This window comes from Streptomyces sp. NPDC047017, from assembly GCF_040644175.1.
Classification (GTDB): Bacteria; Actinomycetota; Actinomycetes; order Streptomycetales; family Streptomycetaceae; genus Streptomyces.
The window spans coordinates 1-56,467 of the sequence record NZ_JBEYVW010000014.1; the positions used below are offsets into that span (position 1 = coordinate 1).

At 71.1% G+C, this 56,467-nt stretch carries 50 protein-coding genes and 6 pseudogenes (1 of these 56 cut by a window edge); 35 read left to right on the plus strand and 21 right to left on the minus strand.

Translation table 11 applies throughout. The annotated features are described in order from the left end of the window. Window positions 1-594: 594 nt before the first annotated feature. Entirely contained in the window at window positions 595-2,097 is a 1,503-nt protein-coding gene (locus tag ABZ858_RS22945) for an FAD-dependent monooxygenase (RefSeq protein WP_361381550.1), read from the minus strand. Between the two features lie 93 nt (window positions 2,098-2,190). On the opposite strand from ABZ858_RS22945, the gene ABZ858_RS22950 reads away from it, so the two are divergent. Together ABZ858_RS22950 and ABZ858_RS22955 are read left to right on the plus strand one after the other, a co-directional pair. Then, a complete protein-coding gene (locus tag ABZ858_RS22950) occupies window positions 2,191-2,856 on the plus strand; it encodes a TetR/AcrR family transcriptional regulator C-terminal domain-containing protein (protein ID WP_361381553.1) in 666 nt (221 codons plus the stop codon). Then, window positions 2,853-3,227 (plus strand): annotated as a pseudogene (locus ABZ858_RS22955) (hypothetical protein); the annotation flags it as partial. The gene ABZ858_RS22950 and the pseudogene ABZ858_RS22955, both read left to right, overlap by 4 nt. Window positions 3,228-3,320: 93 nt before the next feature. Here the strand turns inward: ABZ858_RS22955 and ABZ858_RS22960 are convergent. The 5 genes from ABZ858_RS22960 to ABZ858_RS22980 all read right to left on the minus strand — a co-directional run bounded on the left by ABZ858_RS22960 (window position 3,321) and on the right by ABZ858_RS22980 (window position 8,921). After that, window positions 3,321-3,998, minus strand: a complete 678-nt coding sequence (locus tag ABZ858_RS22960; RefSeq protein ID WP_361381556.1) for a response regulator transcription factor — start codon at window positions 3,996-3,998, stop codon at window positions 3,321-3,323. A gap of 85 nt (window positions 3,999-4,083) precedes the next feature. After that, window positions 4,084-5,895 carry a histidine kinase gene (locus ABZ858_RS22965; protein WP_361381559.1) on the minus strand — a complete coding sequence of 604 codons (1,812 nt, stop codon included), beginning with the start codon at window positions 5,893-5,895 and terminating at the stop codon, window positions 4,084-4,086. Window positions 5,896-6,243: 348 nt separating this feature from the next. After that, on the minus strand, window positions 6,244-6,573 hold the full coding sequence (locus ABZ858_RS22970) for a rhodanese-like domain-containing protein (RefSeq protein ID WP_361381562.1): 330 nt from the start codon (window positions 6,571-6,573) through the stop codon (window positions 6,244-6,246). 492 nt (window positions 6,574-7,065) lie between these two features. Further along, window positions 7,066-7,950, minus strand: a complete 885-nt coding sequence (locus ABZ858_RS22975; RefSeq protein ID WP_361381565.1) for an aldo/keto reductase — start codon at window positions 7,948-7,950, stop codon at window positions 7,066-7,068. A 14-nt stretch (window positions 7,951-7,964) separates the two neighbouring features. Then, complete coding sequence (locus ABZ858_RS22980) at window positions 7,965-8,921, minus strand: NAD-dependent epimerase/dehydratase family protein (protein WP_361381568.1); 957 nt, start codon at window positions 8,919-8,921, stop codon at window positions 7,965-7,967. 70 nt (window positions 8,922-8,991) lie between these two features. Between ABZ858_RS22980 and ABZ858_RS22985 the strand changes: the two genes are divergently transcribed. Next, the gene (locus tag ABZ858_RS22985; protein ID WP_361381571.1) at window positions 8,992-9,900 is read left to right on the plus strand and encodes a LysR family transcriptional regulator; all 909 of its coding nucleotides are present in this window, start codon (window positions 8,992-8,994) and stop codon (window positions 9,898-9,900) included. Continuing rightward, window positions 9,900-10,734, plus strand: a pseudogene (locus tag ABZ858_RS22990) (SDR family oxidoreductase). Before ABZ858_RS22985 ends, ABZ858_RS22990 begins: the two are co-directional and overlap by 1 nt. On the opposite strand, the gene ABZ858_RS22995 reads toward ABZ858_RS22990, so the two are convergent. Beyond that, window positions 10,723-11,067, minus strand: coding sequence for a hypothetical protein (locus ABZ858_RS22995; protein WP_361381575.1), 345 nt, complete (start codon window positions 11,065-11,067; stop codon window positions 10,723-10,725). The pseudogene ABZ858_RS22990 and the gene ABZ858_RS22995 overlap by 12 nt on opposite strands. Window positions 11,068-11,708: 641 nt before the next feature. Here ABZ858_RS22995 and ABZ858_RS23000 point away from each other — a divergent pair. Next, window positions 11,709-12,455 carry a hypothetical protein gene (locus ABZ858_RS23000; protein ID WP_361381577.1) on the plus strand — a complete coding sequence of 249 codons (747 nt, stop codon included), beginning with the start codon at window positions 11,709-11,711 and terminating at the stop codon, window positions 12,453-12,455. Between the two features lie 277 nt (window positions 12,456-12,732). Next, window positions 12,733-13,206, plus strand: a complete 474-nt coding sequence (locus tag ABZ858_RS23005) for a nuclear transport factor 2 family protein (RefSeq protein ID WP_361381580.1) — start codon at window positions 12,733-12,735, stop codon at window positions 13,204-13,206. On the opposite strand, the gene ABZ858_RS23010 is transcribed toward ABZ858_RS23005, so the two are convergent. The 3 genes from ABZ858_RS23010 to ABZ858_RS23020 form a co-directional block, all read right to left on the minus strand. Beyond that, the gene (locus ABZ858_RS23010; RefSeq protein ID WP_361381583.1) at window positions 13,124-13,612 is read right to left on the minus strand and encodes a transposase; all 489 of its coding nucleotides are present in this window, start codon (window positions 13,610-13,612) and stop codon (window positions 13,124-13,126) included. The two genes, ABZ858_RS23005 and ABZ858_RS23010, sit on opposite strands and share 83 nt — an antisense overlap. A gap of 584 nt (window positions 13,613-14,196) precedes the next feature. Next, window positions 14,197-14,802, minus strand: coding sequence for a response regulator transcription factor (locus ABZ858_RS23015; RefSeq protein ID WP_361381586.1), 606 nt, complete (start codon window positions 14,800-14,802; stop codon window positions 14,197-14,199). Window positions 14,803-14,828: 26 nt separating this feature from the next. Continuing rightward, complete coding sequence (locus ABZ858_RS23020; protein ID WP_361381590.1) at window positions 14,829-16,100, minus strand: histidine kinase; 1,272 nt, start codon at window positions 16,098-16,100, stop codon at window positions 14,829-14,831. 170 nt (window positions 16,101-16,270) lie between these two features. On the opposite strand from ABZ858_RS23020, the gene ABZ858_RS23025 reads away from it, so the two are divergent. From ABZ858_RS23025 to ABZ858_RS23035, 3 genes are all read left to right on the plus strand, one after another. Further along, complete coding sequence (locus ABZ858_RS23025) at window positions 16,271-16,750, plus strand: hypothetical protein (protein ID WP_361381593.1); 480 nt, start codon at window positions 16,271-16,273, stop codon at window positions 16,748-16,750. Window positions 16,751-17,031: 281 nt separating this feature from the next. Beyond that, on the plus strand, window positions 17,032-17,910 hold the full coding sequence (locus ABZ858_RS23030) for an aldo/keto reductase (protein WP_361381596.1): 879 nt from the start codon (window positions 17,032-17,034) through the stop codon (window positions 17,908-17,910). 375 nt (window positions 17,911-18,285) lie between these two features. Next, window positions 18,286-18,609, plus strand: a complete 324-nt coding sequence (locus ABZ858_RS23035) for a monooxygenase (RefSeq protein WP_361381599.1) — start codon at window positions 18,286-18,288, stop codon at window positions 18,607-18,609. A gap of 367 nt (window positions 18,610-18,976) precedes the next feature. Here ABZ858_RS23035 and ABZ858_RS23040 read toward each other — a convergent pair whose 3' ends face one another. Continuing rightward, window positions 18,977-19,324, minus strand: a complete 348-nt coding sequence (locus ABZ858_RS23040; protein ID WP_361381603.1) for a VOC family protein — start codon at window positions 19,322-19,324, stop codon at window positions 18,977-18,979. Window positions 19,325-19,549: 225 nt separating this feature from the next. Here ABZ858_RS23040 and ABZ858_RS23045 point away from each other — a divergent pair. The 5 genes and pseudogenes from ABZ858_RS23045 to ABZ858_RS23065 all read left to right on the plus strand — a co-directional run. Then, window positions 19,550-19,797 (plus strand): annotated as a pseudogene (locus ABZ858_RS23045) (lyase family protein); the annotation flags it as partial. A gap of 55 nt (window positions 19,798-19,852) precedes the next feature. Then, complete coding sequence (locus tag ABZ858_RS23050; RefSeq protein WP_361382148.1) at window positions 19,853-20,050, plus strand: hypothetical protein; 198 nt, start codon at window positions 19,853-19,855, stop codon at window positions 20,048-20,050. Window positions 20,051-20,392: 342 nt separating this feature from the next. Next, window positions 20,393-21,736 carry a VanZ family protein gene (locus ABZ858_RS23055; protein WP_361381606.1) on the plus strand — a complete coding sequence of 448 codons (1,344 nt, stop codon included), beginning with the start codon at window positions 20,393-20,395 and terminating at the stop codon, window positions 21,734-21,736. Window positions 21,737-21,937: 201 nt separating this feature from the next. Then, window positions 21,938-22,238, plus strand: a pseudogene (locus ABZ858_RS23060) (Tn3 family transposase); the annotation flags it as partial. A 49-nt stretch (window positions 22,239-22,287) separates the two neighbouring features. Further along, window positions 22,288-22,734, plus strand: a pseudogene (locus ABZ858_RS23065) (IS5 family transposase); the annotation flags it as partial. Between the two features lie 70 nt (window positions 22,735-22,804). Here the strand turns inward: ABZ858_RS23065 and ABZ858_RS23070 are convergent. After that, on the minus strand, window positions 22,805-23,677 hold the full coding sequence (locus tag ABZ858_RS23070) for an aldo/keto reductase family oxidoreductase (protein WP_361381609.1): 873 nt from the start codon (window positions 23,675-23,677) through the stop codon (window positions 22,805-22,807). 130 nt (window positions 23,678-23,807) lie between these two features. Between ABZ858_RS23070 and ABZ858_RS23075 the strand changes: the two genes are divergently transcribed. After that, entirely contained in the window at window positions 23,808-24,239 is a 432-nt protein-coding gene (locus ABZ858_RS23075; protein ID WP_361381612.1) for a helix-turn-helix domain-containing protein, read from the plus strand. Between the two features lie 178 nt (window positions 24,240-24,417). After that, window positions 24,418-24,963, plus strand: coding sequence for a hypothetical protein (locus ABZ858_RS23080; RefSeq protein WP_361381614.1), 546 nt, complete (start codon window positions 24,418-24,420; stop codon window positions 24,961-24,963). A gap of 207 nt (window positions 24,964-25,170) precedes the next feature. On the opposite strand, the gene ABZ858_RS23085 is transcribed toward ABZ858_RS23080, so the two are convergent. Continuing rightward, window positions 25,171-27,027 carry a M1 family aminopeptidase gene (locus ABZ858_RS23085; protein ID WP_361381617.1) on the minus strand — a complete coding sequence of 619 codons (1,857 nt, stop codon included), beginning with the start codon at window positions 27,025-27,027 and terminating at the stop codon, window positions 25,171-25,173. Between the two features lie 699 nt (window positions 27,028-27,726). On the opposite strand from ABZ858_RS23085, the gene ABZ858_RS23090 reads away from it, so the two are divergent. Beyond that, window positions 27,727-28,077 (plus strand): hypothetical protein, encoded by a 351-nt coding sequence (locus ABZ858_RS23090; protein ID WP_361381620.1) that lies wholly within the window; start codon window positions 27,727-27,729, stop codon window positions 28,075-28,077. On the opposite strand, the gene ABZ858_RS23095 is transcribed toward ABZ858_RS23090, so the two are convergent. Beyond that, a complete protein-coding gene (locus ABZ858_RS23095) occupies window positions 28,023-28,634 on the minus strand; it encodes an HD domain-containing protein (protein WP_361381623.1) in 612 nt (203 codons plus the stop codon). The two genes, ABZ858_RS23090 and ABZ858_RS23095, sit on opposite strands and share 55 nt — an antisense overlap. Window positions 28,635-29,101: 467 nt before the next feature. Here ABZ858_RS23095 and ABZ858_RS23100 point away from each other — a divergent pair, with 467 nt between their 5' ends. From ABZ858_RS23100 to ABZ858_RS23120, 5 genes and pseudogenes are all read left to right on the plus strand, one after another. Then, window positions 29,102-29,725 carry a hypothetical protein gene (locus ABZ858_RS23100; protein WP_361381626.1) on the plus strand — a complete coding sequence of 208 codons (624 nt, stop codon included), beginning with the start codon at window positions 29,102-29,104 and terminating at the stop codon, window positions 29,723-29,725. Next, window positions 29,722-31,050 carry a SufS family cysteine desulfurase gene (locus ABZ858_RS23105; RefSeq protein ID WP_361381629.1) on the plus strand — a complete coding sequence of 443 codons (1,329 nt, stop codon included), beginning with the start codon at window positions 29,722-29,724 and terminating at the stop codon, window positions 31,048-31,050. Before ABZ858_RS23100 ends, ABZ858_RS23105 begins: the two co-directional genes overlap by 4 nt. Continuing rightward, the gene (gene sufU, locus ABZ858_RS23110; protein ID WP_361381632.1) at window positions 31,041-31,496 is read left to right on the plus strand and encodes a Fe-S cluster assembly sulfur transfer protein SufU; all 456 of its coding nucleotides are present in this window, start codon (window positions 31,041-31,043) and stop codon (window positions 31,494-31,496) included. The genes ABZ858_RS23105 and sufU overlap by 10 nt, the downstream gene beginning before the upstream one ends. A gap of 53 nt (window positions 31,497-31,549) precedes the next feature. Further along, window positions 31,550-31,684, plus strand: a pseudogene (locus tag ABZ858_RS23115) (transposase); the annotation flags it as partial. Between the two features lie 436 nt (window positions 31,685-32,120). Beyond that, the gene (locus tag ABZ858_RS23120; protein ID WP_361381635.1) at window positions 32,121-32,975 is read left to right on the plus strand and encodes an NAD(P)H-binding protein; all 855 of its coding nucleotides are present in this window, start codon (window positions 32,121-32,123) and stop codon (window positions 32,973-32,975) included. A 27-nt stretch (window positions 32,976-33,002) separates the two neighbouring features. On the opposite strand, the gene ABZ858_RS23125 is transcribed toward ABZ858_RS23120, so the two are convergent. The 4 genes from ABZ858_RS23125 to ABZ858_RS23140 all read right to left on the minus strand — a co-directional run bounded on the left by ABZ858_RS23125 (window position 33,003) and on the right by ABZ858_RS23140 (window position 38,515). Then, entirely contained in the window at window positions 33,003-33,863 is an 861-nt protein-coding gene (locus ABZ858_RS23125) for a HemK/PrmC family methyltransferase (RefSeq protein ID WP_361381638.1), read from the minus strand. A 313-nt stretch (window positions 33,864-34,176) separates the two neighbouring features. Then, window positions 34,177-36,579: an excinuclease ABC subunit UvrA gene (locus tag ABZ858_RS23130; RefSeq protein ID WP_361381641.1), complete on the minus strand. Its 2,403-nt coding sequence runs from the start codon at window positions 36,577-36,579 to the stop codon at window positions 34,177-34,179. A 161-nt stretch (window positions 36,580-36,740) separates the two neighbouring features. Next, complete coding sequence (locus ABZ858_RS23135) at window positions 36,741-37,487, minus strand: ABC transporter permease (protein WP_361382151.1); 747 nt, start codon at window positions 37,485-37,487, stop codon at window positions 36,741-36,743. A gap of 89 nt (window positions 37,488-37,576) precedes the next feature. Continuing rightward, window positions 37,577-38,515, minus strand: coding sequence for an ATP-binding cassette domain-containing protein (locus ABZ858_RS23140; protein WP_361381643.1), 939 nt, complete (start codon window positions 38,513-38,515; stop codon window positions 37,577-37,579). Window positions 38,516-38,680: 165 nt separating this feature from the next. Here ABZ858_RS23140 and ABZ858_RS23145 point away from each other — a divergent pair, with 165 nt between their 5' ends. Both ABZ858_RS23145 and ABZ858_RS23150 read left to right on the plus strand, forming a co-directional pair. Next, window positions 38,681-39,319 (plus strand): PadR family transcriptional regulator, encoded by a 639-nt coding sequence (locus ABZ858_RS23145; RefSeq protein WP_361381645.1) that lies wholly within the window; start codon window positions 38,681-38,683, stop codon window positions 39,317-39,319. A gap of 339 nt (window positions 39,320-39,658) precedes the next feature. Continuing rightward, a complete protein-coding gene (locus ABZ858_RS23150) occupies window positions 39,659-41,125 on the plus strand; it encodes an FAD-dependent monooxygenase (protein WP_361382154.1) in 1,467 nt (488 codons plus the stop codon). A 23-nt stretch (window positions 41,126-41,148) separates the two neighbouring features. Here the strand turns inward: ABZ858_RS23150 and ABZ858_RS23155 are convergent, their stop codons facing one another. Further along, window positions 41,149-41,820 carry a ScbR family autoregulator-binding transcription factor gene (locus tag ABZ858_RS23155; protein ID WP_361381648.1) on the minus strand — a complete coding sequence of 224 codons (672 nt, stop codon included), beginning with the start codon at window positions 41,818-41,820 and terminating at the stop codon, window positions 41,149-41,151. Window positions 41,821-41,914: 94 nt separating this feature from the next. Beyond that, on the minus strand, window positions 41,915-42,904 hold the full coding sequence (locus tag ABZ858_RS23160) for a ScbA/BarX family gamma-butyrolactone biosynthesis protein (protein WP_361382157.1): 990 nt from the start codon (window positions 42,902-42,904) through the stop codon (window positions 41,915-41,917). A gap of 503 nt (window positions 42,905-43,407) precedes the next feature. Between ABZ858_RS23160 and ABZ858_RS23165 the strand changes: the two genes are divergently transcribed. From ABZ858_RS23165 to ABZ858_RS23205, 9 genes are all read left to right on the plus strand, one after another. Continuing rightward, window positions 43,408-44,028, plus strand: coding sequence for a ScbR family autoregulator-binding transcription factor (locus ABZ858_RS23165; protein WP_361381651.1), 621 nt, complete (start codon window positions 43,408-43,410; stop codon window positions 44,026-44,028). A 301-nt stretch (window positions 44,029-44,329) separates the two neighbouring features. Continuing rightward, window positions 44,330-45,163, plus strand: a complete 834-nt coding sequence (locus tag ABZ858_RS23170) for an AfsR/SARP family transcriptional regulator (RefSeq protein ID WP_361381654.1) — start codon at window positions 44,330-44,332, stop codon at window positions 45,161-45,163. Between the two features lie 687 nt (window positions 45,164-45,850). Next, complete coding sequence (locus tag ABZ858_RS23175; RefSeq protein WP_361381657.1) at window positions 45,851-46,672, plus strand: AfsR/SARP family transcriptional regulator; 822 nt, start codon at window positions 45,851-45,853, stop codon at window positions 46,670-46,672. A gap of 107 nt (window positions 46,673-46,779) precedes the next feature. After that, window positions 46,780-47,586, plus strand: a complete 807-nt coding sequence (locus ABZ858_RS23180) for an alpha/beta fold hydrolase (RefSeq protein ID WP_361381660.1) — start codon at window positions 46,780-46,782, stop codon at window positions 47,584-47,586. A 104-nt stretch (window positions 47,587-47,690) separates the two neighbouring features. Continuing rightward, a complete protein-coding gene (locus ABZ858_RS23185; RefSeq protein WP_361381663.1) occupies window positions 47,691-48,626 on the plus strand; it encodes a cyclase in 936 nt (311 codons plus the stop codon). Beyond that, window positions 48,623-50,377: an acyl-CoA dehydrogenase gene (locus ABZ858_RS23190; protein WP_361381666.1), complete on the plus strand. Its 1,755-nt coding sequence runs from the start codon at window positions 48,623-48,625 to the stop codon at window positions 50,375-50,377. Before ABZ858_RS23185 ends, ABZ858_RS23190 begins: the two co-directional genes overlap by 4 nt. 14 nt (window positions 50,378-50,391) lie before the next feature. Beyond that, entirely contained in the window at window positions 50,392-52,242 is a 1,851-nt protein-coding gene (locus tag ABZ858_RS23195) for an NAD(P)H-binding protein (RefSeq protein WP_361381669.1), read from the plus strand. Next, on the plus strand, window positions 52,239-53,306 hold the full coding sequence (locus ABZ858_RS23200) for a zinc-binding dehydrogenase (RefSeq protein ID WP_361381672.1): 1,068 nt from the start codon (window positions 52,239-52,241) through the stop codon (window positions 53,304-53,306). The genes ABZ858_RS23195 and ABZ858_RS23200 overlap by 4 nt, the downstream gene beginning before the upstream one ends. 37 nt (window positions 53,307-53,343) lie before the next feature. Then, window positions 53,344-53,799 (plus strand): ester cyclase, encoded by a 456-nt coding sequence (locus ABZ858_RS23205; RefSeq protein ID WP_361381675.1) that lies wholly within the window; start codon window positions 53,344-53,346, stop codon window positions 53,797-53,799. Between the two features lie 76 nt (window positions 53,800-53,875). On the opposite strand, the gene ABZ858_RS23210 is transcribed toward ABZ858_RS23205, so the two are convergent. Beyond that, window positions 53,876-54,331, minus strand: a complete 456-nt coding sequence (locus ABZ858_RS23210; RefSeq protein ID WP_361381678.1) for a nuclear transport factor 2 family protein — start codon at window positions 54,329-54,331, stop codon at window positions 53,876-53,878. A 190-nt stretch (window positions 54,332-54,521) separates the two neighbouring features. Here ABZ858_RS23210 and ABZ858_RS23215 point away from each other — a divergent pair, with 190 nt between their 5' ends. Further along, the gene (locus ABZ858_RS23215) at window positions 54,522-55,478 is read left to right on the plus strand and encodes an aromatase/cyclase (RefSeq protein WP_361381681.1); all 957 of its coding nucleotides are present in this window, start codon (window positions 54,522-54,524) and stop codon (window positions 55,476-55,478) included. Window positions 55,479-55,651: 173 nt separating this feature from the next. Beyond that, a protein-coding gene (locus tag ABZ858_RS23220; RefSeq protein ID WP_361381684.1) for a beta-ketoacyl-[acyl-carrier-protein] synthase family protein crosses the window boundary here: on the plus strand, window positions 55,652-56,467 show its 5' portion. The gene runs 450 nt beyond the window's last position; 816 of the gene's 1,266 nt are visible here — the first part of the coding sequence; it begins with the start codon at window positions 55,652-55,654; its stop codon lies off the right edge, out of view.

Sequence of the window (56,467 nt, forward strand, 5' to 3'; positions counted from 1 at the left end):
ATTGGGCCGCGCCCCCCGCCCCCCCCCCGCCCGCCCCGCCCACCGCGGCCTGGCCCCCTGATATTGCGTGGCCCGGGCCGCGCCCGCGGGCCCCGCCCCCGCCGCCCCCACCCTTCCGCCGAGTCAGCGGTTTCGTGATGCGGGTCAGCCGCGGCGCAGCATCATGACGACCACGACGATGAGCAGAATGACCACCACGGTGCCGAGACCTATGTACACGATGTCCGCCTTCTCTCGCTGAGAGGCACCATTGGTGCCCTGGTAGCACCCAGTTGCCCCCTGCCGGGCGGCGCAGCCCCCGTAAATCGTTCCTTTGCACGGTCGTGACCTCATCGCAACCATGAGGCCCGCACCTGCCCGCAGTGTGCCCGTCGGCCCGGCACTCGGCCGGTCTGACAGGGGCGGGGGTGTCAGCGTGGCCGTGGTTCCTGGAGTTCTGCCGCCACCCGCGAGCCCGCTACCCGGCCGAGGTCCGTATCGCGATCGTCCGTGACGACTCCCCCCACCAGCGGGGTGCGTGGTACGCACCCGGCCTGGCCGGCACACCGGTGGCGCTCGGCCTGTGGCCGTGCTCAGCATGCCCGCGAGGGCACGTCAGCTCACTGGACGTCCGCACCACTGGTCGAGCGCCTCGGGCAGCCCGGCCGCGTCTGCGTCCACGCCTACCCACGCCACGTATCCGTCCGGCCGGGCCAAGAGCGCGGCGGTGCCCGTACAAGGCGCCTGCACGGGTACGACGCGCACGCGGTCGTACCCGTCCGCCGCAGCGCGGATCCGCCGGCTGCCGACGAGGTCCAGCAGCAGGAACCGGCCGTCACTCAGGTGCTCCGCGGCCACGGGCTGGAGCCCGTCCGGCAGGAAGCGGCCGACCAGGGGCTGCGCCGAGTCCGGCGCGTAGTCCACGTCCGCGCCGCTGACCAGCGCGCCGAAGTACTCGTGTGCGGCCGGGATCGTCAGCACCTCGGCCAGCACCTCGCGCAGTGCGTCGACTTGCGGTCCGGGCCGCATCAGCACCGTCTGCGCACGGGTGTTGCGCAGGACGCGGGCGCCGATGGGGTGCCGTTCGGCGGTGTAGGTGTCCAGCAGCCGTTCAGGGGCGCGGCCGGTGGCCACGAGCGCGAGCTTCCAGCCGAGGTTGGCCGCGTCCTGAAGTCCGAGGTTGAGGCCCTGCCCCCCGATCGGTGAGTGCACGTGCGCGGCGTCGCCGGCGAGCAGCACCCGGCCGCGCCGGTAGGTGTCGGCCTGCCTGGTGTTGTCGCTGAAGCGGGAGCCGGCTTCCAGCCTGGCCACGGTCACCGAGAGTCCGCCGGCGCGCAGCATGCTGCCTTCCAGTTCGGCCGGGGTCATGGGCGCGTCGCGGTCGGTGGGCCCGGTCCCGTCGAACTCGACGGTGGTGATCTCGCCCGGCACCATCAAGCCGTTCACCAGCCCGCCCGGGCCGCGCAGCACCGCCGTGGGTGTGTCCGGTTCGGCGAGTTCGGCCACCGCGATCCGCCCGGTCATGGTGGCCGACGTGCCGGGGAAGGCGAATCCGGCACTCTTGCGTACGGTGCTGCGGCCGCCGTCGCAGCCGACCAGATAGCCGGCGCGCAGCGAACGCCCGTCGGCCAGGTCCGCGACCACGGAGGTGCCCTCGTCGCGAACGGCGACCACCTGGGAGTTCGGCTGGACACGCACGCCGAGCCCGGTCGCCCAGTCGCTGAGCAGCTGCTCCAGCATGTGTTGCTTCATCAGGTAGGTGCGGCCGCTGTCGGTGCCGTCGGCCTCCAGCGGCAGCCCGCCGAAATGGCCCCTGGCACGGCCCTCGCGCATCAGCTTGAGCACGAGCGCGAGCTGGTCCCCGTCCCTCGTCTCGTGCCCTGCCGCAGCGAGTTGACCGATCCAGGACGCCTGCGCCGCCTCCAGGGCGGGGACGAGCCCGCGCAGGGCGAGGGTCTGGGCGCTGCGCGGGCTGACGGCGCGCTGGCCGAAGCTTCGCGTCCGGCGTTCGGCGCCGTCAGAGGCCTCCAGGACCACCGTTCGGGCACCGCCCAGGCGCAGTTCTCCAGCCAGCAGCAGCCCGACCGGCCCACCGCCGACCACCAGCACGTCCACCATGACTTCTCCTTACATACGGCGTAAGCTTACGAAGTAAGTACGCCATGTGCGGTGTAAATTCGTCAAGTGCCGACCGCGAGTGAAGGACGACAGGTGAGTCGACGGGAGCCGTTGAACCGGGCGAAGGTGGCAGCCGTCGCGCTGGCCCTGGCGGACGCGGAGGGCATCGAGGCACTGACCATGCGCCGGCTCGCCAAGGAGCTGGGCGTGGAGGCGATGTCGCTGTACAACCACGTGAAGAACAAGACCGACTTGCTGGACACGCTGGCCGAGCAGGTGTTCGCCTCCGTCGAGCGCGCCGAGCCCGGGCTGCCGTGGGTGGACCGGCTGCGGATCACCGTGCGCAACCTGTACCGCGAGTTCAGCCGACACCCGGCGGTGTCCAAAGTCGTCGTCGGCGAGCAGGCCAACCCCACCTCTGCGGTGGCCCTGCGCCCGACGGAGGACATACTCGAAGCCCTGTTCGAGGCCGGCTTCGACGAGGGAGCCACCCGGCAGGCGTTCATCGCGGTCAACGGCCTGGTGTTCGGCACGCTGGCCCTGTCCACCTCCGGGTACACCACCCCACCCCGACCCGCCGCCAACGGGCTGGACGTCTTCCAGCGCGTGGTGGACCCCGCGTGGCTGCCGAACTTCGCCCGACTCCTGGCCACCATCCCGGACAGCGACCCGACCGAGGACTTCGACCACGCGCTGGACCTGCTGATCACCGGCCTGGTTGCCGCCGCTCCCAACGGCGGCGGCAACCGAGAGGGGTGAGTAGGGGCAAGCTGTACCCAGGCGACTCAGCGGACGGGCAGTGGTCGTTGATCGAGCCGATCAACGCAGCCTGGAAGGACCGGCACCGCACGGCGAGTGGCCATCGCGTGGCCGCCGGAGTTCCCGCCTCCACGACAGGTCGGAACCCCGGCGAAACGGGTACCGGGCCGCGATCGGGGCCTGGCCGTCGACGTGCCGGGCTTCGTCATCGCTGTCATCGCCGTCATCGTCCTGGCCGCGGACACGCACGATCACGCCGGCGGTACCGTGTCTGCAAGGCCCTGGTCGACCAGGGCTTCAAGAAGCGGGTCGCCGCGCACGGAGCGGGTCTGGACATCGACGTCGAGATCGAGATCGTCGAACGCAACCCGCGGGACAGAAGAGGGAGCGACGCGGACACAGCCCCGGAGCCCCTGAACCGCACATCCACCAACGCTCACGGTTGCAGTACTACGGTTGCAGTACTAGGGGTGTTCGCGCTCGGGGGCGGCGGCGCGTAGGCCCGCGTCGCGGGCCAGCAGGGCCGCTTGGACGCGGTTGCCGCAGTCCAGCTTGGTCAGCACTCGGCTGACGTAGGTCTTGATGGTGCCCTCGCTCATGTGCAGGCGGCGGCCGGTCTCGGCGTTGGACAGGCCCTCGCCGAGCAGCGCGAGGACATCCCGCTCGCGATCGGAGAGGCGTTCCAGGCGGTGACGGGCCTCCTCACTGCGGCGCGCGGTGTCGCCGGAGGCCACCAGATCGACGACCTGGCGGGTGGTGGCGGGAGAGAGGTACGCCTCACCTGCGGCGGCCGCACGCACCGCGCGCAGCAGGTCCGGCGGCGCGGAGTCCTTGAGCAGGAAGCCGGCGCTGCCGCCGACGAGCGTGCGCAGCACGTTCTCCCGCTCACCGAACGTCGTCAGGATCAGCACCCGGGCCCGGGGGGCGGCGCGGCGGAGTTCGGCCAGCGCCGTCACACCGTCCATCACCGGCATCTGCAGGTCGAGCAGCACGACGTCTACGGCCAGTTTCCGGGCCAGGTCGACCGCCTCGCGGCCGTTGGCCGCCTCGGCGACGACATCGATGTCCTCGCCGGAGGAGAGGATCATCCGGATACCGGCTCGGACGAGCGGCTCGTCGTCTGTGACGAGGACCCTGATCACGATGCTCCTGAAGGGATGTCGGGCGGTCCGCCCGAAGGCGGCGCTGTGTCGGTCGGACCCCCCGGGCCCGGCTCGCTACGGCTGCTCAGCCCTTGACCTCGAAGGACTTCTTCTCGATCAGAACACCGTCCTTGAAGCAGAACCGGAAGACCGGGGACTTGGTGAAACTGCTGCCCTGCTCGGTGGAGTTGAGGCTGAGGCACGCCGCCCCGGCGGGCTCGGGCGGTGCACCCTTGTCCAGGCCGTCGGTGAGGAAGGAGTCCCCCTTGGGAAGCCGGTCGCGGACCTCCGCCTCGCTCATGCCAACCTTTATCCGATTGTACTCCTTGGGTTCGATCATGGCCTTGTCACCCTCCTTGAGGAGGAAGTAGCCTCCGACCGCCGCGGCGGCGCCCAGCAGCAGCACGATCACCGCCGCCACACCGCAGCCCCAGACCCTGCTCCTCCGCTTTTCCTGGCTCATTGCTCTGACCACGTCCTTCGGTAGTGGGGTTTCGTCATGGACGGCCCCACTGTCGTCCGCAAGGCCCGCGCCCGGCTGCTCTCGAAAGTCGTCGTGGCCGACGACGAAGGTCGCTTCGTGCACCTCTTCCCGCGCCGTGCCCGGTCGCGTCGCGTACGGCAGCACCCCGGCCACGCGGAAGCCGCCCTCCGCCGTGGGAGCCGCGTGCACCATGCCGCCGGCCAGACAGACCCGTTGGGTGAGACCGGTCAGGCCCTGCCCGCCGCTCACCACCTCCCAGCCGCCGCGGTCCTCCGGGCGCGCCCGCACCGGCACCGGGCCGTTGGCCACCTCTACGACCAGCGAGTCCGGCTCGTAACGCAGCTCCACGGTGATCGCGGCTCCGGGCGCGTGCTTGTGCGCGTTGGTCAGGCCCTCCTGCACCACCCGGTACACCGCGTGCTCCGCGGCCGCCGACAGCGGCCGTGTCCGACCGGTGCGCCGTACGCGCACAGTGGCCCCGGCCGCACGGGAGGCGTCCGTGAGGCTCTGGATGCCGGCGACGCCCGGGAGGGCGGCCACCTCCTGGGGGCGCGGGCCGCCGCCGGGCGCCCCGGTGCCGACCGCCTCGGGCCCCGGCTCCGTCCCGTCCCGCAGCAGCCCCACCACCTCCCGCAGCTCGTGCATGGCGGCGACCGACGCTCCACGGAGAATGCCCACGGCTTCCCGGTGACGGCCGGCCAGGTCACCGTCGACCTCCAGGGCGCCGGCCCGCACGGAGATCAGCGTGAGCTGATGGCCGAGACTGTCGTGCATGTCCTGGGCGATGCGCTGCCGCTCCCGCAGGCGCGTCTCGTTGGCGATCATCCGCTTCTCGCGGACGAGCTGGGCGTGGTATTCGCGCAGTGCGTCGGCCAGGGTCTGGCGCTGCGACCAGTGGCGTCCGGCCAGAGCGGGCACGGCGACGCCGATGAACAGACCCAGAGCGATGAACGCCGCGTAGAAGCCGGAAAAGCGCGGCAACTGGTCCGCGACCCCGCCACCGAAGAGGATCACGCCGGCCAGGACACACAGGCCGACGGCCCGGGCGAGGCGACCGACACGCAGACCGACCGACCAGGCAGCGAGGGGCACCAGCACGTCGAGGCCGTCCAGGACGAACGAGCCGGCGGCGGCCGTCAGGAGCACAACGCCAGGCAGCACCCGGCGGATGGGCACCAGCACCGCGGCGCCGATCCCGCACGCCACCACGGCCACGGTACCGTCGTGGGCCGACAAGGTGGTATCGCCCGCCGCGAGCAACCCCACCACCAGCACCAGCACCGCCTCACCCACCACCCGGCGAGGACGCCACAGCTCGGCCCGGCACAGCGCCCGGCTCGCCTCGCCCAACCCCCGCGGCACCGCTCGTAGGCCCTCCACCAGGACCTGAGCGGCCGCCGTCACAGGGTTCACACGTCGCATGGAAGTCACCCCACCAGGCTAAGAACTCCTTTCATCCCCTGGCAGCACCCATTCGTCGCGACCGGGAACGACGAAAGTCGACCGCGCGCGGCCGGCCGCCACGCCGGCCGTGAAGGCGTTCCTCGCCACGTCTGAGGGAGATCACCTTGGCTCGGTCGTCCTCCGAGGAAGCGTCCCCGCGTTCGGAAAATCGCCGCCATTCGCACGAACGAGCACCGCCCGAAATGGCGGTGGAGAATCTCCCGAAGGGAGCGAATCGGATGGCGCACCCGGATGGCGCACCCGGACGGCCTCATGCCGGCGGACGTATGCGACGGCTGTCCGCCGGTTCTGCTCTCGTCAGTCCTCATGTACCGCAGCTTTGGCACGGTCGCCGTTGTGCACCGAGTCCTCGCGGTCGGGAAGGGCGACCGGCAGCCCTGCCGCTTCCCATGCCTCAAGGCCGTCTGTCACGCTGTAGACGGAGGACCGGCCCGCGCGAATCGCCTGCGCGCCGCCCCGCATGCTGCGTTTTCCCGTGCGGCAGGCGAAGGCCAGTGGGCCGTCAGGTAAATCCGACAGCGCGGCCCGCGATGCGCTGAGCGCGGCCCGCGATGCGCTGAGCGCGGCGTGGACGGCGCCCGCCGGGTGACCCGCTGCCCATTCGTCGTCTTCGCGGACATCGACCAACGTGAGTTCCCCGTCCGCGACACGGCGACGCGCCTCGATCGGAGACAGGCCGACGGCGTATGACCGTCGCCGGGGCCCGGGCTCCGCGCGGGCAGGACCGTCCGGATCGCCTCGTAGTTCGAGGCATGGGCGACGGCTATCCGCTGTTCCAGCATCGGGCAGACGTTCATCGCCTCTTCCCAGTGAGCGGTGGACTCCCATTCCGCCACGTTGACGAGAGGGAATTCACTCCCCGGAACCTCGATGCCCTGGACCTCGACCCCCCTCTGGATCAGCCACCTACTCTCCAGGCCGGAGCCGGGGCCCTCGCACGGCGATCTGCGTGCCTTGTCCACACGGCACGGCTTCCGCCCGGATCGCGGCCCGGAGGACCCGTACCGTGGACCTGGATGAGCACCTCGGCCTGGGCTCTTCGGCGATGGTGCCGCGTCAGGGGCGGGCGGGAGGCGAAGCCGTTCGCGGTCAAGGTCGGTGAGTGGCCCGTGACCCGGCTCAGCTCTGCGGAACGTCCTCAAGTTCCGTCAGCTCCTGCGTAGTCAGCGTCAGCTCGACGGCCCTCGCGGAGTCGGTGATGGACCCCGGGCGGCTGGCCCCCGGTACCGGGATCACTGCCGGGGAGCGGGCGAGGAGCCAGGCCAGGGCGATCTGCTGCGGACTGACACCGCGTTCGGCGGCGATCCGGTGGAAGGCTGTGCCTATGGAGGTGTGGCCGGAGGGGCCGTCGAGGGAACTGCGGGAGATTCCGCCCAGTGGGCTCCAGGGCAGGAAGGCCAGCCCCAGCTGTTCACTGAGCTGTAGCTCGGGCTCGCTGTCGCGGATGGCGGGCGAGTACTGGTTCTGTACGGAGACGAGCCCGTCGCCGAGGATCTGATGTGCCTGACGGATCTGGGCGGCGGTGACGTTGGAGATGCCGGCGGCGCGGATGGTGCCGGCGTCGAGAAGCTCGCGCAGCGCGCCGACGGATTCCGCCCAGGGCACGGTCGGGTCCGGCTTGTGCAGCTGGTACAGGCCGATCGCGTCGACGCCCAGGCGCTTGGCGGAGGCTTCAGCGGCTTGCTTGAGGTGGGCAGGGGTGGCGGTGACGGTCCAGCTGCCGTCGCCGGGGCGGCCGCGGCCACCCTTGGTGGCCACCAGGACATGGGAGGTGTCGCCGCCGTAGCGAGCCAGGGCGCGGGCGATCAGCAGCTCGTTGTGGCCCGCCTCGTCCGCGTGCCAGTGGTAGCTGTCGGCGGTGTCGATCAGGGTGACACCGGCGTCGAGGGCGGCGTGGACGGTGGCGATGGCCCGCGTCTCGTCCGGGCGGTGCTCGATGGACAGCGGCATGGCGCCCAGGCCGATGGCGCTGACGTCGGTGTGGGCGATGGCGCGGTACTTCATGGTGGCCTTGTTCCTCAATCGGTGGAAGCAGCGGATACGGCGAGGGCTTCGGCGACGGCGCCGGGCAGCCAGTCGCTGGTGCGGGAGAAGGAGAAGCCCAGCGCCTTCGCGCGGGCGTTGCTCATGGCGTAGTGGCGGTCGAAGGAGAACGGCGAAGCCTCCTCGCCCGCTGGGACGGTCCGGTAGACGGCCTCCCGGCCGGCCTGCGCGGCGACGATCCCGGCGAGGTCGTGTACGTCGAGCGGGCCGTCGGAGCAGGCGTTGACCGGTCCGGTGAAGTCGGCTCCGGCCGCCCACGACAGAAGGCTCGCCAGCTCCTCGTAGTGGATGAAGGCCGTGGGCAGCGCCTTCGCGTGCACAGTGATCTCTTCGCCCTGGGTGATGAGTTCGGCATAGTGCGCCAGCCTGCCGGTGAACTCCCGCGCGCCGCCGCCGAGTACATGGGCGCTGCGCACAGCGGCGAAGGCGAAGCTGTCGGCGTGGGCGAAGCTGCCGGCGTGGGCGAAGACGGCCTCGGCCTGCCGCTTGCCCTCCGCGTAGTGCGCCTCCAGGTAGGCGTCGTCGTGCCAGGGCAGGTCCATGGCCACCCGCCAGGCGGTCGGGTCCACGACCTCCTCCGACACGGGCGTCCTCGGGGGCACGGCCGGCAGGGCGGCGGTCGCGGGGTCGTAGACCTCGATCGTGGAGGTCATGACGTAGCGCCGGGTGCGGCCGGCGAAGGCGCGGGCGGCGACAGCGGCCTGTACCGGGGTGTAGCAGACCTGGTCCACCACGACGTCGAAGGTGCGGGCGTCGAGCGCGGCCGTCAGGGCGGCCTCGTCGTTGCGGTCGACGACGAGGTGCCCGACGCCCGCAGGCGGCGGGACGGAGCCACGGTTGATCACGGTGACCTGGCAGCCCGCGGCCTGCAGACGCTCTACCAGGAGCTTTCCGAAGTACCGGTTTCCGCCGATGACGCAGATCCTTTGCATGCCCCCATCCTGGAGACCTATCGTCACCAGCAGAAGTCATGGCTTGCTGAACACGTTTTAAGGAAAACTGTTGATCGATGTGCAGCGGCTCCGCGTCCTGCGGGCGGTGGCGGAGCACGGCAGCTTCAACCAGGCGGCCGCGGCGCTCCGCCTCACCCCCTCGGCCGTCTCCCAGCAGGTGGCCGCCCTGGAACGCAGCCTCGGTGCCCAGGTCGTCGCGCGCAGCACCCGAGGCGTCGCCCTCACCCAGGCCGGCCACATCATGGTCGGCGCCGCCGAATCCGTCGCCGCGGAACTCAAGCACGCACAACAGCAGGTCGCCGAGCTGAGCACTGGCCGCACCCAGCTCACCGTCGCCACCTTCACCAGCGGCGGCAGGCTCCTGCTGCCCGCCGCTCTCGCCCAGCTCATGGCAGCCCATCCCCGCACGGTGCTCCATGTCAGGGAGGGCGAACCCGAGGACACCCTCCCACTCGTCCGCCAGGGCGCCGTGGACCTCGCCCTCGCCTACCGCTTCGACGGCCCGCTCCCCGTCGGACCGGGCCCCGGCTCCGTCCTGGAGTGGACACCGCTCCTGGAGGACCCCCTGCACGTCGTCCTGCCGCAGGGGCACCGGCTCGCCGGCCACGAGGCGCTGGACCTCGCCGATCTGGCAGCCGAACCCTGGGTTCTCGGCTGCCTGAAGACCGAGACCTACCTGCGCCGCTTCGCCAGGCACGCCGGCTTCGATCCGGAAATCCGCGGGACCACCACCGACTACTTCTTCGCCCGTTCCCTCGTCGCCGCAGGCATGGGAATCTCCCTGATCCCCTCCATCGCACTCGCCCCCGGGATCCCGGGCCTGAGCACCGTTCCGATCAAGTCACCGGGCCCGATCCGGCACATCGGCGTCGCCGCGATCGGCGGCCGTGACCGGCCCCACGTCACCACGCTCATGCACGCCCTGCGCGAGCAGGCGATGCGGCACAACGGGCATTGATCCGCCACGGGGCCGCCGAACGCCGACGGGATGGCGTTCCACAGGGCCCACCTGCGGGCGGAAGCAGCGGTATCGGCCTGGCTACGGCCCGGTTGTTCGCGGGCGGTGGGGCGCACGTACGGATCACAGGCCGTACCCGCTCCTCCCCGGACACCGCGTCGGAACAGTTGGGGAACGCGATCGCCATCCGTAGCGACGTCGCGTCCCTGAAGGACATCAAGGCGCCGGCCGACACGGTCCGGAGCGGTTCGGCGCAGTGGACGCGCTGTTCGTCAACGCCGGCGTCACTGCGTCCGCGCCGTTCGACTCGACGACGGAGCAGATGCACGACGAGCTGTTCGGCATCAACGCCAAGGGCCCGTACTTCGGGCCCGTACTTCGGGCCCGTACTTCGGGCCCGTACTTCACGGTGCGGGCGCCGGCGCCGCTGTTGCGCGAGGGAAGCGGCGTGGTCCTCACCACGTCGGTGGTGAACGTCCTGGGTCTCGACGCGCTCAGTGTCTACTCGGCGAGCAAGGCACCCCTGCGATCGATGACGCGCACCCTGGCCCGCGAGCTGCTGCCGCGCAAGGTCCGCGTCAATGCCGTGAGCCCCGGCCCGATCGACTCGGGCGTCCTGGACCACTCCTCGCTGCCCGCCGATGTCGTCGCGGCGACGAAGGACACCTACCGGAGCACCATCCCGATGCAGCCGGCTGGGGTCGTCCGAGGAGGTGGCTGCCGCGATGGCGTACCTGGCGTTTCGGTGCGACCTTCTCGACAGGAACGGAGTTCCCTGCCGGCGGAGGGGCTTCGCAACTCCAGTGCTGTGACCGCATAGGTTCAGCGAGCTGAGTGCGCCCGGTCGGGCAGTGCCGCCTTCCACACCCACGACGTCCGGCGGGGCAGAGCGTCCAGCTCCCCACGTCCGGTGCACCACAGCAGCACTCGGACGGGCTCGCCGGGCGGGGCGCCGGGGAACAGTCGGTCGAGCACGGCCACGCACAGCGACGCCGACGGCAGCCAGTCCATGCCCAATGTGCGGGTGATGTCGTCGGCGTGCAGCAGGATCTCGGCGACGCCCATCGCCGCGAACACCGTCGGGCCGCACGGGACCCGGCGCCAGGCCCGCAGGGATCGGCCGGCTGTGGCCAGCGTGCCGCCGAGCAGCCGGGCCGAGGAGGTCATCGCCCGCATCCGCTGTGTCCCGGCCGGGACCGGGAAGGCCCCGGACCCGGCCCGACCACGTCGTGGCGGACAAGGGGCTACTCAGCCCGCAGCTTCCGGGCCCACCCGCGCAGACGCCCCGTCAAGGCGGCCATTCCCGAACGCACCGACCAGCTCGCCGGCCGGAAACGGCGTTGTGAACGACCCTGCGGCTTCCACACCTCCGTCCACCGACGCCGCAACGTCGTCGAACGCTGCTTCCAGCGCCTCGGACAAGGGCGGGGCATCGCCACCCGCCATGACACCCCCCGGCCGCTACCTCGCCGCCATCACCCTCGCCAGCCTCCTCATCTGGTTCGACACATGATCGACAAGACGACCCCCAGGTGTTCGACGACCCTCGGCGGCAGGGGCGCAAGGGCACCGCGGAGCGCCCCTGCGGCCCCTTCCAAGATGCTCGGAACAGGGGAGAATGGCGTAAGCCACTGTCCTTCGTGAAAGGAAGTACCGTGCATCGCTGTGACGCACATCCCTCGCACGCTACGCAGCATGCCCGTGAGCGTTCGACGGTGGTCCGCCCGTCGCCCAGGACCGACGAGTCCGCGGTCGGCGGCCCCGCGGTCCCGCTGCTGAATCTGCAGCGTACGGCGGGGAACGCGGCTGTGGCTCGCGCGGTGTCGGCTGCCCGGGCGGACGGGCAGCCGCCCGTGGGGGCCGAGCTGCCGGTGCAGCGGGCGGAGATGCGGAACACGCCCACGGGTGACTCGACGGGCTTCGGCGGCTCACTCGACGAGGCCGACGTCCAGCTGCTCGCCGAGGCAGCCGGCGCGGTCCACAAAATCATCGGGGAGGCGCGGGCCAAGGACCCGGAGAAGCAGGTACTGCTCTTCATCGGTGTAGGAACGGGCAACCCGGCGGGCGCCTGGGGCAACCCCACGCACGGCGGCGTCGGCGGGATCACCGACAAGGACCAGCACTCGCCCGGCTTCCTCTCGGCGGCCGGCGAAGCGGGCTACACGGTGATCGCGGTCAACTTCAACGTCGGCTCGGGCAAGGAGCTCACCCACTCTGGCGGCTCCGGCCCTGTGGTGGAGCTGCAGGTGCCCGCCCGGTTCCCGCTCGACGCGGCCGGCCGGGAGAAGGCGAAGGGCGCCATGGAGAGCCTCCACGCAGCGGCGGGTCAGGCCAACCGCTTCGCCGTCATGAACGCCGTCACACAGGCCGACTACCAGCCCCTGCTCGACTTGGTGGCCGCCAAGTCGAAGGGTCAGTCCGCCTACCTCAAGTCCTACATGCAGACCGGCGAGACCAGTGCCTTCTCTCCGATGAGCAAGAAGAAGGGGCAGCACATCGAGGGCAGCAAGTTCGCCTCCATGAGCGACGTCTTCCTCGCAGACTCCGAGGACTAGTGAGGTTGAACTCGTTGGTGCCGTAGGGGCTGACGGCCCGTCGCCTGCTCGGTAGACCGAAGCATGCGGTATCCACGACGGAGCGGACTGAGGCTGGTGAAGAGAGGGCTGCGGCCACCGTTGAGTTGACGCGGTGCCCCGCCTCGGCCGCCGCCTGCTTCGCTTAAGTCGGCGGTGTGTACAGGTGGTGAGAACGCTCGCTCTCGCGAGGGTCCACCTATGCCGACGGACGCCGCACCCCGCCGGCGGCGATACCGCACCGACCCAAGGAAGCGACATGACTGACGCATCACGCCCTCCGTTGCCGCCGTTCACGCGGGAGAGCGCCATCGAGAAGGTTCGACTGGCGGAAGACGGATGGAACACCCGCGACCCGCAGCAGGTCGCCCTGGCGTACACGGTGGACTCGCGCTGGAGGAACCGCGCGGAGTTCGCCACAGGCCGTGACGAGATCATCGCCTTCCTCGCCCGCAAGTGGAACCGGGAGCTGGAGTACCGGCTCATCAAGGAACTGTGGGCCTTCGACGGCAACCGCATCGCCGTGCGTTTCGCCTACGAATGCCACGACGACTCGCGCAACTGGTTCCGCTCCTACGGCAACGAGAACTGGGAGTTCGACGACAACGGTCTGATGCGACTGCGCCACGCCTGTATCAACGACCTCCCCATCAAGGAGTCGGACCGCAAGTTTCACTGGCCCCTCGGGCGCCGCCCCGACGACCACCCCGGCCTGAGCGACCTCGGTCTCTGAGGGAAGGCGGCTCGCGCCCCGCTGCCCCGAATCTCGGTGATTCCCTTGTTCGCTCGTGTGGCAACCGTCGTTCCGCAAGTTGGTCGCGTCCGGCGATGACGGGGCGGATGCCGCGTTGCCACAGCCGCCGCCGGTACTTGCCGTGGTGGTAGCGGTGTTCGGCGAACAGCGTGTCGGATGGCCTGCGTGGTCGGCCGGCCGCTCCGGCCACAGCGGGGACCTTGTCGAGCAGCGGCAGCAGTGGGGTGACGTCGTCGCGGTTGCCGCAGGTGAGCGACACCCCGAGCGTGACGCCCTGGGTGTCGGTGAGGATGTGGTGCTTGCTGCCCGGGCGTACGCGGTCGATCGGGCCCGGGACCGCTTCCGGGCCCCGGCGGGCCGCCCGCACGGGGACAGAGCCGATCATCGCGCGCGACCAGCCCGGTTACTTCGCTGGCGGCAGCTTCGTCAGCAGTATCAGGTGCAGTTGCTCCCACACCCCGGCTCCGTCAGCTCACCGTCCAGCGCGGTCGCACCCGGCAACTGCACGGCCCCTGCCACGACTTACGGAAACGCCGACCCCATCTCCGTGCCACGCCTCAAGCGCAGCACCACCACCCCACCCGCGTCGACGGAGACTGCCGCCCGGAACCCGTCCCACTCCGGCTCGCCCGCCATGCGGATGGACGGGACCCGGCCGCTGGAGCGGGAGATCGAGAAGTCGGCAAGGGACTCGCCGCCGGCCGCGGTACGCGCGGCCCGTCACCTGGAGATCCGCGCCGCGCAGAGCGCCTACTGGCCGGTGCGCGACATCGCCCAGGACACGCCGCCCGAGGAGACTTCCCCGCGCTCGGGCTCAACCCGCGCGACGCGCGCGGGCGCTTGGCGCGCTTCAGCCGCTTCAGCCGCGTCAGTCGCGTCAGTCGCTACTGAGCACGTGCGGCCTCCACCCGGTCGAAGGCCGGCCAAGCCCCCGTGAGTCACTCCACAGTCACTCCACCGGTGTGGCGGTCACAGCCAGCCGTTGTCCTCCGCGAGCCGGGCCGCCTCGGCGCGGGTGCGGGCCTGGGTCTTGCCGATCGTCGACGACAGGTGGTTGCGCACAGTGCCCTGGGACAGCCGGAGCGCCCTGGCGATGTCGGCCACGGTGCCGCCCTCGGCGGTGGCGCGCAGTACGTCCGCCTCGCGCCCGGTCAGCGGGCTCACGCCGCCGGCCAGCGCCTCCGCGGCGAGGGCCGGGTCCACGAAGCGCAGGCCGGAGTGGACACGCCGGATCGCGTCGATCAGTTGTTCGGGTGGGGAGTCTTTCACGACGTATCCGGACGCGCCCGCGGACATCGCCCGCGAGAGGTAGCCGGGCCGGCTGAAGGTCGTGCAGATGATGGTGCGGCAGCCGGGCAGCGCCCGCTGGAGGTCGGCGGCGACGGCCAGGCCGTCCCGGCCGGGCATCTGCACGTCGAGCAGGGCGATGTCGGGGGCGGTCCGCTGCGCGGCGGCCAGTACCTCGGTGCCGGTGCCGATCTCGGCGACCACGTCGATATCGGGTTCGAGCCGGAGCACGGCGGCGAGGGCGCCGCGTACGAGTGCCTGGTCGTCGGCCAGCAGGACACGGATCATGTCGGTTCGGTCCCTTGTGGCTCTGGTCATGACAAATCGGTTCCCGGGCGCTCGGTTCCCTGGCGCGCGACTCCCGGTGGCTCGGCCTCCTGCGCGGGTCGCGAAGGCTGCGCAGGTGCGGGAGGGACCGCCGGGGCAGGAGCGCGGGCGACGACGCGGAACCCACCGCCGGGGGCAGGCCCGTGTTCGAGGGTGCCCGACACGGCGGCCATCCGCTCGGTGAGACCGGTCAGCCCGTTCCCGGCAGCCGCCCCGCTCGTGGAACTGCCGTTGTCGGTGACCTCGACCCAGTCGGGCCCGACGCGGACTGTGCACAGTTCGGCGTCGGAGTGCCGCAGCACGTTGGTGACCGCCTCCCGCACGACGTAGCCGAACACCTCGCGCAGCCCGGGGTGCACGGCGTCGGTCGTAGCGGGCAGATCGGCCCGTACGCCGGCGGCGCCCAGAGCCATACGGGCACCGGCGAGTTCGCCGTCCAGCGACAGGGTGCGGTAGCCCGAGACGGTGGCGCGCACATCGGACAGCGCCGTGCGCGCCATGGTCTCCAGCTCGGTGACCTGGCCGACGGCGAGGGCCACGTCTCCGGTGGACTCCAGGATGCGCCGGGTCAGACCGAGTTTGACGGTCATGGTGGAGAGGCTGTGGCCGAGGACGTCGTGCATGTCCCGGGCGACCCGTTCCCGCTCCTCGTTCACGGCCAGCCTCCTGACCTGCTCGCGCGCGGCCCGCAGATGACCGATCGTGAAGTTGAGCGCGAAGACGGTGCCGAGTGCCGCGGTCACCCCGACGAGGATGGCCACCTGCGCCCAGGCCACCTCGCCCTCGGCGAGCCGCATCCAGACGATCTGCCCCACCACCGTACCGAGGCCGAGCAGCAGGGCATGGCGCAGCGGCAGCAGCATGAGCCCGATCGAGAGGGCGTAGGTCAGATCGGTCAGGTAGTACGGCGACGCGAGGAGGACGGCCGGTGCCGCCCCGAGCAGGAACATCGCGGCCACGATGGCGACGCGCCCCCGGCGCAGCGCCATCGGCCCGTACCAGGGAGCCAGCACGCAGCCGATGCCGTAGCAGGCGACAAGACCGATCGCGAGCGAGGTGAGCAGCACGGATCTGGTGCCGTGCGCGATGTCCACGGCCCGCGCGATCAAGGTGAGGGAGGCCAGCGACGTGGCCATGGCGACGACCACACGGCCCCGGCCGTACGCGCCGGGGCTGTCCGGCTGGCCCTTCCAGAAGCTCCAGTCCGGCCATCGGCCGGCGGAGAACTCGTCCGGATCGCGTACGCCCACGTCGATCATGCTACGCCCGGCTGCCGCGGGGGCGCCTGAACGGCGGCCCGGTGAGTGAGGCGTACGTCATGCGGCCAAGCGTCTCCCGGCCGGGACGGGCGCCCCCGTCCCGGTTGTCACCCGGTGATGCATGACAAATGGCATGGGTGCGGCCGGTGACCGGATGCTCCAGTGAAGTCATGTTGCACGCGAAGAGGATCCATCTGCCGTCCCAGGAGTACGAACTCACCGAGGACGGCCGGGCGCTGACGACGTTCTCGTTGCGCGGAGGCCGCATCGGCGCACGGTTCACCCTGCACGGAGTCGACTACCTCGTCCGCACGCACCGCTTCAGCGGTGTCTACGAGCTGCTCGACGCCGACGGGACCGCCGTCGCGGCCACGGACCGGGTGAGCCGTAGCTGGAACCTGACGTCCTCCGGGCGGCTCGTCCCGTTCCGGCAGACCGCGGCGGCGGGCCGGGAATACACCATGCTCGGCGACACCGGTGAGCCCGCCGGCACGATCCGCCGCACCGGACACCTCCACACCGAGGCGACCGCCGACCTGCCGGGCCTGGAACTCCTGCTCCAGGTCTTCGCGCTCGTCGCCGTGCTGCTGCGCAGGCGGCGCAAACGCGCAGCGGCGGCGGTCCGGACCGCGTCTCTCTCGGGCGGCTGACGCTCCGGCCGGACCCGGCGGACGGGATGTCCGTATGCCCCGGCCGGACCCGGCGGACGGGATGTCCGTATGCCCCGGCCGGACCCGGCGGACAGGACATCCGTGTGCCCCGGCCGGCTGCGGCCCGGACCGGCTCGCTGCGCGGTCACGTCAGATGCACGCAGCAGGACCCGACCGCGCACCACCGCACTGTACCGCCGCACCCACGCCACCCGTACGCTGTCCGTACGTGATCCATAAGCAAGTCGTCTGCCTGTCAAAGGGCCTGCCAAGGAGTGCACATGGCCGAGGACCAGCCTCTCGGGAACCGCGTCAATCACGCGTCCGGGACGATCGAGATCGCCGGAAAGACCGTCCACAGGCTCGGATTCGGGGCCATGCGCCTGGTCGGTCCCGGCGTCTGGGGAGAACCGGCCAGCCGTGACGCATCAGCGCAACTCCTGCGTCGCGCAGTCGAGTTGGGCGTCGACTTCATCGACACTGCGAGCGTCTACGGACCGCACATCAGCGAGGAGATCATCCGCGAGGCGCTGCACCCCTACCCGGAGCATGTGCTGATCACGACCAAGGGCGGTCAGACGCAGTCGGGTCCGGGCTCCTACGCCACGCTCGGACGTCCGGAGTACCTGCGCCAGGAGTGTGTGCTGAGCATGCGCCGACTGGGCGTCGACCACATCGATCTCTACCAGTTGCACCAGGTCGACCCCGCGGTGCCGTTCGAGGACCAGATCGGTGAGCTGAAGAGGCTGAAGGACGAGGGGAAGATCGGCGCGATCGGCCTCAACGAGGTGACGGTGGACCAAGTCACCGCTGCCCGGGAGATCGTCGAGATCGCCTCCGTCCAGAACCAGTACAGCATCACGGAACGCAAGCACGAGGACGTACTCGATCACTGCACGCGCGAGGGACTACCGTTCATCTCCTGGTTCCCCCTCGACATCGGCGCTCTGGCCCGACCCGACAGCCCGCTCAGCAGTCTCGCCGCCCGGACCGGCACCACCCCGGCCCAGATCGCGCTCGCCTGGCTGCTCGCCCGCGCCGAGAACATGGTGCCGATTCCCGGCACGGCGTCCATGCCCCACCTGGAGGAGAACATCGCGGCGGCGACGGTACGGCTGGATCCTGCTCAGATCGCGGAGTTGAACGCGCTGGTCGGCTGACTGAAATTCAGCCTGCTTTTCTAGCCTCCGCAAACCATCTGCCAGGAGAAGGTCCTCGGGGCCCTGCTCGGCTGGGCCGGCGCAGCGCCAGACCGGCGCGAAGGCTTCATGCGGAACAACATCTCCGAGCAGTTCGCCCCGAGCGACCGTGAGAAGCCGGAGCTGCCGTGCGGCGAGGGCCCTCGACCGGTGTACATATGACGACGAGGGCACCTCGGCAGGGCAGGACCTCGGCCTTCTCTCCGGAAGTGACGCCCTCATCCCCCGTCTCCCACGCGGGACATGGGAATTTCGTCCGCGGCCCCACGGTTGCTCTTACTGCGTCGGCGCTCCGCCCCGGCGAACACAAGCACGGCACAGCCCGAAGGAACGAACATGGCTACGACGTACCTCCTCCAGGTCGACTTCCCGAACAACGGCCCCTTCGGGGAACAGATGGCGACCGAGTACCGGCAACTGGCCGAGAGCATCAACAGCGAGCCGGGGATGATCTGGAAGATCTGGACCGAGAACAGCGAAGCCGGCGAAGCGGGCGGCATTTACCTCTTCGATTCCGAGGTCTTTGCGCAGCAGTACCTGACCAAGCACACCGAACGACTGCAGTCCTGGGGCATCACCGATATCCGTGGCCGGATCTTCGCCGTGAACGGACCGCTGTCGGCGATCAACAGGGCTCCGCTCACTCTCCCCACCGCCTGAAGGCCGCCTGCGCCTTGCTCCCGCCCTCCGGCGCGCCGCTCTTGGCCGCGTCGGCCACTGCCGGGGCGATCCCCTGCGGGCCGGCGGGAGCCAAGGCGAGGCAGGCGCCCCGCACGCCCAGCACGGACAGCCGCTCGCGCTGCTCGGGAAATGAAGTTCTACGCCTTTTCGCAGACTCCTGATGCACCATCAGGAAGCAACGCAGTGGTGGCAGGCACTCCTGCCACCAGCACGCTGAGCCGAGCACCGAGCACCGAGCACCGACGCGAAGTGACAGCATTCCTGCCTTGGTGGTACCTATCGCGCCTCGGCTCAACTGGTCGAACGGACCTGACAGCAGCCCTTCCCGGCCGCGCAACAAGTCGGGTCAGGCCACTGGGTTCTCCAGTAGCGTGATCCGATTACCGTCCGGGTCTTGCAGAGCGGCAAACCGCGTGCGCGTTCCACCTGCCTGCACTGGTTCCGTACTCAAACCGCGCCGCTTGAGCTCTGCCAAAGCCACGTTCAGATCAGGCACCTCCAGATTGAGCAGCGCTGAGCCGGCACGCTCGCTGTCCTCGAAGACCTGGAGCCAGCCGCCCGAGGTGAGGTGCCAGTCCGCCAATGACGGCATCGGCCGGGAGTCCGCCGGGCGTCCCAGCAACCGTTCGTACCAGATCACCGCCTCCTCCACCCTTCCCACGGGGGCAACCATCAGTACACGGGCAATATCCATGAACGCCACCATCTTCCGAGCCGGCCCTTTTCGTGGTTCTTCCACAGACAGCTTGAGACGGCAGAACTCATCGCATGTTGCCCAACACGTATGCAGTGGACTCTTCGCGTACACGCAGCTCCACGCCGCGTTCAACGCCGACGGCGACCGCGTGCCATCTCCACCACCTGCGCCGAAGCCGACGATGCCACCGTGCCCGGAGAGGCGCCCGCCCCCGCACTGCGGCTGACCGCCGCGTTCGCTCACGAGACGGGGCTCGCACAACCGGCTCTGCCGTGGCAGTGCTGCGCACCCCGGTGACCGAACTCGCCGGGGCACTGGCCCTGGCCTCCGGCACGCTCGGCAAGCTCGCCGCCGACGTCCTGATCCTGTTCCGCACCGCGATCGGCGAGATCAGCGAGGGGACCGGCAGCACCTCCTCCGCCATGCCGCACAAGGGCAACCCCGCCCGCGCGACCCTCGTCGCGGCAGCCCCCGGGCGCCACCGTCGCCGACCTCGGCCACCACGTCCTCGACCTGGCCGACACCCTGGGCCTTGACCGATTCGCCTACACGGGCATCTCCCTCGGCGGCGCCATCGGCCTCTGGCTCGCCGCCCGCCACCTCGACCACGCCGCCCGCCTGGCCGTCGTCTGCTCCTCCGCACACTTCGGCGAGCCCTACCCCTGGCACGAGCGAGCCACGCCCGTGCGCACATTCGGTACCGGACCCCTCACTCCTTCCTGACCGGCTCGCGGGCGGGTCAGGGCGGAGCGGCCTTGTGGTGCGGTGCTCTCAGTCCGGCAGGAGGCGTGTCACGAGGCTGCGTGTTCATTCGGGGTGGGGGGCAGCCCGGTGAAGACGGCCCGGTGGCAGAGGGGGGCGAGCACGGCGTCCGTGGCTTGTTGCAGGGTCGGGGTGGGGTGCCCCGGGCCTGGTCCCGTTCGAGTACGGCTTGGAGCGCTTGGGCGCGTTCCGCGCTGCACGCGGCGGCTCCTTGCCCTCCGGCCGTGCTGATGGTGGCGCGTCCGCCCTGTTCGACCAGCGCTCTATACTCTCGGTGTATACACATGGTTTATAGTCCTCTTCATGGTTTCCGCGTATCTGTTGCCGATGAAGACGGCCGCCGCGCTCTTCCCGCTCCTCGCACTGGTGCTGTTCGTGCCGACAGCGGTTGTCCTGTACCGGCGGCACGGCGTCATGCCGCAGCGACGCGCGATGTCGCTCATCTGTTTCCTGTACTACGCGATCACGGCCCTGTGCATGACGATCGTGCCGCTGCCCAGACAGACCCAGGGCATGTGCCGGGCCTTCGCTCCGGTCGCCCACCCGCAGTGGACCCCGGGCAACACGTTCGGCGATATCTGGAAGGAGGCGCACCACAAGGTCGCACTGGGCCCTCTGGTGCTGCACAATCCTGCGGTGAGCGGTGCGCTGCTGAATCTGGCCCTGCTCATGCCGCTGGGCGCCTTCGTCCGCTACCACCTGCGACGCGGCATCACGGTGGCGCTGCTGGCGGGCTTCGGCGCCTCGCTGTTCTTCGAGTTCACACAGGGCACCGCGCTGTGGGGCGTCTACCCCTGCCCCTACCGCCTGTTCGACGTGGACGACCTGCTGATCAACACGGCCGGAACACTGGTCGGCTGGTACGCGACCGGACCGCTGCTGCGGCTGCTGCCGGCACTGGACATGCCGGACGGCCGGGCGCCCGCCCGGGGGACGGGTGTCTTCGGACGGCGGGTGGTGGCGCTGGCGGTCGACCTGACCGGGGCCGCGGCCGTGACCGCCTGCGGCGTCCTGGCCCTGATGCACGACAGCCGCAGCGGCTCCGAGGCGCTGCCCCAGGTGGCGGCGGTGGCCCTCGTCGTCTGGTTTGTCGCACTGCCCCGGCTGACCGGGACGACCCCGGGCAAGAGGCTGCTCCTGTTGCGGCTCGCACCACTCGGAGGCGGCGGGCGGCCCGCGCTGTGGCGGCTGGGGGTGCGCGCGGTGCTGCTGGGGGTGGTGACCCTTCCGCTGACGGCGGCCTTCGCGTCCGCGTCGCTGGTCCTCTCGTACGACCCGAGGCAGCGCCTGGATGAGGCCGGAGACTCGGGTACACGGGATGTCTACTGGATTCTGGTCGGCCACTTCCCGCAGATCCTGCTGTCGGTCCTCGTCGTCGGCTGGATCGCCGCGTACGTATTCCTGGCCCGCCGACGGGCGTCCGCACTCTGGTTCCATGAGGCACTGTCGGGGGTGCGGACCGTGGCACTGCCGGATACCCGCGCCCGCGTCGAGCGCCCGGACGGGCAGCAGGGCCGTGAACCGGGCACCGCCACCGCCCGGCCGGACGCCGGCCCCTCTGAGGTGCCCTCGCGATGTCCGGGACCGTCGTACTCGGCGCCTGCCGGCGTGGGCAATGCCCCCCAGAGGGCGGGTGAGTCCGAATGATCGCCACCTCGATGTCCCCGGCGGCCAGCACGGTACCGAAGTGATCGATGCTCTCGGTGCGGGTGCTGACCATGAAGAATCGAGGCGTCCAAGCTCATGGCGGCGATACCTGGAGATCTCGTGAACGACGAGGATCTCGTCCGCGCCGAGCCGCTTGACGAGGTCGATCCCACCCGGAGCCCGGAGCGATGGTGGGGCGCCCTGGAATACGGCCGCCTGTCCCATGTCGACCAGACATAGCTGCGACTGGCGACGTATCGGGCCGCGAAATGCCACGCTGACCGACTGCCAAGCGTCGATCCCGCTTGCGCCGACGTGGGACGGCGGCCTGATCGCCTCGGTGGGCGGCATGCGGTTCGCCGTGCCCGTGCCGTCGGTCTACACCCGAGCGAACCCGTAGTACTTCGGGCGCCGGGGCGGCGCCACCTGGCTGGACATGATCGATGACCAGGCCGCGGTGCTGGGCGGGAAGGTGGTGGCCGGTACCCCGCGCGACTCGCTGCCGGGGCACGTCAAAAGGGGCCCCACCCGACGAGCCGGACCACCATGCCCTCGGACGGTCCCGCGGCGGGCTGACCACCGAGGACCACCTCGTCGCGGACAGCCGCTGCCGACCGCTCGCCCTCGTGCTCACGCCCGGCCAGGCCGGGGACGCATCCGCCTTCACCGAGGTCATGACCCGCTTACGGCTTCCCCGGCCGGTCGGTCGGCTCAGGGCCACGCCGGAGGCGGTCCTGGCTGACAAGGCGTACTCGTCCCGGGCCATCCGGACCCCTCTCCGCCGGCGCGGGATCCGGGCGGTGGTCCCGCAGCTCTCCGACCAGATAGCCAGGCCCAGGAAGCGAGGCCGATCCGGCGGCCGCCCTCCGGTCTTCGACCGTGAGGCGTACAAGCGGCGCAACACCGTCGAGCGGTGCATCAACCGCATCAGGCAGTGGCGCGGCATCGTCACCCGTTACGAGAAGACCGCGACCGTCTACCTCGCCGGACTTCACATCGCGGGCATCTTCCTCCGGTTTCCTCTGGTCCGCCCGACAGCCCGGTCTTGGCCGGTGGCCTGTGTGTTGGTCAGTGGCCGATGCTGTCCAGTTCGGCCACATCCGCGTCTGAGAGGGAGAGACCAGCGCCTGTGATGTTCTCGCGCAGGTGGGCGATGGACGAAGTACCGGGGATGAGGAGGATGTTCGGCGAGCGCCGCATCAGCCAGGCCAGCGCGACCGACATCGGCGTCGCCCCCAGTCGGTACGCGACCTGCGAGAGCGCCTCGGACTGTAGCGGTGTGAAACCTCCCAGGGGGAAGAACGGCACGTAGGCGATCCCCTCGGCGGCGAGGTGGTCCACGAGGTCGTCGTCGTGGCGGTGGGCGAGGTTGTACATGTTCTGCACACACACGATCGGGGCGATGCTACGCGCCTCGGCGACCTGCTTCGCGGTGACGTTGCTGACGCCGAGGTGGCGGATCAGGCCCTCGTGCTGAAGGTCGACGAGCGTCTCGAATGCTTCGGTGATCGAGCCGTGCTGGGGGCCCTGAGCGTCGCCCATGCGCATGTTGACCAGGTCGAGGGTCTGGACGCCGAGGGATTCGAGGTTCTCGTGGACCTGCTTGCGCAGGTCTTCGGGGCGCCGGGCCGTGGGCCAGCCGCCCTGCGCGTCACGGGTCGCACCTACCTTGGTGGCGATGAACAGCGACTCCGGGTAGGGGTGCAGCGCTTCGCGGATCAGCTCATTCGTGATGCGCGGGCCGTAGGCGTCGCTGGTGTCGATGTGGGTGATCCCGAGGCCGACTGCCTCGCGCAGCACTGCCAGGGCGCCGTCGTGGTCGGCGGGCGGCCCCATGACCCACGGACCGGAGAGCTGCATCGCGCCGTACCCGAACCGGGTGACGGACGAGTCACCCAGCGTCCAGGTTCCGCCGGGAAGAGGTGTGGAGGGTGTGTTCATCGTGGTGCCTTTCACTTCATGCCGGGGGTGGTGTCTCCGGCCCCTTTGCACCAGCATTGGAGAGGAACTTCCTGTGGGGAAGTAGGCACTCTGAAGTGCGTAACAACCCAGAAGGTGAGAGGCGAGATCGGTGACGACGAAGGCCGACAAGAAGGCGCAGGCAAAAGCGGAGTACAACGCGTTCCTGGCGGTGTGCCCCAGCCGTCAGCTCCTCGACCGGATCTCCGACAAATGGGTCGTCCTGATCCTGTGCGCACTGGGCGGTGACACACCCGAACAGCCCGGCGTATCGCACGCCCCGAAGGCGATGCGCTACTCCGAACTGGCCCGGCTACTGGCCGGCGTCAGCCAGAAGATGCTGACCCAGACCCTGCGGGCCCTCGAACGCGACGGCTTGCTCATCCGCACCGTGACACCCACGGTCCCTGTCACCGTCACCTACGAGCTGACCGGCCTCGGCCTCTCGCTCCACCACCTGACACGCGGGCTCAGGCAGTGGGCCCAGACCCACATGGAACAAGTCCTCGCCCATCGCGAGAGCCACGACGCGCGGGCTTCCTAGCGTGGACAGCATTCTGTGTCTCTGCTACGACGGCCCTGACGGCAGCACGATGTCCTCCAGGCCGGGGCCGCTCATCGACCACAGCCGCAGCGCGCCGGACCGGCACTCGATCCGCGCCACCGCCGTTGTGTCCGAGGAGCCCCCAAGCAGCGGGGGCTCGTGCTCCCAGACCTCCGCTGTGGAGTCGCCGCACCTTGCCCGGCTCATCGACGGGACCGAGTTCGACACGGTGTGCCACGAACACGTCTTCTACTGCTCGCTGACGGCGTTCGACGACCTGCTGCGCCGGTACGAACTCGCGGTGACCGGCGTCGAGCGGCTGCGGCTGCGGCTGCGGCTGCACGGATCAAGGAAGCATGGCATCGGCATCCCCCCCCACCCCGCCTGCCTGACCCGCGTTTCCCCGCTGGACTCGCGCAGCCACTCGCAGGACGCGGGTGACCGGCTACCACGGCCGGCTGGCAGAGCCGTCGGTCTCCACGCCGTCACACACCGACCGGACCTCCTCGCGGGAGTCGCCGTGCACAAGAACGGCGAGATCGGCCAGTACGTGCAGGCGCCGCCGTCAACAGCTCCCCGGAAGCAGCGTGCGGCCTCAGACACGTCCCCGGCGAGCAGCGGGGGTGCCGCCCAGGAGCCGGTACGCCTCCGTTCGATCCCCGACGCCTTCCGCAGCGATGCCCCAACCTCGGACGGCGCGGCTTCTTCCTCCGCCGGCTTCTGATCCTGCCGCTGCTCCGGACGCCATGACGGCAGCGTCAACCGGGCCGCGCTCGAACCGTCTTGCGCCGGCAGCGCGAAGGCCGCGACTCGACGATGGTGCGGCGCGCTGCCTGCCCGGTCGTCGGGTGGCAGTCGCAGCGCGCCGCGACTGCCACCCGACGACGGCGTCACCGCCCGGCGCACATCGCTCCGGCCGGCGTCGGTCCGGTCAGCCGTCGATGCGGTGCTGGTTCCAGAAGGAGGTGAGGTCCGTGCCGGTGGCGGCCTGGGCCGCCGCCTTGAACTCGGCCGTGGTCGACACGCCGTACCAGTGTGCGGCGGCGTAGTCCTTCAGCAGCTTCGTCATCGCGCTGTCGCCGATGAGACGGCGCAGGTCGTGCAGGGCGCACTTGCCGTAGCCGTAGACGACGGTGGAGTAGCGCGAGGAGTGGGCGTCCCAGTAGGCCATCGAGTTGGTGATCTTCTCGGCGCTGGAGGCCCAGGAGACGCTGTTCCAGCAGTTGGTGCCGCTGATGCCCTGCGCCAGGTCGGTGGCGTAGTCGGTGAACGCCTCGTCCAGCCACGGGCTGTTGTACTCGTCGTCGCCGACGATGCCGTACCACCACTGGTGGCCGATCTCGTGGGTGAGGGCGGTGGTGCTGACCAGGTCGAGGACGAAGCCGGGGTACTCCATCCCGCCGAACCAGTAGTTGTTGTCGATGACGGCGTCCAACTCGCCGTAGGGGTAGGCGCCGAAGCGGGAGGCGTGGGAGTCGACGGCGCTCTTGGCGGTGCTCAGCATGGACTGGGCGTTGGCGGAGCTGATGCCGGAGACGGAGTACACGTTCACCGCGACACCGCCGGGCGAGGTGCCGGAGATCTTGCTGAAGGGCCCGGCCGCCCAGGCGAAGTCACGGACCTTGGCGGCGGTGGCCGTGGTGACCGTACGGCCGCTGGAGCCGGGGGTGTCGGTGGAGGTGCCGGTGGCCGGGACCAGCAGGCCGCTGGGGTGGTCGAGGGTCACCTTGAAGTCGGCGGCCAGGGAGTAGAAGGACTCGCCGTTGTTGGTGTACGGGTCCAGGTGCCAGCCGGCGCTGTCGCGGACCGCGAGGACGGGCAGGGCGTTGCCGATGAAGCTGAACGCCCCGTCGTGGCCGAACCGGTCGGCCCCGCTGGGCACGGTGATGCCGAGGTCGAAGCCGATGGTGGCGGTCTGGCCCTGGGCGAGCGGGGCCGGCAGGTCGACCTTCAGGGCGGTGCAGGCCACGGAGAGGGCGCCGGCCGTGCCGCCGGTGACGTTGCTGACCTTGATCGGCATCGCGTCGCAGCTGCCGTGGTAGTTGTCCCACAGCCGCAGGTAGACCTCGCTCAGCGCGGTGGCGGAGGCGTTGGTGAAGGAGACGCTCTCGTGGCCGTTCCAGACGGTGCCGGCGGTGTTGCCGCTGAGGCTGACGGTGTACGCGGGCGCCGCCGGGGTGCGGGTGGAGTCGGTCGGCGGGGTCGTGCCGCCGCCGGAGGTGTCCAGGGCGATGTCGTCGAGGACGAAGCTGGTCTGGAGACTGGAGTCCTCGGTGCCGGTGAAGGACAGATCGACGGTCTGCCCCGCGAACGAGGACACGTCGACGGTCTTCTGCACGTAGCCGGTGCTCTTGTTCAGGTTCGAGTAGGTGGCCAGCGTGCTGCTGCCCAGCTTCACGGTCAGTTTGTCGTACGCCGTGGAGGTGGTCGTCTCGGCGGTGTCGATGTGCAGCCAGTAGCCCAGGGTGGCGGTGGAGCACCCGGAGGGGATCGTGACGCTCTGGGTGAGGGTGTCGGTGTGGGTGCCGCCGGTTCCGTCCAGCCACGCGAAGGCGCTGCCGCCGTGGGCGGTCTGCCCGGAGCGGCTGGTGATCACGCCGGACGTGGACTGGGTCCAGGGTGAAGTCCCGCTCTCGAACCCGCCGTTGGTGACGGCCTGGGTCGGTGTGCAGGCGGCGGGGGTCGCGGCCGGACGGGCGGCGGCGGGAGTGCCGGGCAGTATGAGGGCGGCCACGGCGGTGACGGTGAGCGCGCCGATGCCGAGGGCCTTGTGGGGGATCGATCTCACACGCTACTCCTTCTACGGCGGCCGGGGTCCCGGCCTGCTCGAATGCCGCCGCTTCGGCTGGGGTGAGCCGGGGCGGCCATGGGTGAGGCTTGCCGCGTCGCGGCCCTTCTGGGGTCGGAACCACGACTGCCAAAGAGTGGCAGCTCTGACCGGTGCATGCCAAGGCATTCGGCGCGGTTGAGCAGGTTGCTGGATACGTGAACGGGGATTGACCCGCCGGCACCGACCCGTTCGGTCACGCATTCGTCGAAGGCATCGACTGACCGAGGTCCGGATCAGACGGACAGTTGAGTACCCGGTCGGCCCGTCCGTTTCCGCTGCTCCCGTCGGGGCCAAGTCGCTCGCGAGCCTTGAGGCCGCTCTTCACGGTGGTCCACTCGATGAGTGGGCCTACGCAGTGGACGGCGAGCCGATTGAGGACTTCCGCGGGTTCAAGAAGTGTCTCGGCGCGGCGGAGAGCGTCGGCGAGGACCAGTTCGTCGCGTGTGCCGACGGCGTCACCGTGCGGTCTGTCAGACCAGACGCGCCCGGCCTCGCGCGGACAGCTGCCCCAGGCCCCCTCGGAGCCCAGCCGGGACTCGGTCGCCGAAGCCTGGGGCCTCACCCCCTCGCCTGCGGCCGCTGCCCCGGCCACCGACGTGCCCGACGCCGCCGCGACGACGTCCGGCGCAACCGGTACCCGCTGGCAACGACCAGGCCGTGGGACTGCGCGAGGCGTACGACAAGCACCTGTCGGAGACCGTCGCCGGCCTCGAAGTGCTGCGCATCGCCCGCGCGAACGACCCGGAATTCCCCGGCTCCGTCGGCAAGCGCGGGGCCGCGTTCCGCTACCGCGTCGGCGACCTCGAGAAGTGGGCCCGCAACCGGCCCCGCGCGACCAAGTCCGCCGACAAGAACCTGCCCGGTCCAGCCGCGCCTACCGTGCACGAACTCGTCAACCTGATGCTGCGGCGACCCGGGCCGGTATCCGGGGCCCCGCCGCACAGCCCCTGGTCTCAGGAGGCGGGTGCGAGCAAGCCTTGGGCGATAGCGGCTGCCCTGACCTCCTGATACAGGGCGGTGAGACTTTCGCTCACCTCAAGCCGGGGCATCTGCAGCCGGTCCAGCGCCTCGGCGTCCGCGCCCACATCTTCCCATCCCTGCCCGGTGAGACAGCGCATCAGCGCGGGATTCAGTCGATCCACACCCCGCACGAGCCGGGCCTCGGGTGTGACGCCTTCTTCATGCTCGCGCCACACCTTCAGGAATTCGGCGCCGATCTCGCCGGGAAGCGCCCCGTAACGGCGCTGGGCGACCTCCTCCTCGATGCGTGCCTTCTCCTCCCGACGACGGACGCTGTCCTGGGTGCTCCAGGCTGACGGGTCACCCGCCTCGATCTCCACAAGGTCATGCATGAGGCACATCTTGAGCATCTTCTCCAGGTCCAGCGCGTGCCCGCACTCGCGCTCGAACTCGCGGTGCAGGACCCAGCAGACCAGTGCCAGGTGCCACGAGTGCTCAGCTACGCTCTCCTTCCGCTCGCGGGTGGCGTTGTTGTGCCGCTCGACCTCCCTGAGCCGGGCGGAAAAGGCGATGAAGTCGTAAAACTGGCGAAGCTCGTCACCCATGTCGGCTCCCTTTCTTATGCCTGTACTTTGTCCGCGACGGTGACATGCTCTCCTGCTTCGAACTCAGAGGGACCAGAACCGGCCAGCGGCAACAAGGCCTCTCAGTGTGAAGTTGCCATCTAAACATTTCCGGAGAGCTGTTGCGGCCCGCCCGAACTGTCCGAAAAACAGCGAGCGAATTCCTACCTCGTGCGATCAGGATACTTGTAAGACTCAGATGAACGAAGAAGGTGAATTCTCTCGTGGCACAGTTCTATAGCACAGGGGAACTCGAGGGCATCCTGAGCGGCTTCCGGTCGTGTGGTCCGGCCACTCTGCGGCAGTGCCTGGAGCCGGGCACGCTGTGGCAGCCTGTCTTACAGGTCACCGTCATGGCCGACACGGGTCAAGGGCGGCGAGTGTTGACTGGTACCCGCCACGCGGACACCAACCCGACGCACCCCAACGTCATCAGTACACCGACGAGCATGCTGCCACTGAGCTTCGCGCGATGTTACTTCGAAAGTGTCGTCGGCTCCGCCGTGAAGATGGCGCCGGTCCACTTCACCGAACTGCGCGCGGACGACCTGCGGACCATGGCGCGCTTCCCCGACTCGGCCCAGCGGACCCCGGTGCCGGACCCGTCCTCCGAACTGTCCTACCTCGTAGGCGACCTGGTCGCCCGTAAGCTCGGCGGCGGCCGGGCCATGGAGTCCGCTTCCCGGGAGAGGCCGCTGGGGACCTGCCGGTTCTCGATGATCGGAGCAGGCTTCAGCTACGTCGCGGACCGCCCCACCTCCGACCCCGAGTCGCCCGAGCCGCTCTACGAGCCGCTGCTGATGTTCGGAGCGGTACTGGAACTCGAGGACTACACGCTGATACCCGAGCACACCGACTCCTACAAGGATCTGTGCTGGACCGCACCCGCCGACTACGCGGAAGGCGTCCGTACCAAGCGCATCGAAAGCTTCAACCCCAAGTTCCTCGACCTCGCGGACGAAGCAGACAGCGACAGGGTCACTGTGTGCGCCCGCGGCCTGTGCCTGCAGACGACGAACAAGGTGATCGCCGACCTGGCAGCCATCGGCGATACCGAGGGCGCCGCCGTATGACCGCCGTCCTCGGCGGAACCGGACCCGATCCAGGTGCGGGTGCCGGCCTGGCCCTGGACCCGGAGCGGATCCGCTCCGACTTCCCGATCCTGCACCGCACCGTCGGACAGGAACAGCCGCTGATCTACCTGGACTCAGGGGCCACGGCCCAGCGCCCGGTCCAGGTCCTGGAGGCTGAGCAGGCATTCGTCCGGACCTCCTGCGCGGCCGCCCACCGGGGAGCACATCAGCTGTCCGAGGAGGCCACAGCCGCGTACGAGGGGGCCCGTGCCCGGATCGCGTCCTTCGTGGGCGCTGACCCGGACGAAACAGTGTTCACCAAGAGCGCCACCGAGGGCGTCAACCTCGTCGCCTACGCGATGAGCAATGCCGCGACTGCCGGCGCCGAGGCCGCGCCTTTCCGGGCCGGCCCCGGAGACACCATCGTGGTGACCGAGATGGAACACCACGCCAACCTGGTGCCATGGCAGGAACTGTGCCGGCGCACGGGGGCGATGCTGCGCTGGATCGGCCTCACCGACGAGGGCAGGCTCGACCTGTCCCACCTGGACGAGGTCATCACTCCACATACCAAGCTGGTGGCCTTCACTCATCAGTCGAACGTGCTCGGCACCGTCAACCCAGTGCACCGGATCGTCGCCAGGGCCGCCGAGGTCGGAGCGCTCACCCTGCTCGACACCTGCCAGTTCGTGCCACACACCGCTGTCGACCTTCATGACGTCGGCGTGGACTTCGCCGTCTTCAGCGGGCACAAGATGCTCGGCCCTTCCGGTATCGGCGTCTTGTACGGGCGGCACGGACTGCTGAAGGCCATGCCGCCGTTCCTGACCGGCGGATCGATGATCGAACGAGTCGAGATGGCGGAGTCCAGCTACGCCCCGCCGCCCCAACGGTTCGAACCGGGTGTTCCCCCGGTCTCCCAGGCGGTCGGTCTGGCCGCGGCCGTGAACTATCTGTCAACGGTCGGCATGGACCGCATCGCCGCCCATGAGCGGCTGCTGACCCGCACGGCACTCACCGCCCTGGACGGCATCGACGGAGTGCGCATTCTGGGGCCTGCCACCACCGAGGACCGGGGCGGCATCGTATCGTTCGTCGTCGATGGGGTGCACCCACACGATGTGGGCCAGATCCTCGACGCGCGGGGTGTGGCGGTCCGGGTCGGGCACCACTGCGCCTGGCCGTTGCACCGGCGGCTCGGCGTGTCCGCGAGCGTACGGGCCAGCTTCTATCTCTACAACCTCCCACAGGAGATCGACGTACTGGCGAAAGGGATCGAGGAGGCACAGGAGATCTTCGGCCTCGGGAAGACGACATGCTCCTGACCGCGGAACATCAGGCGATCATCCTCGCTCACTACCGGGACCCTCACCACAGGGGCCTGCGGGAGCCGTACGACACCGAGACCCGGCACTTCAACCCGATGTGCGGAGACGACATCACGCTGCGGATCAGGCTGACCGGTGACGACGGGACGGTGGTAGTCGACGACATCTCGTACGACGTGCAGGGCTGCTCGGTCAGTCAAGCAGCCGTCTCGGTCATGACCGATCTCGCCATCGGTTGTTCGGTGCATGAAGCGAACGCACTGCACACGGATTTCGCCGCGCTGCTGAGGCACCCGGTGGCGGACCCCGAACCCTGGCCTCTCCGGCTGGGCGAAGCCGTTGCGTTCCGTGACGTCTCGCGATACCCGGCCCGCGTGAAGTGCGCACTGCTGGGCTGGGTCGCACTGCGAAAGGCCTTGGCTGACGTCGGGTGCCCAGGGTGAGGGCGTGAGGGGCTCGGCCGAAGCCGTGGGAAGTCGACGACGAGCTGTAGGCGATGATCGAGCCGCTGCTGCCGAAGGCTGAGCGTCGGACCCGGCACCCGGGTCGCAAGCGGCACCCCGACCGGCTGGTGTTCCAGGGCATCCTGTTCGTCCTGCACACCGGAGTCGTCTGGGAACACCTGCCGCAGTGACTCGGCTTCGGCTCAGGCATGACCTGCTGGCGCCACCGGCATTCCGCTCGCCGCGGCACCGAGCACGACTCCGGCCTGGCTGCCCAACGCCCGGTCGTCGAGCGAGCTTTCGCCCTCGGCCGCACCTCCTTCTTCCACAGTTCGGCGGCGCGCTCGTCACGCTCCAGTGGGAGGGGCTGTTACTGAGGTTCCGGGTCCCTGACGTGGGGCGGGCAGGTCGGAGAGTCGTGTTCGGGGTGTTGTCGGTTTGTCCGGTTGTCCGGATCTTGTCTGGACCTTGATCCATCTGTACTGGTTGGATCACTGCGGGTCTTCGCCTGTGCTCCGGGGGGGGCTGGGGGAGGCGTGCACCGTCGTCGTGTCTGTCGCGTCCCGTGGGCTGTCGCGGCCGCCCCGGCGCTGTGCGGAAGATACTTGGGCGGGAGGGATCCTCGTGCTGCTGGTGACCGGAGCGACCGGGACGGTCGGGAGGGAAGTGTTGCGCAGGCTCCCCGAGTTCACTGCCGGTGTGCCGGTGCGTGTCATGGCGAGGGAGCCCGGGCGGGTCACGGGTGCTCCGGTGGCGGCTGAGATCGTTCGGGGGGATTTCACGGACCCCCGTTCGCTGGCGGGGGTCCTGCGCGGGGTGCATCGGGCCCTGCTGCTGTCTCTGCCCTCCGCGGGGGGTGACGCGTGTTTCCTGCGGGCTGCGCGGATGGCGGGAGTTCGGCATGTGGTGAAGTTGTCGGCGGCCGCGGTGGTGGACGTGGGGGCTGTCGATCTGGTCACTCGGTGGCAGCGTCGGAGTGAGGAGTTGTTGTGCGGCAGTGGTATGGCCTGGACTCTGTTGCGTCCGCGTGCGTTCATGTCCAACACGTTGTCCTGGGCGGGGTCGGTGCGCAGGTGTGGTGTGGTCCGGGCTCTGTTCGGGACGTCGCTCAATGCCTGTGTGGACCCGCGTGATGTCGCGGAGGCGGCGGTACGGGCGCTGACCGGGGAGGGCCACGAGGGCAGGGCCTACACGCTGACGGGTCCGGGAGTGCTCAGCGCGGTTGATCAGACGCAGCAGTTGGCCGAGTTGCTCGGCCGTGTGCTCAGGTTCGAGGAGTTGGGTGTCGAGCAGGCGCGCGCCGCGCTGGCTGCACGGTATTCCGCGGAGGTCGTCCAGGCGTTGTTGGAGAGTGCGTGGCGTGGGCGTGAGGGGAGCAAGTGCGGGGTGGATGGCACGGTTCCCGCTCTTCTCGGCCGGCCGGCCGGGGACTTCCGCGGGTGGGCGGCTGATCATCTGGGGGCGTTCGGGGCGCGCTGAGGGCGGGTGGGGTCGTGGGGGGTGTGCTCACGCGCACTTGGTGTGCCGGTGTGCTGATGGGGTGCGGCGGGCGGTGGTGATCCTCGGTTCGCCGGCGGTGTCGGGGAGTGTGGTGACCTCTGCGAAGAGGTCGCCGTGCAGCAGCGCGTTCACCTGTGGGGGTTGTGCCTTGTCGTGCTCGATCGCCAGCCGCCCGCCGGGACGCAGGACCGTGATGGCCAGTTCGATGATGCGCCGGATGAGGTGGAGGCCGTCGGCGCCGCTGTAGATGGCGGTGGGTGGTTGGTGCCGGGACCATTCGGGCGGCAGGCGCCACAGCGGGGAGATGAAGGGCGGGTTGGCCATGACGAGGTCGGTGGTGCCGAGATGGGCGTCGAGGCAGCCGGGTTCGGTGAGGTCGGCCGCCCGCACGGTGACCGGGCCCAGCACGGACTCGTTGCGTGCCGCGTTGCGAGCCAGGTACTGCAGGCAGGTGTGGTCGCGTTCCACGCAGGTGACGGTCACGTCGGGGCGGCGTCTGGAGAGGGCCAGGCCCAGTGCTCCGACGCCGGAGCACAGGTCGAGTGCTGTCCCGCCGTACGGCAGCGTCGTGGTGGAAGCCGCCCATTCCACCACGCTGGTGCTTTCGTGGCGCGGTATGAATACTCCGGTGCCGACGACGAGTTCCAGTCCGTCGAAGGGTACCGAGCCGATGAGGTGTCCGAGCGGGATGCGCCGGCAGCGTTCCGCCACGGCGGTTTCGAAGCGGGCCAGCGCATGGGGCGACGCGTCGGGCGGGAAGCGTTCTTGCAGTGCGTTCAGGTCGCCTTCCACGTTCGGCACTCCCGCCTCGGTCAGGCGGGCGCGGGCCCGTTCACGGGCCGTACGGGTCTGCGGCGCCGTCGTCATGACCGTGCCGTGCGTGTGCGTGTGAGGGACGCGTGGGCGGCTGTGGGTGCGATGGTGCTCCGGCCGGTCCACTCCCGTTCCTCGCGAGTTCCGGGTGTCTGCACGGTCACGGTGATCCCCTCGGTGCGGCGGGGGCTGGTGCGTGGCGGCTCCCGCGGGCGGACCTGTCTCTTCGGATGTGCGCCGGTCCGGTGTGCCGCGGTCCGGCGCGGGCCGGGGTCCGGGGCACTGGGTCCGCTGCCGCCGGGCCGGCGTCGTCACCGGCCCAGTGGCAGCGGAGCGGCGATGGGTGTTGGGGCCTGCCGGGTGCGTCTCACGCGCCGTTGTGTGCGGCTCCCGCGAGATAGTCGGCCAGGTGTTCGCCCGTGAGGGTGGTGCGTGCGGCGACGAGGTCGGCCGGGGTGCCCTCGAAGACGACGCGGCCGCCGTCGTGGCCTGCGCCGGGTCCCAGGTCGATGATCCAGTCGGCGTGGGCCATGACCGCCTGGTGGTGCTCGATGACGATGACCGACTTCCCGGAGTCGACGAGCCGGTCGAGCAGGCCCAAAAGCTGGGCGACGTCCGCGAGGTGCAGACCGGTGGTCGGCTCGTCCAGGACGTAGACGCCGCCGGTGTCGCCCATGTGCGTGGCCAGCTTCAGCCGCTGCCGCTCGCCGCCGGACAGCGTGGTGAGCGGCTGGCCGAGGCTGAGGTAGCCGAGGCCGACGTCCGCGAGGCGTTCGAGGATCTTGCGCGCTGCCGGAATCCGGGCTTGCCCCGCGGTGAAGAACTCCGCGGCCTCGGTCACCGACATCGCGAGGACCTCGCTGATGTCGCGGCCTTCGAGGCGGTGTTCGAGTACGGAGGGGTGGAATCGCTTGCCGTCGCAGTCCTCGCAGGGGGTGGAGACATCGGCCATGATGCCCAGGCCGGTGTGGATGACGCCGACGCCGTTGCAGGTGGGGCAGGCGCCCTGGGAATTGGCGCTGAACAGTGCGGGTTTGACGCCGTTGGCCTTGGCGAAGGCCTTGCGGATCGGTTCGAGCAGGCCGGTGTAGGTGGCCGGGTTGCTGCGCCGGGAGCCGCGGATCGGGCTCTGGTCGATCGAGACGACGCCCTTGCCCGCGGGGAGGGAGGCGTGGACCAGGGAACTCTTTCCGGCGCCGGCGACACCGGTGACGACGGTGAGGATGCCGAGCGGAACGTCGACGTCCACGTCATGGAGGTTGTGCGCGGTGGCGCCGCGGATCTCCAGCGCCCCGGTGGGCGTGCGGACGGTGTCCTTGAGGGCGGCCCGGTCGTCGAGGTGGCGCCCGGTGACGGTTTCGGAGGAGCGCAGTGCGTCGAGGGTGCCTTCGAAGCAGATGGTGCCGCCCGCCGAGCCCGGTCCCGGACCGAGGTCGACGACGTGGTCGGCGATGGCGATCGTCTCCGGCTTGTGCTCGACGACCAGGACGGTGTTCCCCTTGTCGCGCAGTCGCAGGAGCAGGTCGTTCATCCGCTGGATGTCGTGCGGGTGCAGACCGACGGTGGGCTCGTCGAAGATGTACGTCACATCGGTGAGCGAGGAGCCGAGGTGGCGGATCATCTTGACGCGCTGTGCCTCGCCGCCCGACAGTGTGCCCGAGGGACGGTCGAGGGAGAGGTAGCCCAGGCCGATCTCCTCGAACGAGTCGAGGGTCTGCCTGAGGGCGTCGAGCAGCGGGGCCACGGTGGGCTCGTCCAGGTCGCGCACCCACTTGGCCAGGTCGCGGATCTCCATCGCGCAGGCGTCGGCGATCGAGACCTGCCCGATCTTCGAGGAGCGGGCTCCCTCGCTGAGCCGGGTCCCGTCGCAGGAGGGGCAGGTGGTGAAGGTGACCGCGCGGTCCACGAATTCCCGCACGTGGGGCTGCATCGACGCCCGGTCCTTGGACAGGAACGATTTCTGGATCTTGGGGATCAGCCCCTCGTAGGTGACGGTGGAATCGCCCGCCTTCACCTTGGTCGCCTCCCGGTACAGGAAGTCCCGCATCTCCTGTTCGGTGTACTCGGCGATCGGCTTGTGCGGGTCGAGGAAGCCGGATTCGGCGTACGTGCGCACCGTCCACCAGCTGTCGGACTTCCAGCCGGGAATGGTGAACGCGCCCTCGGCGATCGACTTGGAGTCGTCGTAGAGCTGGGTGAGGTCGATGTCGGAGATGGTGCCGCGGCCCTCGCACCTCGGGCACATTCCGCCGGTGCGGCTGAAGTCGGCGGTGGCCGCCTTCTTGCCGCCGCCCTCGACGGTGATCGAGGCGCTTCCGCTGATCGAGGCGGTGTTGAACGAGTACGCGCTCGGCGGTCCGATGTGCGGGGTGCCGAGGCGGCTGAAGAGGATGCGGAGCATGGCGTTGGCGTCGGTGGCGGTGCCGACCGTGGAGCGGGGGTCGGAGCCCATCCGCTGCTGGTCGACGATGATCGCCGCCGTCAGCCCTTCGAGGACGTCGACCTCGGGCCGCGCTTGGCTGGGCATGAGGTTCTGTGCGAACGAGGGGTAGGTCTCGTTGATCAGCCGCTGGGACTCGGCGGCGATCGTGGCGAACGCCAGCGAGCTCTTGCCCGAGCCGGAGACCCCGGTGAACACCGTCAGCCGGCGCTTGGGCAGCGCGATGCTGACGTCCTTGAGGTTGTGCTGCCGCGCGCCGTGGACGCGGATCAGGTCGTGGCTGTCGGCTGGGTGCGGCACGGGGGAGGACGTGGCGGGCGTGTGGGGCATGTGCGGGTTTCTCCAAGGCTGTGGTGCGGCCGAAGCGGCGGCAGGGCTGTGGTGCGGCCGGAGGCGGCGGTACGGCGGCGGGCCCGTGACCGTCACCGGTCGTCGCGGGGCCGCGAGTGTGCGGCGGGCCGTCGTCGGTGGCGCCGGGGGGACCGGGTTCGTCAGCGGCTCAGGTCCCGGAACCTCTTGACCGCCAGCGGGAAGAACACTGCGACCAGGACCACCGGCCAGGCCAGCGCGAGGAGGTCCGCGTGGGTCGCGGCCCAGGAGTCGCCGGTCGCGCCCGGGTTGCCGAACAGGTCGCGTACCGCGGTGGCCGTCGCCGACATCGGGTTCCACTCGACGACCGCGCCGAGCCAGCCGGGCATCGAACCGGGTGTGGCGATGGCGTTGGAGAGGAAGGCGACCGGCCAGACCAGGATCTGCACGGCCTGTACCAGTTCCGGCTTGCCCGCGACCATCGCCAGGTGGATACCGATCCACAGCATCGCGAACCGCAGCAGCAGCAGCAGGCCCACCGCCCCCATGAAGGAGGCGAATCCGTGGTTCCAGCGCCAGCCGATCGCGGATCCGACGCCGATCATCACCGTGAGGCCGACCGCCGACTGCAGCATGTCGGCGATGCTCCGGCCGACCAGGACCGCGCCGGAGTTCATCGGCATCGAGCGGAACCGGTCGATGACGCCCTTGCCCAGGTCCTGGGTGACCGAGAGCATGGTCGCCTCAAGACCGAAGGCCATGGTCATGGTGAGCATGCCGGGCACAAGGTAGTCCTTGAAGTCGCCCGCGACGCCCTCGCCGCCGCCGATCAGGTAGCCGAACATCAGCAGCATCATCACCGGGAAGACCAGCCCGACGACCACCTGGACGGGCTGGCGCGCCCAGTGTGCCAGCTCGCGCCTGGTCATCGTCCAGGAGTCGGCGGCCGCCCAGCTCAGCTTCGAACCCGTGCCGTGCGTCGTGCTGGCCGGGGACGTGGTCACACTGTGGGTCGCGCTCACGCGGCCTCCTCCTTCGTCAGGTGCATGAAGACCTCGTCGAGGGTCGGCCGACGCACCGCGATGTCCTCCGCCTCGATGCCGGCCGCCTGCAACGCCCGTACGGTCTCGGTCAGGGCCGCCATCCGGTTGCTGATCGAGGCACTGACCATCCGCCGGTCCTCGTCCCGGTGCACGTCACCGGGCAGCAGTGCGGCGGCGCGCTCCAGCTGCGCCGCGTCGTGCAGGATGACGTCGATGCGGTCGCCGCCGGTCTTGGTCTTCAGTTCGTCGGCCGTGCCCTCGGCGATGACCCGCCCGCGGTTGATCACCGCGATCTGGTCGGCCAGTTGGTCGGCCTCCTCCAGGTACTGCGTGGTCAGCAGTACGGTCGTACCGCCGCCGACCAGGGAGCGCACCGCGTTCCACACCTCCGTGCGGCCGCGGGGGTCGAGCCCCGTGGTGGGCTCGTCCAGGAAGAGCACCTGCGGCCGGGAGATGAGGGACGCCGCCAGGTCCAGACGCCGCCGCATACCGCCGCTGTACTGCTTGACGGCTTTGTTGCCGGTGTCGGCGAGGCCGAACTGCTCCAGCAGTTCCTCCGCCCGTGCGCCGGCGCGCCGGGCGCCGAGGTGGTACAGGCGCCCGAACATCTCCAGGTTCTGGCGGCCGCTGAGTTCCTCGTCGACGGCGGCGTTCTGGCCCAGCAGGCCGATCTGAGAGCGCACCTCGTCGGCTCGGGACCGCACGTCGATGCCCGCCACCTCGACGCGTCCCTCATCGGGGCGCAGCAGCGTGGACATGATGCGTACGGCCGTGGTCTTGCCGGCACCGTTGGGGCCGAGGATCCCCTGGACGGTACCGGCCCGGACCGTGAGGTCGAGGCCGTCGAGAGCCTGCTTGTCCTTGTAGCGCTTGTGCAGGCCCTCGACGACGATCGCCGGTTCACGATCAGTCAAAACGCCCTCCTTCAGTCAGTGGTTAAACTTGACTAGTGATGCCCGGGAGAGGACATCACCACCCGGCTGGACAAACTTGATTAGTCAGTGAAGCTACAGGGGGATGCGCGACTAGTCAAACTTGGGTAGGTAGTCTAGTCAAAATTGTCCAGAAGGGAGACGCCCATGTCACCGATCCGGCTGCTGGTGCTCGGCGCGGTCCGCCAGCACGGACGGGCGCACGGTTACCAGGTGCGCAACGACCTGGAGTACTGGGGGGCCCACGAGTGGTCGAGCGCCAAACCCGGCTCGATCTACCACGCCCTGAAGCAGATGACGAAGCAGGGACTGCTCATCGCCCACGAGGTCGCGCCGAGCACCGTCGGCGGCCCGCCCCGCGTGGAGTACGAACTCAACGACGACGGCACCGCGGAGTACTTCAGGCTGCTGCGCGACGCCTTGAGCTCGCACGAGCAGAAGTCCGACGAGCTCTCCGCCGGACTCGGTTTCATGGTCGACCTGTCCCGGGGCGAGGCCGTCGCCCTGCTGAGGGAGCGGGTCTCGGGGCTGGAGCGGTGGCGGTCCGCGGTCACCGTGTACTACACGCCGGAGGCCGGGCCCGAACAGCTCGGCCACATCGGCGAGCTCATGAACCTGTGGGTGCACTCGGCCGACGGCGGTGTGCGGTGGACCCGTGGGCTGATCGAGCGGATCGAGAGTGGCGCGTACACCTTCGCTGGGGAGGGCGAGCCCTTCGTGGGCGTGCTCGCGGACGACGAGCCGAACCCCTTCGCGGCGGACCGGCAACCGGAGGGCATCCACTAGGGATGGGTGCGGCGCCGTTGCCCGCCGCAGGCGTGGGCCTCGCGGTGCCGGGTCGCCGGCCCGGGCGACATGCCGCGGTCCGGCGGCCCCGGACGGTCACCGACGAGCAGGTCGCCCTGGTGGTGAAGCGGACGCTGTCGCAGTCGACCGTGTCGCGGATCTGGCGGGCCTTCGGTCCGCACCGCACCGCACCGCACCGTGACGGAGGTCCCGGGAGCGCCTTCGTCTCCTTTCGGGATGGTAAAGAATCCAGGCGCCGGGTAAAATCTTTCCCCATCCGCTTAGGGCCGAGGGGGCGCCGCTGTGCAGGGGACTGGTCGGGTACGGGCGCAGGTGGCGGTGGTCGGCGGGGGACCCGTCGGGATGCTGATGGCATCCGAACTGGCCCGCTACGGAGTCGACACGGTGCTCCTGGAGGCGCGGGACGGCGTCAGCGAGCGGCCGAAGGCGACCACGCTGCACGCACGGGCGGTGCAGTGCCTGGCCCGGCGCGGCCACCTGCCCGGCCCTGCGGCCGCCCGCACCGCGGCGGGTTCGCCCTTCCACTTCGCGGGTCTGCCCGGACTGGTGATCACGGCCCCCGACCGGGAGCCGGCCCCGATCCTCAAGCGCCCCCAGGCACAGCTCGAAAGGGGCTTCGAGGAGCGCGCCCGGGCGGCCGGCGCACGGGTCCTGCGCGGGCACCGGGTGACAGAGGTGGTCGAGGAGGCGGACGGGGTGCGGATCGGGGCCGAGGGCCCGGACGGCCGGACCGTGTACGTCGAGGCGCAGTACGTGGTGGGGGCCGACGGAGCCCGCAGTGTGGTGCGCGCGCAGGCGGCCATCCCCTGCGACACCGGGCCGGCGACGGTGTCCGCCCTGACGGGAGCCGTGACCCTCACGGACCCCCGCGCGCTGCCCGAGGGCTGGCAGCGCACGGCACGCGGCTGGATCGCCGCCAGGCGCGACCCCGAGGGCCACACCCAGCTGCGGACGCTCAACTGCTCCGGCGCGCACCCGGGCCGCCCCACGCCGCCCACTTTGGAGGAACTGCGCCGGGAGGTCTCCTGGATAGCCGGGCGGGACATCGCCATGACCGGGCCGCGCTGGCTGGGCAGGTTCAGCGACTTCACCCGTCTCGCCCGCGCCTTCCGCACGGGACGCGTCTTCGTGGCGGGTGACGCGGCGCACGTGCATTTCCCGGTCGGCGGACAGGGCCTGAGCACCGGCGTGCTGGACGCGCTCAACCTGGGCTGGAAGCTGGCGCTCGCGGTGCGGGGAAAGGCGGGCGCCGGACTGCTCGACACCTATGACGCGGAGCGCCGGCCGGTGGCCCAGCGGGTCATCGACAACACACGGGCCCAGCTCGCGCTGATGCGCCCGGGTCCCGAACCCGACGCCCTGCGCACGGTGTTCCGCTCGCTGCTGGCCACCGATCAGGAGGGCGGCCGCCGGCTCAGCGACATGATCAGCGCTCAGGACACGGTCCTGCCCGCTCTTGCCGGGGACGGCGGTCCTGCGGCCGGGACGTTCCTGGCCAACGTGGCGCTCACCACGGTGTCGGGGCGCACCGACGTGATCGAACTGCTCCAGGAGGGCAGGCCGCTGCTGCTGCTCCTCGGCGACGGGGGCACGCGCCACCGTGACCGGGCGCGGACGTGGGGCGGGTTGCTGAAGGTGGTCCGCGCCGAGTCCGTCCCCGAAATACCGTACGAAGCTGCGGTGGTACGGCCCGACGGCTATCTGGCGTGGACGTCGGACGGCGGCGACCTGGGCGCGGTGCTGTCGGCGTATTTCGCCGAGGCCGCCCCGGCGGGCCGCCCCTGACGGGGCGCGGGCAGGGGACCGGGTCAGCCGACGGCGCCGAGCGCCTTCTGCGCCCGGGCCGTCTCCAGCGCCTCGGCGTAGACCCGGGCCGCCCGGCTCTCGGCGAGGTCGAGCGAGGCGAGGACGGAGGGGGCCACCGCGCTGGGGAGCACGTGCCGCAGCATGACGGAGACCCTGGTGACCAGGTCGCGGTAGTCACAGACGGCCTGGGACATGGACTGGATGCCGGCGAACGAGCCCACGATGACGTCGGCCGTCTCGGCGGGCACGGCGTGGGGCACCAGTTCGCCCCGCGCCTGTGCCTCCTTCAGCAGCCGGACGCCGACCTCGCCCCAGCGCAGGAACGGGCCGCTGCGGTCCAGGCCCTCCGCCAGCTGATCCATCGTCAGCCGGACCGCGGCGCGGACCATCGGGTCCGTCTGCAGACGGTGGGCGTGCAGCATCACGATGTCCACGATCTCCTGCACCTTGAAGACGCGGGGCGGCACCGTGATGCTGTGGTCCTGCTCGGCCAGGACGGCCTGGGCCAGGTCCTCCTTCGAGACGAAGTGGAAGTACAGGGCGCCCTTGGTCGTCCCCGCCTCCTTGAGGATCTGGGTGATCGTCGCCGCCTGGTATCCGTGCACCTCGAAGATCTTGGCCGCCGCGGACAGGATCGTGCGACGCGTACGGATGGCTCGGACCTGCTCGGCCACTGCGCCTCCTGATTCCTCGGGGTGGTTCGGGCGGTCGAAGAATCCGCCGGTCCGTATCGTACGGCGGTAGGGGACCGGGTGCCCTGGGGAGCGGTCAGTCCTCGTGCGGTGCGGCCGTGACGGTGCAGCCGAAGACCCGGACACCGCTTTGGACCGCGGTCACCTGGACGCTCCGGCCTCTTCCCGGGGCGGCGGCGGGCAGCGCCCGGGCCTCGATCGTGCAGGGCGGCGCCAGTTCGGTGTAGCGCTCGAACTCGCCGGCGATGCCCACCGGGAGGTAGCGGGGGAGGCCCAGCACCGCTGCCGTGGCCTGCCGGGCCGCCTCGATCAGGACCATGCCCGGCACGTGGTCGACGGCGTGCTCGAAGAGGACGGGATGGCGGGTGTCGGCCCGCAGCAGCCAGCGGTTCCGCGCACCGGTGGGGGACAGGACGACGTCCATGGGCGACGTGCGCCCCACGCGTGCCGGTTCCACCGCGGACCCCAGGGCCCGCGGGTGGAGATCGCTGCCGCGCACGTGCGCGCCGCGCAGCCGACGGTAGACCTTCGGTGCCAGGCAGGAGAAGGAGCCGCCGCCCGTCGCGGCGACCTGGCCGTTGCGGTGGAAGACCGCCTCGAAGCGCAGACGGGAGAGGTTCTCACCCCGCCGGTCGATCTTCGTACAGGTGATGAAGACGCTGAGTGAGGCGGGCTCGTACCCCACCTCCAGGTGCTGCGGCCGGACGGCGAAGTGGAGATCCTGGATGAGGAACTGGTGGCCGAACGGCACACCGAATCCGGCGTGTCCCAGCAGGATGCCGATCTGGCGCAGGGTCTCGCAGCCGATCAGCGGGTCGTGCCGGCCGTCGGCGACCGGGGTGAAGAAACTGTGACCGCGGGGCCACTGGGCGGCCATGACGAAACGGGTGTCGTCCACCCGCCGCCAGCCGGTGAGCAGCACCTCGGCGACGGCGGACCTGTGCACCAGTTCACGGGGGACGGTGCTGGTGAGCGTCGCGGGCCGCGGCCCGTCCGAAAGGAGCGCGGGCTCTCCGCAGCACCGCCCCAGCTGCGCACCGAATGCCGTGAGTTCGACCTGAAACATGCTGGTATGCACTGCTCCCCCTGAAATGGTGTGAGATGTGTCCGAGTGGCTCCGGTCGAAAGATATAGACCGACCGGGATGCGTACCAGAGCTGTGGATCTGGTCGGACACACCCTTCCGGTTCGCCTGTTCGTGCTGGTGGGATCGGGTCCTGAGGGCGGCGCACGGGCGGATTGTGCGGCTCGTCGGGCCCCGGTCGGCTCAAGCGCGCCTTGAGCAGTCCTCAAGAGGCCGGGCCGCGCTCCCGTCTCTTTCCGCCCGGGGGCGGGACGGTCCGGCCCCCGTCCGCCGTGAACAGGCGTCGTCCTGTTGTCCGTTCAGTAGAAACGGCACGTGCAGTTTGTTATCTTGGCCCGCACGGGGGGTCGCGCTGTGGCGGCGGCCGCGGTGGTGAGGGGTGCTCGGACGCCTCGGCCCCGGCCTTTTGCGACAAGCGCCGTGGTCCACCTCCTCGCTCTCGCTTCAGCGGGCGCGGCACCCCCTTTGCAGCAATGGAGCGGTTGATGGTCAAGCAGGAGCGTGCGGCGCGTACGCGCGAAACCCTGATCCGGTCCGCGGCGGAGATTTTCGGCCGGGAGGGCTTCTCCCGGGCGTCGCTCACCGCGATCTGCGCACGTGCCGGAGTGAGCGCCGGAGCGCTGCACTTCCACTTCGAGAGCAAGGCCGCCCTGGCGGACGTCGTCGAGGCGGAGGCGCTGACCCGGATGGTGGCCGTCATCCGCGCCGAATTCCCGGCCACGACGAGCCATGTGCAACTGCTGGTCGACGCCACCCACCGCCTCGCCGACGCGCTGCGCAGTGACGTGGTGCTCCGCACGGGATTCTCCCTGGGCTCCGAGCCGTCCCACCCGGCCGGGGCCGATCTGCGGGACCACTGGCGGTGCTGGGTGGAGCAGGAGCTCGGGCAGGCCGAGGCCAAGGGGGAGCTGCGTCCGGACGTCGCGGCGCGGGACGTGGTGACCGCGGTGGTGGCCGCCACCGTGGGACTTGAGGTGCTCGGTGTGCGGGACGCGAGGTGGCTCTCGGAGGCGACGGTGAGCCGCGTCTGGCGGCTGCTGCTGCCGTCCGTCGCGCCCAGCGCCCTGCTGGCGCAGCTGGAGGCCGGCGGCACCCGGCCCCGGTGAGGCACCGGAGGTGGGCCCGGTACCGCGCACGTACGGTACCGGGCCCTTTTGCATGCGCGGACCGCACAAAGAAGACCCGAGGGTCTGTTTTTGGGCCTCCTGGGGTGGCAGTGAGTGGATCATGGCGTGATCTCATGCCTCTGCGACATGCTCCAAGTTCGACAAAAGCACAAGGCAGCGCTGAAGAAGGTCACTTGGCGGCTCACCCGGAGAGGACGGTGCGGTTGGTTTTCTGTTGACAAACCGTTGACCCTGTTTTTTACTGAGGTGCTCATCCGTGGCCGTGGACAGGGGGATACTCGTGGACATCGCACTACTGGGCACTTTGACGGTCCGGGAGCAGAGACACTCCATCACCCCCACCGCCCCCAAGGCACGGCAGGTGCTGGCGCTCCTGGCACTCCACGCCGATCAGGTCGTCCCGGTCCCGGCCCTGATCGAGGAACTGTGGGCGGGTACGCCACCGCGCAGCGCCCGCACCACACTCCAGACGTACGTCCTGCAACTGAGGTCCCTCATCTCGGCCGCCCTGGAACAGGGCCAGGGGAGCGCGCCGGGCCGACGCACCGCCAAGGACGTGCTGCTCACGCTGCCCGGCGGTTACCTGCTGCACAGTGGAGGCGGCACCAGCGACGTCCGCGAGTTCGACCGGCTCTTCGGCAGAGGTTCGCAGGCGATGGACGCGGGCGACTTCCCCGGCGCCGCCCGGCTGCTGCGCGAGGCGCTGTCCCTGTGGTCGGGACCGGCCTTCGCCGACGTGCACGGCGGTGTTCAGCTGGACACCGAGGCGCGGCGGCTGGAGGAGACCCGGCTGTGCGCCCTCGATCAGCGCATCGAGGCCGATCTGCGCATCGGACGGCACCGGGAGCTGCTGGCGGAACTGACCGTGCTGGCCGACCGGTACCGCACCCACGAGAACCTGCACGGCCAGTTCATGCTGGCCCTGCACCGTTCCGGCCGCCGCGGCGAAGCCCTCGACGTCTACCAGCGGCTGCACCAGACCCTGGTGCGCGAGCTGGGGCTGGAGCCCTCGGCCGGCCTGCGCAGGCTGCAGCGGTCGATCCTCATGGCCGGGCCCGACGCCTCCCCCGGGGCGTCGGAGATCCACGGCGACCGCGTCGCCCGGGTCGGCTGAGACAGCATCCCCCCTCCCGCCGAATTCACCGCGGCGGAGAACAGATGCGGCCGGAATTCCGCTGGAGCGCACCTGGAGCCGGATTTCACCTGACCAAGGTCTCCTGGATGTCGTTCAGGGTATTGCGGTCGAGTGCCGGAAGAAAACCAGTGGATTCACCGAAGAGGCGGTCGGCCGGGCACGGCCGGTGGTGTCGATCCTGACCTCCGGTCGGCCGGTCGGCCGCTCTCGTTCCCTCCCGCGGGACGCGCGTGCCGCGGCCCACCCGAAGTCGTCGGGCCATACGGGCGCGGCGGCCCGAAGCGGTGCGCCGAGGTAGTGAACCGGCGTCCGGCCGCCCGCCGCCCGGCACGGACGCGCCTGCCCCCTCTCCGGTCGGGAGCCGCTGTCACCTGCGAAAACAGTGTGCCCTTCGCATTCGTCGGCAGCTCGCCGGCCCGAGAAACGGATGCGCCCGCGCGCACCCCTCCCCTCTGCTGGCGCAGTCCCCCTGCCCGGACCCGCCCCGGCGTTTTTCCGCGGGTGGCTGGAATCTCGATTTCGGCTGCTCAAGAAATCGGCGAACGTGTTCTGTTGGAGACGGACTCGACGAGCACTCAAGAAATCGGCGGGGCCGTCTCGCGCCCCGCTACTGTGCTTGAGACGCAGGCTTTACCGATGTGAACTCGACGACGAGCTGGGGAAATCGTGCAGATTCAGGTTCTGGGTCCGTTGAGCGCCGAGGTCAACGGAGGTTCCATCGTTCCGACGGCCGGGAAACCACGTCAGATTCTGGCGCTGCTCGCACTCTATCCGGGGCGGGTGATGCCCGTGCCCACTCTGATGGAGGAGGTGTGGGGCACCGAGCTGCCCCGGAGCGCGCTGACCACGCTGCAGACCTACATACTCCAGCTGCGCCGCAGGCTCGGCGCGGCCATGGGGCCGGGCAACCCCGGCGCCGCCAAGGAGGTGCTCGCCACCCGCCACGGCGGCTACCTGCTCCAGATCCCCGGGCAGAGCGTGGACGTCCACGAGTACGACCGGCTGGTCGCCGAGGGGCAGAGCGCCATCGAGACGGGCGACGACCACCTTGCCGCCGCCCGGCTGCGGCAGGCGCTCGCGCTCTGGAAGGGCCCGGCCCTGGTCGACGTACGCGTGGGTCCGATCCTGGAGATCGACGTCATGCGGCTCGAAGAGAGCCGGCTGGTGACCGTGGAGCGACGCATCGACGTCGACCTGCGGCTCGGCCGCCACACCGAACTCCTCGCCGAACTCACCGAACTGATCGCCCGTCACCCGCAGCACGAAGGTCTGCACTCGCAGGCGATGGTGGCGCTCTACCGGTCCGGCCGCCAGGCCACCGCACTGGACGTCTACCGCGGGCTGCGCACCCGCCTCATCGAGGACCTCGGCGTCGAACCCTCGCCGCAGCTTCAGCGGCTCCACCAGGCGATGCTCGCGGTGGACCCGGCGCTGGACGTGCTCGGCGGAGCCCGGCGCGGCTCCACGTTCGACCTGTACGCGGCCTGAGCCCTGCCCCGGGACGGGACACATGGCACAGCCGCGAGAACGACGGGCTCTCCGGCGGGGCGCGCACCCGCCCGGCGAGCGCGCGACACACCAGGCGGAGAGGGACGATGGTGTACGAGCCGGGGCCGGACACGGCGGGGGAGCGGGGCGTGCGGCTGGTGTGCTTCGCGCACGCGGGAGCCGGAACCTCGGCGTTCCACCGCTGGGACACCCTGCTGGCGGGTGCGGCCGTCCCCGAGGCGCGGCCGCTGCCCGGCCGGGGAGCACGACGCCGCGAACCGCGGGTGACCACCCGCCAGGCCCTCCTCACCGACCTGCGCGACCTGCTCCCGCCCGGGCCGTCCGGCCCGTACGTCCTGTACGGGCACAGCCTGGGCGGACTGATCGCCTACACCCTCACCCGGGCCCTGCACGCGGCCGGCCTGCCGCTGCCGGCCCTGCTGGCCGTCGGCGCCTGCCCGCCGCCCGGCGACCCTGGCGAACTGATCTCCGCCGCCGAGGCCCCCGACCACGAACTGCTGCGGGTGCTGGAGAAGTTCGAGGCGGTGCCCGGCGACACCGTGCCCGGCGACCTGTGGCACCGCCTGGTCCTGCCGGTGCTCCGGGACGATCTGCGGCTGGCCGCCGACCTGCGCGCCGCCTGCCTGGACCCGGCCACCGGAGGACCGGTTCCGGTGCCGCTGCTGGCCGTCGGCGGCAGCACGGACGCGTTGGTGCCCCCGGAGACGATGCGCGGCTGGCAGGCCTTCACCGACGGCCGCTTCGTCCACCGCACCCTGCCCGGCGGCCACTTCTTCGTCCGCGACGGCGATCTGCCCCGGCTGCTCGGCCGGGCCTGCCGGATCGTGGGGCGCGCCGGGGTGAAGGACACCGCGCGCCCGCGCGGCCCGCATCGACGCGACGGACGGCGGTGACGCGGCCGGCACCGGTCGAGGACCGTTCGAGGGTTTCTCCGGCCGGCCCGGTGAACCTCGACGCGGACACCGCAGAGGACGGACGCCGGAAGGGGACGGGGCCGATGGCGGGTGAACACGCGCATCACAGGACGTACTCGGTGGGCGTGGCCGCGCCGGCCGGCACGGTCTGCGCACCGCTCGCGGACACCACCCGCCGGCCGCTGTTCCCGCGCTCGTGCAGCCAGGCCGAACGGCTGGACTTCGACGGGGTCCACGACCTGCTCCGGGCCTGGACCGAGTTGCACGGCAGCGTGCGCCCCCGCCCGGTCCGCCGCACCCTCGACGCCGTGGCCCGGCGCAGCGACTTCCGCCAGGAGGCAGCACCCGCGGGCCCGCTCCTGGCCCGGGCCGGCAGCCGGCGGGTCGAGGCCGGGGCGCCCGGACGCCGCCGGCTCGCCCTGGACCACGACGTGACCCCCGCCCAGGACGTGTCCCAGGACGCCGATACGGCGCTGCGGGCCGCCGGCGCCCGCAGCGCGGCCGAGCCGGCGCGGCTCAGGGTCACCGCCGAGCACGGGGACCGGCTGGAGCACCCGCTGCCGTTCTTCGAGGAGTCCGTACACACCAAGGGCCCCGCCGAACCCGTCCACTCCTTCCTGTGCTCCCTCACCGGCCGGCCCGGCCGCGTTGCGCACGTGCTGCGCGCCGAGGTGGCCGAGGACCGGCCCGGTGCGCAGGCCGTCCGCACCGAGACCCGGTGCGGCGGCCTCGTACGGAGCACCGGGACGGCCCGGGTCCGCTTCCCGCACGCCCTGCGGATCACCGCCGAGGAGACCGCGCCGCAGGAGCCGTTCCAGGCACACACCAGCGAGTGGCCGGTGCTGTCGGGCGAGCGGGACGTCACCGTCCCAACCCGCCACCGGGTGCTACGGCGCGAGGACCGGGCCGTCTCCACCGCCGCGGCCCGCGCCGCCGCGCGCGACCTGCCCGGCGGGCAGCGCAAGACCGTGCCGGACCTCGCCGGGCGGCACGCGGAACCGGCCGTCCGCACCCGGTGAACCGGGAACCGGTCACCGCAGCCCCGGCCACCCCCCGGCCGGGCCGCTCCGCGGGCCGGGGCGCACACCTCCTGGCGGCCGCACAGCACCGCGCGGCCCGGTTCGAGGCCCTCCTCGGCGACCCCCGGGACCCGGCCAACCCGCACTCGTTCGCCGCCCTCGGTACCGCCGACCACCGGGGCGTGCCCCCGGAGACGACCGAGGCCCTGCTCATGGAGGCGGGCGTCGGCGCCGAGTGCGTGCCGGCCGCGGAGGGCGGCCTGCTCACCCGCGCCGACCTGCTCCTGACCGCGCTGCGCCCGCTCTTCCGGCGCGACCTCGCGCTCGGCCTGGGCGCCGCCCCGCTGTCCGCCACCGCACCCGTCTGGGCCGTGGGCGGCGCCCGGCAGCGCCGGCGCACCGCGGACCTGCTGCTGGGCGGCGGCCGGGCCGCCGCGGTGCTCCACGAACCCGCCCACGCCAACGCCCTCGCACGGGGCGAGCTGACCGCACGCCGGGCCCGCGACGGCTGGACCCTCGACGGCCGCAAGGACCTCGTCAGGGACGTCCGACGGGCGGGCGCCTGGGTGGTCCATGCCCGCACGGCACCCGCCCACGGCCCGGCCGGCCACCGCGTGTTCCTGCTGGAGCCCGGCCTGCTGCCCGGCGGCGCCGTGCGGACCCTGCCGAGGGCGCCCACCTCCGGCATGCGCGGCGCCCTGCTGTCCGGCCTGGAGTTCACGCACTGCCCCCTGCCCGCGGACGCCCTGCTCGGCCGCCCCGGCGAAGGAACCGCACTGGCGCTGCGCACCTTCCAGATCGACCGCGGCCTCGTGGCGGGCGCGGCCGTCGCCGCCGCCGAGACCGTACTGCGCCTCGCCGCCCACACCGTGTTCGCCGGCGAGGACGCCCGGACCGTACGGCGACGGCACGCCCCGCTCGCCCCGCTCTTCGCCGACCTGCTCGCCTGCGACAGCATGGCCACCGTCGCCCTGCGCGCACTGAGTCTGCCGTCCGGCCGCACCCCCCTGGCGGCCGCGACCCTCAGCTACGTCGTCCTGGACGTACTGCGGGAGAACCTCGACGACCTCATCAGTGTCCTGGGCCCGCACGGCCACGCGCCGGGCAGCGCGCACGCGCTGCGCGACAAGCTGGCGCGCGACCTGCCGCACGCGGGCCTCGGCCACACCGGCACGGCCGCCTGCCACGCCGTCATCGTCCCCCAGCTGCGGCACCTCGCCGAACACTCCTGGTTCCGGGGCCCCGCACCGCCGCCCGGACTGTTCCGTACGGGCACGGACCTGCCGGACCTGGAGCACCGGCCGCCCCCCGCCGCCGGCGGCGGGGACTTCCTGTCCGCCGCTCTGGCCGGCTCGGCCGACCGCCTGGCCCGCGTCCCGCGCGCCGACGCCACCCGCGCCGCACTCGCCGGCCTCGCCCGGGCGTTCACCCGCGAACTGCGCGAGCTGCGCCGTCGCTGCGCGGCCCTGCCCGACGCCTTCGACCCGGCCGCCGTGGCCCTCAGCGACCGGTTCGCCCTGCTCCAGGGCGCGGCCGCGGTGCTCGGCGTCTGGGAGGGCCAGGACGGCACCGACGCGTTCCTCGCCGAGCCCGCCTGGGCGGTGCTGGCGCTGTCCCGGCTGGCCAGGAGGCTGGGCGTCACCGCGCCCGGACCACCCGAGAGCTGCGTGGCACAGGTCCTGGACGAACTCGCCCGCCGCGGCCGCACCGACCGCGGCTGCGCCCTGGACGGCAGCACACCCGCGTACTGAGAAGGGACCGGACCGTGCCCCACCGAAGCGCAGCCGACAGCACGACGCCTTCGCCGCCCGTGCACGTGCCGGGCCCCGCGCCGGGCCGCCCCTGGGCGGCGGTGCGCACGCGCCTGGAACGCGAGGGCCATGCCGTGGTCACCGCGACCTGGGGCGAATGGCTGACCGCGGCGCTCACCGACACCGGGCTGCGTGCGCTGCTGGGCCGGGACTGGCAGCGCTACCGGCGCATCGAGAACGCGGCCGCCCGCTACCGCTTCGTCACCTCCCGCATGCTCGTCAAGTACACGGCCGCCGCGGCCCTGGGAACGGACCCGGCCGCGCTCGAACTGGCCTACAGGATCGGCGGCAGGCCCTTCCTCCGCGGCTTCGACCAGATCGACGTCAGCCTCAGCCACACCGGCGACCTCATCGCGGCCGGGATCAGCCGCACCGGCCGGATCGGCGTGGACGCCGAACCCGTGGGCCGCGAGATCTCCCTCGACATGCTCCGGCGGCACATGTGCACCCCCGCCGAGGCGGCCGGGCTGGCCCGGACGGCTCCCGAGCGGCAGGCGTGGGGGCTGCTGCGGCTGTGGACCCTCAAGGAGGCCTACACCAAGGCGCTCGGGCAGGGGCTGCGACTGGGCTTCACCGAGTTCGGCTTCGGCCCGGACGGAGTTCCCACCACCGCCGACGGCTCCCCGGTCCCCGGCGGAGCCTGGGCCTTCACCACCCATCCGGTTCTCGACGGCCGCTATCTGGTGAGCACGGCCTGCCAGGACACCGGACTGGACACCGCCCGCGACATCGCCGCCCGCACCATGCTCGACCAGGGGTTCGCGGGCGCGGTCCGGGCGGCCCCGGCCCCGCAGTCGCCCCCGGGGCCGGGGCCGCCCCGAAAGGCTCACCGAGGCCGCCTCGAAGGACCCTCTAAGGACTCTCCACCAGCGCGCCGGAAGCTGGGCGGCACTACCGAGCGCAAGCCCCCGGGACGCCCGGGCCGAACAGGGTGGAGCAGGCACGTGACAATCTTGGTGACTGGAGCGACAGGGGCCGTGGGCCGGCTCGTGGTCGCTCGCCTCGTCGCGGCGGGTGCGTCGGTGCGCGCGGTCAGCCGCACCCCGGCCACCGCCGGTCTGCCGGAGCAGGTCGAGGTCTTCGAGGGCGACCTGGAGAAGCCGCGGACCCTGCGCGCGGCCCTCGACGGCGTGGACCGCCTCTACCTCTTCCCGGTGCCCGAGGCCGCCCGCGAGGTCGTCGCGCTGGCCAGGGAATCGGGGGTGCGCCGGATCGTGGTCCTCTCCTCCTCCTCGGTCCTGGATACGTCGGGCGACAACCACAGCGGCGAGTACCACCGGGCCGTCGAGCGCGCCGTCGAGCAGTCCGGTCTCGACTGGACCTTCGTGCGCCCCGACGAGTTCGCCATGAACCTGCTGTGGAAGTGGGGCCACTCCATCCGCACCGAGGGCGTCGTGCGCGCCCCCTACGCGAACGCGGCGCGGGTGCTGATCCACGAGGCGGACGTCGCGGCCGTGACGGCGACCGCGCTCCTGACGGACGGGCACGCCGGGCGGGCCTACGTGCTCACCGGCCCCGAGGCCATCACCCAGGCCGACCAGGTCCGCGAGATCGCCCGGGTGCTCGGCCGTCCCCTCGCCTTCGAGGAGATCACCCCGGCGCAGGCACGCAAGACCATGGGCCAGGTCATGCCCCACCCGGTGGTCGAGATGGTGCTGGGCTACCTCGCCGACGCGGTCGGCAACCCGCCCGTGCCGCGGGACACCGTGGAGAAGGTCACCGGCCGTCCCGCGCTCACCTTCGCCCGCTGGGTGGCCGACCACGCCGCCGACTTCGCCCCGCGGCCGGCGGGCGGTGCGGCATGAGCGCGGCACCCGCCGAGCGCCCCGCGGCCGGTGCCTCCGGCCCGTCGCCCGCCGCCAACGCCCTGGTGCGGATGACCGGCAGCGGCACGCCCGAGGAGCACATCCACACCGTGGAGGGCCCCCGGCCCACCGCGGGCAAGGACGGCGTCCTGGTCGCCGTGGAAGCGGCCGGGGTGTCCTTCGCCGAGGTCCAGATGCTCCAGCACCTCCACCCGTTCCCGCCGCGCTTCCCCTTCGTGCCCGGCTATGACCTCGTCGGGCGGATCGTCGAGGTCGGCCCGGGCGTCACCGGCTGGAAGACCGGCGACCGGGTCGCCGCCATGCCCCGCCAGGGCGCCTGGCAGCGCTTCGTCGCCCTGCCGGCCAAGACCCTCACCGCCGTCCCCGGGGAGCTGGACGCGGCCGTGGCCGTGGCCCTGGTCGCCAACGGGGTCACCGCCTACCAGATGCTGCACCGCCGCACCCGCCTGCGCCCGGGCCAGAGCGTCCTGGTGCACGGGGCGAGCGGAGGCGTGGGCGCCCTGCTCACCCAGCTCGCCGTCCACCACGGGCTGCGGGTCATCGCCACCGCCTCCGCGGCCAAGCACGACGCCGTGCGCCGGCTGGGCGCGGAACCGCTCGACTACCGCACCCCCGGCCTCGCGGACCAGCTGCGCGCCCTGGCCCCCGGCGGCGTCGACGCCGTCTTCGACCACATCGGCGGCCGCGGCCTCGACGTCGGCTGGGCGATGCTGGCGCGCGGCGGCACCCTGGTCTCCTTCGACTCCTCGGTGGCCGGATTCCGTCCGGGCCAGTGGTTCAGGCCGCACGTCCCGGCCCTGCGCCGCACCGCGACCCGCTTCGTCGCCCGGCACCTGGGCCTCACCCGCGGCCGCCGGATGAGCATGTACTACGTCAAACCCGGCCCCGGCTTCAGCGCCGACTACACCGAACTGTGCCGGCTCGCCGTGGAGGGTGTCCTGACCCCCCGCATCGCCGGCCGCCACTCGCTGGAACACACCGCCCGCGCGGTGCGCGCCCTGCTGGACGGCACCAGCATCGGCAAACACGTCCTGACCCCCTGAGCCACCGACTCACAGCAGACGAGGGGAATATCCCGCCATGACCGCAACGGTGAACGAGCGTTCCGCCGGACCCGGCGTACCGGAACGCAACAAGGAGATCGCGCTCGCCTGCGCCGCCGCCTGGAACCGCTGGGAGCTGGACGGCGTCTTCACGCACTGGTCCCCGGACATCCGGCACTTCTCCGAGGACCGCCAGGTCGACACCGAGCAGATGGCCGCCGCCATGCGAGGAGGCCTCGCCGCCTTCCCCGACCTGCACCTGGACGTACGGTCCATCGTCGCCGAGGGCGACCGCGTCATCCTGCGCATCACGGTGACCGCCACCCACCTCGGCGAGTTCCTGGGCAAGGCCCCGACGGGCAGGAAGGTGTCCTGGTTCATGCTGGAGGAACTCCGGTTCGACGACGCCGGCCAGATCATCGAGCACCACGACGTCTTCAACTACCTGCCGATGCTCAAGGAGTTGGGGTTCGTCCCCGCCGACGTCCTGTGAGCGGCGACGGGCCCTTGCCGGAGCCCCGGGGCTCCGGCAAGGGCCCGTCACCGGCGGGCACCGGGTACGACCCGGCTCAGGCCAGGTCGTCGCGGGTGACCGTGCGGGCCGCCACCTTGAGCCCGCCGTCCTCGTCCCGCACCAGTACGTCCTCGCAGACGCACACCCGGTGCACCCGGGACCCGCCGCCGACGTCCGAGACGTACACGATGGCGTACGAGCGGACGTCCGTGGCGCCGTCGGGGCGGGGCCGCACGTCCAGCATGCCCAGGAAGTGCCGGTGGCGCTGCCCGGCCGCGGCGAGTTCCGCGTGGCTGCGGGTGGTGGCCGCGGCCAGACCGGCCCGGCCCCGCACGGGCTCCGGCAGCGTCGGCACGGCGAAGGTCGCGTCCTCGGTGAAGGTCGTGGCCCAGCTCCGTGCCTCGCCGAGGTCGAGGAGCTGCATCTGGTGGGCGTAGAACTGCTGCACCTCGGCGTGGAGCGCGGCACTCCAGGCGGTGGCTCGGGGGGCGAGGTCGGGCGCGGTGGACATGGGTTCTCCCTTTCGTTCCTTGACTGCCCCCATGCTGTGCGCCGCGGGTCGCACCCCCTTGGAGGATCCCTCGATCGCCGGCCGTGCGGGCGGAGGGCGGCTTCGGCCCCTCAAGCCGCCTTCCGCCCGCCCTCCAGCAGGTGCGGAGACCGTCGAAGCCGCCGAGCAGACCAGAGAAGGGGTGGAACAGGTGTCCGTTGAACAGGTGCACCGCACGTCGCACGAAGTGGAGATCGCCGCGCCCGCGGGCGTCGTCTACGGGATCATCGCGGACACGGGGAAGTGGCCGCTGTACTTCCCGCCGAACATCCACGTCGAACGCCTGGAGAGCGACGAGGGCACGGAGCGCCTGCGGATGTGGGCCACCGCGAACGACACGGTGAAGACGTGGTCCTCGCGCCGCCGACCGGACCCGGGCCGGCGCCGCATCGAGTTCCGCCAGGAGATCCCGGCCGCCCCGCTGACCGGCATGGGCGGCACCTGGATCGTCGAGGAACTCGGCGCACCGGCCACCCGGCTGACCCTGCTGCACGACTTCACCGTGGCCGGCGACCGGGCCGAGGACGTCGAGTGGGTGCTGCGCGCCACCGACACCAACAGCACGTCGGAACTGGGCCGCCTCAAGGCGCTCGCCGAGCGCTGGCGGGAGCTGGACGACCTCGTGCTGTCCTTCGAGGACTCGGTGCACGTCGAGGGCCCGGCGGAGCGCGTCTACGACTTCCTGTACCGGGTGGGCGACTGGCCCGAGCGCGTCCCGCACGTGGACCGCCTGGACCTGGTCGAGGAGACGCCGGGGGTGCAGGTCATGTCGATGGACACGCGCACGGCCGACGGCTCGGTCCACACCACCGAATCGGTGCGCGTGTGCTTCCCCGAGACCCGGCGCATCGTGTACAAGCAGACCGTGACGCCGGCGCTGATGGCCGCCCACACCGGGGAATGGTCCGTGCGGCCCGAGGGGACCGGCCTGAAGGTCACCTCGCGGCACAGCGTCGTACTGCGGCCGGAGAACATCGAGCCGATCCTGGGGCCCGGCGCGGACCTCGCCGCCGCCCGCCGCTACGTCCGCCGGGCGCTGGGCCGCAACTCCGGCGCCACCCTCGCGCTCGCCAAGGAGTTCGCGCAGGACGTCACCGCGGCTCGCTGACCCACCGGACCCCGCCCCCCTGCGCAGGGCGGAGGAGGGTTCGAGCGGTCCTCCAGGAAGGTGCCAGGAACCTGGGCGACGCTCAGAAGCACATGTGGTGGATGCGTCGCGTACGCGGCAGCGATCCGCGCTGCCGCCGTGACCCTCTGGAGGAAAACTGTGAAGGAAAGCCGATGAGGCGGGTTGTGATTACCGGAATCGGCGTGGTCGCACCCGGCGGCGTGGGCACCAAGGAGTTCTGGTCGGTACTCACCTCCGGCCGCACCGCCACCCGGGGCATCACCTTGTTCGACCCGGCGCAGTTCCGTTCCCGTATCGCCGCGGAGGCCGACTTCGACCCCGCCGACCACGGATTCACCCCGGCCGAGAGCGCACGACTGGACCGGGCCACCCAGTTCGCACTGGTCAGCACGGCGGAAGCGCTGGCCGACAGCGGGCTGACGGGCGAACTCGACGCGCGGCGCACGGGCGTCACCCTGGGCAGCGCGGTCGGCTGCACCACCGGCCTGGACGTGCAGTACGCACAGGTGAGCCGCAACGGCGCGGACTGGGTGCTGGACCACACCCGGGCCGTCCCGCACCTCTTCGACTACTTCGTGCCCAGCTCGATGGCGGCCGAGGTCGCCCGGCTGGCCGGGGCCCAGGGGCCGGTGTCGCTGGTGTCCACCGGCTGCACCTCGGGCCTGGACTCCATCGGCCACGCGGTGGAGCTGATCCGCGAGGGCGGCGCCGACGTCATGATCACCGGCGCCACCGAGGCACCGATCTCCCCGATCACCGTGGCCTGCTTCGACGCGATCAAGGCCACCAGCCCCCGCAACGACGAACCCGGGACCGCCTCGCGGCCCTTCGACCGCACCCGCAACGGGTTCGTACTCGGCGAGGGGGCGGCCGTCCTGGTCGTCGAGGAACTCCAGCACGCCCGCCGCCGCGGGGCGCAGGTCTACGCCGAGATATCCGGCTTCGCCAGCCGCAGCAACGCCTACCAC

Bases quoted from the DNA above. Each gene is read 5' to 3' on its own strand.
- ABZ858_RS23185 (WP_361381663.1), top strand. From the start codon at position 47,691: ATGGCGGGTGAACACGCGCATCACAGGACGTACTCGGTGGGCGTGGCC.
- ABZ858_RS23095 (WP_361381623.1), bottom strand. From the start codon at position 28,634: ATGGGTGACGAGCTTCGCCAGTTTTACGACTTCATCGCCTTTTCCGCC.
- ABZ858_RS23165 (WP_361381651.1), top strand. From the start codon at position 43,408: ATGGTCAAGCAGGAGCGTGCGGCGCGTACGCGCGAAACCCTGATCCGG.
- ABZ858_RS22945 (WP_361381550.1), bottom strand. From the start codon at position 2,097: ATGGTGGACGTGCTGGTGGTCGGCGGTGGGCCGGTCGGGCTGCTGCTG.
- ABZ858_RS23130 (WP_361381641.1), bottom strand. From the start codon at position 36,579: ATGCCCCACACGCCCGCCACGTCCTCCCCCGTGCCGCACCCAGCCGAC.
- ABZ858_RS23205 (WP_361381675.1), top strand. From the start codon at position 53,344: ATGACCGCAACGGTGAACGAGCGTTCCGCCGGACCCGGCGTACCGGAA.
- ABZ858_RS22995 (WP_361381575.1), bottom strand. From the start codon at position 11,067: ATGACCTCCTCGGCCCGGCTGCTCGGCGGCACGCTGGCCACAGCCGGC.
- ABZ858_RS23135 (WP_361382151.1), bottom strand. From the start codon at position 37,487: ATGACCAGGCGCGAGCTGGCACACTGGGCGCGCCAGCCCGTCCAGGTG.
- ABZ858_RS23070 (WP_361381609.1), bottom strand. From the start codon at position 23,677: ATGAACACACCCTCCACACCTCTTCCCGGCGGAACCTGGACGCTGGGT.
- ABZ858_RS23145 (WP_361381645.1), top strand. From the start codon at position 38,681: ATGTCACCGATCCGGCTGCTGGTGCTCGGCGCGGTCCGCCAGCACGGA.
- ABZ858_RS23020 (WP_361381590.1), bottom strand. From the start codon at position 16,100: ATGATCGACGTGGGCGTACGCGATCCGGACGAGTTCTCCGCCGGCCGA.
- ABZ858_RS23125 (WP_361381638.1), bottom strand. From the start codon at position 33,863: ATGACGACGGCGCCGCAGACCCGTACGGCCCGTGAACGGGCCCGCGCC.
- ABZ858_RS23100 (WP_361381626.1), top strand. From the start codon at position 29,102: ATGCTGCCACTGAGCTTCGCGCGATGTTACTTCGAAAGTGTCGTCGGC.
- ABZ858_RS23105 (WP_361381629.1), top strand. From the start codon at position 29,722: ATGACCGCCGTCCTCGGCGGAACCGGACCCGATCCAGGTGCGGGTGCC.
- ABZ858_RS22975 (WP_361381565.1), bottom strand. From the start codon at position 7,950: ATGAAGTACCGCGCCATCGCCCACACCGACGTCAGCGCCATCGGCCTG.
- ABZ858_RS23035 (WP_361381599.1), top strand. From the start codon at position 18,286: ATGGCTACGACGTACCTCCTCCAGGTCGACTTCCCGAACAACGGCCCC.
- ABZ858_RS23040 (WP_361381603.1), bottom strand. From the start codon at position 19,324: ATGGATATTGCCCGTGTACTGATGGTTGCCCCCGTGGGAAGGGTGGAG.
- sufU (WP_361381632.1), top strand. From the start codon at position 31,041: ATGCTCCTGACCGCGGAACATCAGGCGATCATCCTCGCTCACTACCGG.
- ABZ858_RS23025 (WP_361381593.1), top strand. From the start codon at position 16,271: ATGTTGCACGCGAAGAGGATCCATCTGCCGTCCCAGGAGTACGAACTC.
- ABZ858_RS23030 (WP_361381596.1), top strand. From the start codon at position 17,032: ATGGCCGAGGACCAGCCTCTCGGGAACCGCGTCAATCACGCGTCCGGG.
- ABZ858_RS23005 (WP_361381580.1), top strand. From the start codon at position 12,733: ATGACTGACGCATCACGCCCTCCGTTGCCGCCGTTCACGCGGGAGAGC.
- ABZ858_RS23180 (WP_361381660.1), top strand. From the start codon at position 46,780: ATGGTGTACGAGCCGGGGCCGGACACGGCGGGGGAGCGGGGCGTGCGG.
- ABZ858_RS23160 (WP_361382157.1), bottom strand. From the start codon at position 42,904: ATGTTTCAGGTCGAACTCACGGCATTCGGTGCGCAGCTGGGGCGGTGC.
- ABZ858_RS23055 (WP_361381606.1), top strand. From the start codon at position 20,393: ATGGTTTCCGCGTATCTGTTGCCGATGAAGACGGCCGCCGCGCTCTTC.
- ABZ858_RS23210 (WP_361381678.1), bottom strand. From the start codon at position 54,331: ATGTCCACCGCGCCCGACCTCGCCCCCCGAGCCACCGCCTGGAGTGCC.
- ABZ858_RS23010 (WP_361381583.1), bottom strand. From the start codon at position 13,612: ATGATCGGCTCTGTCCCCGTGCGGGCGGCCCGCCGGGGCCCGGAAGCG.
- ABZ858_RS23200 (WP_361381672.1), top strand. From the start codon at position 52,239: ATGAGCGCGGCACCCGCCGAGCGCCCCGCGGCCGGTGCCTCCGGCCCG.
- ABZ858_RS23015 (WP_361381586.1), bottom strand. From the start codon at position 14,802: ATGATCCGTGTCCTGCTGGCCGACGACCAGGCACTCGTACGCGGCGCC.
- ABZ858_RS22980 (WP_361381568.1), bottom strand. From the start codon at position 8,921: ATGCAAAGGATCTGCGTCATCGGCGGAAACCGGTACTTCGGAAAGCTC.